The sequence below is a fragment of the Nocardioides sp. genome, from assembly GCF_030149505.1.
In the GTDB taxonomy this organism is placed as follows: Bacteria; Actinomycetota; Actinomycetes; order Propionibacteriales; family Nocardioidaceae; genus Nocardioides.
The window spans coordinates 1-45,898 of the sequence record NZ_JASBRN010000019.1 but is presented as its reverse complement, the minus strand read 5'-3'; the positions used below and the strand labels follow the sequence as shown (position 1 = coordinate 45,898).

Here is a 45,898-nt window from a genome sequence, read left to right as displayed (position 1 = left end):
GAGGCGGCGCAGCGCGGCGAGGACGACCTCGCGGTCCGTCGTCGCCCACATGGGTGGCAGGGAGGCCCGCAGGAACCCGCCGTAGCGCGCGGTCACGAGCCGCGGGTCCAGCACCGCCACGACGCCGCGGTCCGCGGTCGTCCGGATCAGCCGGCCCGCGCCCTGCGCGAGCAGCAGCGCCGCGTGCGTGGCCGCGACCTGCATGAACCCGTTCCCGCCGGCCTTGTCGGCTGCCCGTTGCCGCGCCGACATCAGCGGGTCGTCGGGCCGCGGGAACGGGATGCGGTCGATGAGCACCAGCTGGCAGGTGTCGCCGGGGACGTCCAGGCCCTGCCACAGCGAGAGGGTGCCGAACAGGACCGTGTGGTGGTCCTCGACGAACTGCTTGGCCAGCTCCGGCAGCTGCGCGTCGCCCTGGGCGAGCGTGGTCAGGTGCGGCAGCCGCTCGCGGACCGCCTCGGCCGCGGCCTCGGCCGCCCGGCGGGAGGAGAACAGGCCCAGCGTGCGGCCGTCGGCAGCGTCGACCAGCTCAGCGATCTCGTCGAGCTGCGCCTGGCCCAGGCCGTCGCGCCCGGGCGGAGGCAGGTGCTTGGCGACGTACAGGATGCCCTGGCGGCCGTAGTCGAACGGCGACCCGACGTCGACCCCACGCCAGGGCAGCAAGCCGTCGTCGGTGCGCGGCTCGACCGGCGCGTCCTCGGTGGTCACCCGCTCCGAGGGCTTGAGCCCGACCGAGGCCGCCACGGAGCCGAAGTCGCCGCCCAGCATCAGCGTCGCCGAGGTCATCACGACGGTCTTGTCGGAGAGCAGCTTGTCGCGCATCTGCCCCCACACCTGCAGGGGCGCCACGCACAGCCGGGGCGGCATCCGCTCGCTGCCCTCGGCAAGCCACAGCACGTCGGAGTCGAGGTCGGCGGCCATCCGCTCGGCGACGGCGAAGACGTCCTGCACCGAGCCCTTCGCCTGCTGGCGACCCGGCTCGGCGTCACCCTCGCCGGGCTTCTCCCGCGGGAAGCCGGAGATGCAGGCGCGGGCCGCGTCGCGCACCAGCTGCAGCGCGTCACCGAGCTCCTCGGTGAGCACGTCGATCCGACCGGCGGGCGCGCCGGAGAGCGCGTCGCGCAGGGTCTCCCCCGCGTCGGCGAGGTCGTCGGCGGGGTTCGAAGCGCCCTCGGCCTGCACGTGCTTGCGGGCCCGGCGGGCGGCGCGCTCGACGTCGGGCGCGGTCAGCTCGTCGGTCGCGGCCTGGGTCACCCGCGCGACGAGCTCGTGCGCCTCGTCGATCACGACCGCGTCGTACTCCGGGATCATCGGGACGCCCTCGATGGCGTCGATGGCCAGCAGGGAGTGGTTGGTGATGACCAGGTGCGAGCGGTGCGCCTTCTCACGCGCCACCTCGGCGAAGCACTCCTGCCCGAAGGGGCAACGTGCGGCGGTGAGGCAGTCGCGGTGCCCCACCGAGACCTGGCGCCACTCGCGGTCGGTGTGGCGCGGGGCGTTGTCGCGCTCCCCTGACCCGCCCTGCTCGGCCTCCTCCTCGGCCCAGGCCCGCAGCTCGAGGACCTTCTGGCCCATCGACCCCTCGGGCATCTGCACCAGCGCGCCCTGGTCGTCGGGGACGCCCTCGCGGATGCGGTGCAGGCAGGCGTAGTTGGAGCGACCCTTGAGCACGGCGTACGACGTGTCGACCCCCGGGCTGCCCTTGACGGCCTCCATGAGTCGCGGCACGTCGCGCTCCACGAGCTGGTGCTGCAGCGCCAGCGTCGCCGTGGCCACGACGACCCGCTTGTCGTGCAGCAGCGCCGGCACGAGGTAGGCCAGCGACTTGCCGGTGCCGGTGCCGGCCTGCACGAGCAGGTGCTGCTCCTCGGCGAGGGCGCGCCCGACCTCCTCGGCCATCTGGACCTGGCCCTCGCGGGTCGCACCACCCAGCGCCTCGACCGCGGTGGCCAGCAGTTCACCCACCGACGTCGTCCCACCCACGGGCAGGACCCTAGCCGCGCGCCCCGACGTCCCGGGCGCCCCCTCCACAAGGAGCGCCCGGGACGTGACCGGGGCGGCGACCGCACCGTGGGGGCGGACCCGAGAGTGGCCTCAGTCGCGCTCTTGGTCGACCTCGAGCGCCGGACCGCCGGCGCCGCACTCCGCGCGCACGCGGGTCTCCGCGCCCTCCTGCTCCGAGCGCCCCTCGAACTCCACCTCGACCCGGTCCGGTCCGCGGTCCTTGACCTCCACCACGTAGCCGTCGGCGCTGGGGTAGGCCCCCACGAGGGCGATCGCGCCGCCCCGGCACTCGACGGTCACGACGCCCGCGGGGCCGGTCCAGGTCCGCTGCTGCGCGACGGCGGCCGGGGCGCTGTCGGACGGCGCGGCGGGAGCCGTGCCGCTCGTGGAGCCCGCGGACCCCGGTCGCGCGGTGGCGGTCCGGGTCGGTCGACCGTCCGGCGTCGCGGTGACCTCGCTGGGAGCGAGCGCCGTCGCGGCGGTCGGGCCCTGCTCTGCCAGCCCTGCGCCGGCCCGGGAGACCACGAGCCACACCAGGCTGGAGCCCACCGCGATGACCGCGACCCACACGAGCACGGCGACGGCGGCCGAGCGGGCCCGCGGGTTCATGCGCACCATTGTGGCACCGCCCATCCCCGGGGGGCGTTAGCGTTCCCCGCGTGACCAGCATCCTCGTCGTCGAGGACGACGCCGAGATCCGCCGCGCCGTCCAGCACGGGCTGCAGGAGCGAGGGTACGCCGTCGTGACGGCACCCCGGGGCCTGGCCGGCCTGGAGGTGGTCCTCGCCGATCCGCCGGACGTGGTGCTGCTGGACCTCGGCCTGCCCGACGTCGACGGGCTCACCGTGCTGTCGATGATCCGCACCGCCAGCGACGTGCCGGTCATCGTCATCACCGCCCAGGACGACGACCCGACGATGGTGCGCGCCCTGGACTCCGGCGCCGACGACTACGTCGTGAAGCCCTTCGGCACCGACCAGGTGGCCGCCCGGATCCGAGCCGTCCTGCGCCGGGCCGGCCGCGACGCGGAGGCACCGGCGAGCCTGAGCGTGGGCGGCCTCGTGATCGACGAGCGCACCCGGGTGGCCACCCTGGACGGTGCGCTCCTGGAGCTCTCCCGCAAGGAGTTCGACATGCTCCACCTGCTCGCCTCGCGCGCCGGCCAAGTCGTCACCAAGCGCGAGCTCCTGGCCGAGGTCTGGCAGCAGGCGTACGGCGGGTCCGAGCGCACCGTCGACGTGCACCTGTCCTGGCTGCGGCGCAAGCTGGGCGAGTCTGCCGCCGAGCCGCGCTACCTGCTGAGCGTCCGCGGTGTCGGCGTACGCCTGGTCGACCCGACGAGCCGGCCGTGACGCGTCGGATCTCATGGTTGGTGGTCGCGACGACCTCGGCGGTCGTCGTGTCCTTCGTGATCCCGCTGTGCCTGCTGGTGCGCACCCTGGCCGAGGACCGGGCCATGGCCGCGGCCGACCAGCAGACCCGCAACGTCGCCATCCTGGTCGCCACCGTCACCGACGACGACCAGCTCGGCTCCCTCGTCGCCGGTCTCGAGCGCACCGAGGAGACGACCACGACCGTGCTCACCGCCTCCGGCCGCCAGCTCGGCGAGGGCGAGGAGATGCGTCGCGACCCCGACGTCGAGCGGGCGCTGGCCGGCGAGGCCTTCCGCGAGGTGCGTGAGGAGGGCGGAGTCGTGCTGCTGCCCGTGGTCGTCGAGGACGGGACGGCGGTCATCCGGACCACGGTCGAGGAGGAGCAGCTGCGTCGCGGGGTGGCCGAGGCCTGGGCGGGCATCCTCGGCCTCGGCGCGGTGCTGATGCTGGCCGCGGTCGTCGTCGCCCGACGGCTCGGCCGGCGCGTCAGCGGTCCGGTGCGCGACGTCGCCACCGTCGCCCACCGGCTGCGCGACGGCGACCTCAGCGCGCGAGCCGCCGTCGACGGGACGGAGGAGACCCAGGAGCTGGCCCGGGCGCTCAACGGCCTGGCCGAGCGGACCACCGAACTGCTGGCCGCCGAGCGTGCCGTGGTCGGGGACCTCTCGCACCGGCTCCGCACCCCGGTGACCGCCCTGCGCCTGGACGCCGAGACGGTGCCCGACGAGGCGCTCCAGGCGCGGCTCCAGAGCCACATCGCGGTCCTGCAGCGCACCATCGACGCGATCGTCCGCGAGGCCCGCCGCCCGGTGCGCACCGACCTGGCCGCGCGCAGCGACGCCGCCGCGGTCCTCGCAGAGCGCGTCGGTTTCTGGGAGCCGCTGGCCAGCGACCAGCAGCGACCCTGGAGCGTGGACCTCGACCCCGGCCCGCTCCCCGTGGGCCTGGCCGCCGACGACCTGGCCGACCTCGTCGACGTCCTGGTCGACAACGTCTTCGCGCACACGCCCGAGGGCACGGCGGTCGCGGTCGACCTCCACCGGGAGGGCGCCCGGGTGCGGCTGGCGGTCCGCGACCACGGCCCGGGTTTCGCCCCCACGCGCACCCGGCGCCCCGGCAGCACGGGTCTCGGGCTGGAGATCGCCGCGCGCACGGTCGCCGGCGCCGGGGGCTCCCTGGAGGTCTCGGCGCGACCGGGAGGCGGTGCCGTCGTGGAGGTGCTGCTGCCGCTGGTGGCGGACTGAGCAGCTCCACCGACCCGCCCGCCCGGCGCCGGACGGCGGGTCAGTTGTCGTCCAGGTCATCGCTGTCGTCGTCGTGGCTGTCGTCGTCGTCACGGTCGTCGCTCTCGTCGTGGCTGTCGTCGCGGCTGTCGTCGTGGCTGTCGTCGTCGTCCCGGTCGTCGCTGTCGTCGTCACGGCTGTCGTCGTCCCGGTCAGCGTCGTCGTCCCGGTCGTCGGAGTCGTCGTAGCCGTCGCCGTCGTCGTCGTCACGGTCGTCTCCGCCCGTCGCGGGAGCGGGGGGCGTGACCTGGCGGGCCGCGGCGGCAGCGGCCGCCGGCGCCGGGACGGTGACGGTGCGCACGACGTCGGTCACGCAGACACCGTCCTCGAGGACGGCCGGCGGCTCGCAGGGCGCCCAGCGGGTCCGCGGCTGCGGGGCGGCCGCGGGGGTCGTGGCAGTGCCGGCGGCGGCCGTGGGGACGACGGCGGCGGCGTCGCGACGCTCGACCGGGTCGCCGAGCGCCAGCCGGTAGGCGACGACCGCCCCGGCCAGGCCGACGACGGTGGTGGTGACGAGGGCGAGGATGAGTGCTCCCCCGGGAGCACGTCGCAGGGTGTCCATGCCCGCAGCGTGGGGCAACGCGGCTCATGCGCGTGTCGTGCGCACGTCAAGCCTTCCTCAAGCCCGTCCTTGACGAAGGCTTGAGGCATCGATGAGGCGCGCTTGCCGCGCGGCCCGGCACCGTGGCGCCATGAGCTACTCCACCCGTCACCGCGACCGTTACCGGTTCGCCGTCGTCGCCGTCACCGGCGTGGCCGTCGCCGGCGCGGCGGTCGGCACCGGCGCTCTCGCCGGCGCAGCCGCCGCCGAGCACCGCCAGCAGCAGGCCGAGCAGGCGCAGCAGCAGGCCTCGCAGGAGTGGGCGAGGTACGAGCGGCAGCTGGCCCGCTACGAGCGCCAGGTCGCTCGCGTCGCCCGCGCTGCAGAGGCCCAGCTCGCCACGGTGCTGCGCCAGCGACCGACCCGCACCCGCGTCACGACCCGCTACGTCACTGCCACGGGTGGTGGCACCGCCCCCGTGGTCACCACCGCGGGCGGCTCGGGAGGCGGGTCGGGCGTCCGACCGCCGGCACCCGCCCAGCCCCAGGTGCCCCAGCCGCCGCAGGCCCCCTCGGTCCCCCAGCCCGTCGCCACGACGAGCGGCTCGTGATGGGCGCCCACCGGCACGGCGCGACGTGGCCGGCCCTGGGCTGTCGGGTCCACGTCGAGGTGCGCGACCCCGCGGCCCTACCGGTCGCCCGCGAGCTCGTCGCGACCGTGCTCCGCGACGTCGACGAGGTCGCCAGCCGCTTCCGCGACGACTCCGACCTGACCCGCGTCAACCGTGCCCCGGGCACCTGGGTGGAGGTCGACCCGCTGCTGGTGCACGCGGTCCGGGTGGCGCTCGTCGCCGCCAAGGAGACCGACGGCCTGGTCCACCCGCTGCTCGGGCGCCCCCTGGTGGAGCTGGGCTACGACCGCGACCTGGCCGAGGTGGTGCTCCGCGACACCGGCCGCGTGGTGGAGAGCCCGCCGCCGCCCCTGGACTCCTGGCGCGGGATCGAGCTCGCCGAGGACCGGCTGCGGATCCCGCCGGGCACCGCCCTGGACCTCGGCTCCACCGGCAAGGCCTGGTGCACCGACCTCGCGGTCGCCGCCCTCGCCGACGCCGGCGTCGGGGCGGCGCTGGTGAGCGTCGGAGGGGACCTCCGCGCGACCGGAGCGGCACCGTGGCCCGTCGCGGTCGCCGAGCACCCCGACGGCCCCGCCGACCAGGTGTTCGAGCTGCTGGAGGGCGCCCTGGCCACCTCGAGTACCCGCGTGCGCCGGTGGACCAGCGGCGGCGTACGACGCCACCACCTGCTGGACCCGCGCACCGGCCTGCCCGCTGCAGAGGTGTGGCGCACCGTCACCGTCGCCGCCCCGACCTGCGTGGCCGCCAACACCGAGGCGACCGCCGCGATCGTGCTCGGCGAGCAGGCACCGGACCGCCTGGCTCGGACCACGAGCGCCACCCGGCTGGTCGCCGCCGACGGCGCCGTGCTGGCGCTCGGCGCCTGGCCGGTCGACGCGGGTCCTGCACAGTCCTGGCGCGAGCCGTCCACGACCCAGCCTGCCGACACGGCGCCGCTCCCGACCGGGGCGGTGGCGTGATGGGGGCGCTGCTGGAGGGCCCGCTGCTGTGGTACCTCAACCGCGGGACCGGTCTGACCCTCCTGGTGCTGCTCAGCCTCACGACGGCCCTCGGCGTCCTCGCCATGGGCGGGCGGCCCGCCGGTGACGGCGGGGCCCGGGTCCCGCGCTTCGTCTCCCAGTCGCTGCACCGCAACATCGCGGTGGTCTCGGTCCTGGCGCTCGTGGTCCACGTGGTCACCGCGGTGCTCGACACCTACGTCGACATCCGCTGGTGGCAGGCGGTCGTGCCGTGGGGCTCGGCTTACGCCCCGATGTGGACCGGTCTAGGGGCGCTGGCCCTCGACGTGGTCGTGGTCGTGGTCCTGACAAGCCTGCTGCGGCACCGGATCGGCCGGCGCGGCTGGCGCGCGGTCCACGTGACCGCGTGGGTCGGGTGGGCGACGGGGCTGGCCCACGCCATCGGGATGGGCACCGACCTGCAGCCCGGCAGCTGGACCTGGTGGGCGCTCGCCCCGACCGCCGCGGCCGCGATCGTGGTCCTCGGGGCACTGCTCGCCCGGCTCCAGGGCCGCCGACCGCACCACGAGGCCGCCGTCCCCCTCCTCGCACGCACGACCGACACCGACACCCGCTCCCTGGAGGTCCTCCGATGACCACGCCCTCACCCGTGCCCCACAGCGACGCCCCGCGCGTCCACGTGGGACCGCTGCTGCTGTCGGGGGCGGCGGAGGGTCCCGGGCTCGCCGCCCACCGCGCCCGCTGGGGCACCCTGCCGCGGGCCAGTGCAGCGGACCTCGCCGAGCGGGCCGAGGCCGTGGGCCTCGGCGGCCGCGGAGGTGCCGGCTTCCCGTTCGCGACCAAGCTGCGCACCGTCGCCGCCGGCGGACGCCGCAGTGCGGTGGTCGTCAACGCCTCCGAGGGCGAGCCCGCCTCGGCCAAGGACGCCGGCCTGCTGCTCACCGCGCCGCACCTGGTCCTCGACGGCGTGGCGCTCGCGGCCCGGGCGCTCGGGGTCCGCGAGGCCCACGTCGTGCTGCCGGGCGACCGGCCGCAGGTCGCGGCCGCCGTCCGGGCCGCCCTAGCCGAGCGCGACGACCCGCGGCTGCGGTGGCACACCGCGACCGCGACGCCGCGGTTCGTGGCCGGCCAGTCCCGTGCCGTCCTCGAGCTCCTGGCCGGTCGACCCAACCTGCCGGTGACGGCCTGGGCCCCCGATGCGATGGCGGGGCTGCACGGTCGACCCACGCTCCTGAGCAACGCCGAGACCTACGCCCACGTGGCGGCACTCGCGCTGGCCGGGGTCGCGTCGTACTCCCGCCAGGGCTCCCGCGAGGAGCCGGGGACCACACTGCTCAGCGTCGGGGTGGGCGCCGGCGGGCCCCACGTGCACGAGGTGCCGCTGGGCAGCCGGATGGTCGACGTGCTGCCGCCGCAGGCCTGGGGGCGCCCCGTCCTCGTCGGTGGGTTCCACGGCACCTGGACCTCCTGGGACACCCTGGCGACCGCGACGGTCTCGCCCCGGTCGCTGGCCGCCCTCGGCGTGCCCCTCGGGGCGGGCGTCGTGCACGTCCCGGCCCCCGGCACCTGTCCGCTCGAGCTGACCGCGCGGATCGTCTCCTACCTCGCCGGTCAGAGCGCCGGACGCTGCGGGCCCTGCGCCAACGGACTGCCGGCCCTGGCCCAGGCGGTCACCGCCGTCACCCACGGCCGTCCCGGCGCCGTGGACCGGGTGGCCGAGCTGACCGGTCTGGTGGCTGGCCGCGGCGCTTGCGCCCATCCCGACGGCACCGTGCGCCTGGTGCGCTCGGCCCTCACCACGCTGCACACCGAGGTCGGGGCGCACGCCCACGGCTGGTGCACGACCGCGACGGCGGTGGCCTCGTGAGCGCCCGGCTGCGGGTCGACTGGCCGGCCTGCCGCGCCGAGGGCCTGTGCCACGAGCTGGTGCCCGACCTGGTCTCGCTCGACGAGTGGGGCTACCCAGTGGTCCACGGCGAGGTCGACGAGAGCCGGCTGCGCGAGGCCCGGGCCGCGGCCCGGCAGTGCCCTCGGCTGGCCCTGCGGCTCATCGAGGACTGAGGGCGGCCCACCGCAGGGCCACCGCGTCCCCGAACGTCGCGTGCGCGGCCGGGGTCAGGTGCAGCAGGTCCGGTAGGTAGTCCAGCCGCAGGTCGCTGACCGCGAGGAACCGCACCTGCCGCTCCGCGCACAGCCGCTCCAGCAGACCCTCCACCCTGGCGACGTACGCCGCCCGCGCGGGTGCGGCCGCCGGCCCGACGACGGTCACGGGGTGCCCCGCGACGGCGGCCAGCACGCGGTCGAGGCCGGCCTCGACCTCCGCGTCGGCACTGTCCCAGTCGTTGAGCCCGCCGGCCACGACGACCGGGGTGCCGGCCGGGACGGTGCGGATCGCGTCGGCGGCCCGGGCCCCGAAGGAGACCCGCTGGCCGCAGCCCGAGGCCCCCGCCCCGAAGCCGGACCCGGAGAACCCCGCCACGTGCACGCGCCCCGGCAGCCGGCTGGGCCACGAGCCGACCGGGTCGTCGAGCCCCAGGCCGGCGGTCCAGGAGTCCCCGACGACCAGGGCGTCGGGACCGGAGCCGGTCACGGCCTCGGCGCGGGCGAGCGAGTCCGCGGTGAACTGCTCGCAGCGGGTGGGCAGCGTGCCGGTGGCCCGCTCGACCCCGAGCACGCCGAGGGTGAGCAGGAGCCCAGCGAGGGCGAGCACCAGCGGCAGGCGCGGACGCGCGCTGCGTGCTGTCCGGTCACCCGGGACAGTCCCCCGGTGGACCATGCGCCCATCCTGGGGCCTCGCGGGCACCCGCGCAGACGAACGGGGCGGACGGTGACGACATCGTCACCGAGCCGTGACGAGACGCCTCGGGAGCAGGCCCTCAGGAGCTCGGCGCGACGGCGTACGCCGCCAGGTCGCCCGCGAGCGACTCGGGAGCGCGGCCCTTCACCAGGGTCCCGTCGCCGGTGTGCTCGAGGCTCTCGATCTCCCCGATCCGGTGGATCCGGTCGACGAGGTCGCCGCGGCTGTAGGGCAGCAGCACCTCGAACTCCACCGCCGGACGTGGCAGCTCGGCCTCGACCCGGGCGAGCGCTTCGGCGATCCCCTTGCCGGTCTTGGCCGAGACCACCACCGAGTGCGGCTCGCGCGACTGCAGCCGGGCGATCACCAGCGGGTCGGCCTGGTCGGCCTTGTTGATGACGATCAGCTCGGGCACGTCGAGGGCGTCGATGTCGGCGAGCACCTCGCGCACCGCGGCGATCTGGCCCTCGGGGTCGGGGTGCGAGCCGTCGACCACGTGCAGCAGCAGGTCGGCGTCGGCGACCTCCTCCAGCGTCGAGCGGAACGCCTCCACCAGCTGGTGCGGCAGGTGCCGGACGAAGCCGACGGTGTCGCTCATCGTGTAGACCCGGCCGTCGGCGGTCGTGGTGCGCCGCGTGGTCGGGTCGAGGGTCGCGAACAGCGCGTCCTCGACGAGCACGCCGGCGCTGGTGAGGCGGTTGAGCAGCGAGGACTTGCCGGCGTTGGTGTAGCCGGCGATCGCGACGCTGGGGATCTGGTTGGCCTGCCGCTGGCTGCGCTTGGCGTCGCGGGTGACCTTCATCTGCTTCAGCTCGCGGCGCAGCTTGGCGATCCGGTCGTTGATGCGACGACGGTCGGTCTCGATCTTGGTCTCACCGGGACCACGGCCACCGATGCCCTCACCGCCGGCAGCACGACCACCGGCCTGGCGCGAGAGGTTGCCACCCCAGCCGCGCAGGCGCTGCTTCATGTACTGCAGCTGGGCCAGCTCGACCTGCGCCTGGCCCTCCTTGGACTTCGCGTGCTGAGCGAAGATGTCGAGGATCAGCGCGGTGCGGTCGACGACTTTGACCTTGAGCTTGTCCTCGAGGTTGCGCAGCTGGCTGGGTGCGAGGTCGCCGTCGCAGATGACCGTGTCGGCGCCGGTGGCGCGGACGATCTCGCCGATCGCCTCGACCTTGCCGCGACCGACGTACGTCGCCGGGTCGGGGCTCTGGCGGCGCTGGTAGATCGCCTCGAGCACCTCCGAGCCGGCGGTCTCGGCGAGCAGCGCGAGCTCGGCCATGGAGTTCTCGGCGTCCTGGGTGGTGCCCTCGGTCCAGACCCCGACGAGGACAACCCGCTCCAGGCGGAGCTGGCGGTACTCGACCTCGGTGATGTCCTCGAGCTCGGTGCGCAGGCTGGCCACGCGGCGCAGCTGGTGGCGCTCGGCGAGCTCCATCGCCCCGACGGTCGGCTCGTCCTCGGGGTCCTCGTCCCAGGCGAGGTCCTCGTCGGCGTACCCCGACTCGAAGCCGTCCTCGGTCTCTTCCCAGGTGTCGGTCTCCTCGAGCTCGTCGGTGAACGAGAAGTCGGGGGTGGTCTCACGTGCGTTCGTCATATGCCTCCAGCGTAGGTCTGTTCCAACGCTGCCGCGAACACGTTTACTCCCGGCTTCAACCTGGCAGGTGGGGCGTGGCGTCACAGGGGTGAGAGGACGGTGAGGGATGCGCGAGCAGGACCGTGGGTCGTTCGAGGAGTGGGCGCGGGCGCGCCAGCAGCAGCTGGTGCGCACGGCGTACCTCGTGACCGGTGACCACCACCGCGCCGAGGACCTCGTTCAGGAGGCGCTCGTGGGCGTCGCGATGCGCTGGGACACGCTGCGCGACGGCAACCCCGACGCGTGGGTGCGCACGGTCGTCTACCGGGCCAACGTGTCGTGGTGGCGCAAGCACCGCCGGGAGGTCGCGGTCGAGCAGGTGCCCGAGCGCGCCGCCGGCAGCCCGCCGCCGGGCGAGTCGCGGATGGTGATCGAGGACGCCCTGGCCGGGCTGACGACCAAGCAGCGTGCGGTGCTGCTGCTGCGGTTCCTGGAGGACCTGTCGGTCGAGGAGACCGCCGCCGTGCTGGGCGTGAGCACCGGCACCGTCAAGAAGCAGAGCTCGGTCGCGCTGCAGCGACTGCGGGAGCACGCACCACACCTGCACGACCTGATCCTGGCTGAGGAGGCACGATGAACGAGCTGCGAGACGAGCTGCGGTCGCTGGCCGACCGGGTCGACCTGCCGCCGACCACGGCGGCCGAGGGTGCCTGGGCCATGGCCCGGGGTCGGGTACGCCGTCGGCGGGCCGCGGCCGCTGCGGGCGTCGCCGCCGCGGCCGTCGTCGCGGCCGTGGGGCTGCAGGCGATGACGTCGGGGCCGGACGAGATCCAACCGGCCCCCGTGCCGCCCACCCGCGACAGCCTGCTCGACGTGGCCTCCGAGCCCGTGGCGGGCGAGCGGCTCGACCCGCTGTTGGGCCAGGCGCTGCCCGAGCGCCTGGAGGACCGCGAGGTCGTGCCGCTGGCCAAGGAGCCGCTGGACGGTCCGGCGGCCTACGCCGTGGGCGTCGGGAAGCGCGAGGTCCTCGTGCTGGGCAGCGACGGCCGGTACCGCTCGATCATCGGCCTCGACGTGATCGTCAACGGTGGGCACCCGCTGCGCAGCGGGTCGCTGAGTCCCGACGCGACGATGCTGGCGCTCCCGCAGCCCGGGCGGTTGCTGGTCATCGACCTGCTCGACGCCAGCACCGCCCCGGTGGACGCCGGTGGAATCTCCACGACCGACGTGGCGTGGGTGGACGAGGACACGGTGGCGGTCTACGCCGGACGGCTCGTGCGCACCGTGGACGTGCCTGCGGACCTGTCGGACGGTGACGCCGTGACAGCGATGCGGGCGACCGTCTCCGACCCGGTGGGCGGCAATCTCCCCGTCACCGGTTCCGGGACCATCGCCTGGCAGCCGGAGGTGCCCGGGCTCGTCGTGGACGGCGAGGAAGTGCCGGTGCCGAGCCTGCGACCCGCAACTTCGCTCTCGGGTCCCGTCCCAGTCGCCGGCGAGGGGTGGGTAGCCGTGGCCGGCGAGCCGATCGAGGAGTCCGACCTCCCCCGGGGGGTCGCGGTGCTCGACACCGCGACAGGGCGGCCGCGGGCGTTCCTGCCGATGGACGCCCTGGACTTCTTCGACGAGACGTCGGAAGGGTCGATCCGCACGATCGATTACTCACCGCCGTCCGTCGCGCCGCTGGCCGTCGACGGCGACACCACCGTCGTGGTCGGCATGCAGACCGTCTACGGGGTGCTGGTGCTGCGCTGGGACTGGGCCGCCGACGAGCTCACCGGGCTGGTCGCGGAGGAGGACACCAGCGAGGCCCCTGGCAACACGGCCATCAGCTGGGGCGCCGGGCTGCCCTGACCCGCGGGGACGTCATACGGACGGGAGGTCCCCCGGCACCACTCGTATGACGTCCCCACCCACCCCGCGGGGACGTCATGCGGACGGGAGGTCCCGCCGCGCGCCACGTATGACGTCCCCGCCCGCGGGTGACGCCGGCTCAGCGCCGGCCGGCACCCTCGAGCAGCGTCTCGGCCGTGAAGGCGGCAGCCCGACCGTCGAAGGCGCGGGCGTGGCGCAGCATGGCGTGCTTGCCGCCCGCGACCCGCTCGAGCGCGATGTCGGTGCCACCGCGGCGCAGCCGCTCCACGACCCGCTCGGCTCGCCCGATCGGGGCGATCCGGTCAGCCGTGCCGTGCACGACCAGGACCCGGCGGCCCGGCAGCGGCACGCCATCGTCGGGGTAGACCCAGGGGTTCAGCGCGACGACCGACCGGACCGGGTCGAGCGCACCCGCCAGCAGCGCGGCCCGGCCGCCGAGGGAGTGGCCGACCAGGCCGACCGGAAGGTCGCCGTACCGCTCCTGCACCTGGCCCAGCGCCCACCGCACGTCGTCGACGGGGGTGGTGTGGGTGTCCCAGCCGCGGCGGGTGTTGAGCAGCCGCAGCACCGCGAGGCGGCGGCCCCCGGCGCGGGCGAGGGCCTTGGCGGTCGGGACCATCCGCAGCACCGAGAGCTGGGTGGGGCTGACCCCGGGCATGTCCGGGCGGTCGGCGCCGCCGTGCAGCACCAGCGCCACCGCCTCAGGGGCGCGCGGGGTCGCGGTGTCGATCAGTCGGGGTGCGAGGTCCACGCGACCATGGTGCCCGGGTCGCGGGAGACGACCCCCGCCCTCCCGGGTGCCGAGGGCTACGCGGTGCGGCGGGCCAGCAGCGTGGCGTCCTCGATCTCCATCTCGCGCCCGTCGCGCGTGACGGTGCGGGGGCGCTCCTCGGCGACGAGCACCTCGAAGCCCCCGAGCTCCTCCAGCACCGGGACGAGGTCGGCGCTGTGCCACATGGCGCGCAGCCGCTTCTCGTCGTGGTGGTGGAAGGTCGCCGACGGCGCGTGACCGACCACGAGCAGGTGGCCGCCGGGCGCGACGGCCGGAGCGAGACGGCTCACGACGTCGGTGATGCTGCCCTCGGGCGGGTGCAGGAAGTGGGTCGTGACCAGGTCGAAGGTGCGCCCACCCGCCTCGAAGGTGCGGGCGTCGACCTGCCACCAGTCGCAACGCTCGGCGACCCCGGCCTCGGCGGCGTGGGCGGCCGCCCGCTCCAGGCCCTTGGCCGAGAAGTCGGCTCCGGTGGGGGTCCAGCCCTGGCGGGCCAGCCAGATGACGTCGCCACCCTCCCCGCAGCCGAGGTCCAGCGCCGTACCCGGCTCCAGGCGACCCACCTCCGCGACCAGCTGCGGGTTGGCGTTGCCGCTCCACATCTTCTGCTCGGAGGAGTAGCGCTCGTCCCAGCTGCTCGGCTCGAAGAAGTCCTCGTCGTGGCTCACGCCTCGCAGCCTAGACAGGGGTCGTGCCCCCCACCGGGCGCCGTGGCGCACGCTGAGGGGCACGACCCGGGTGCCTGGAGCGGTCAGCTCACTTGGGAGGCATCCGGATGCCGCCGTCGACCCGGATGACCTCGGCGTTCATGTAGGAGTTGGTGATGGTCTCCACGACCATGCTCGCCAGCTCCTCGGGCTTGCCGAGCCGCTTGGGGAAGAGCACGTTCTGGCCGAGGTTGGCCTTGAACGCCTCCGACGCCTCGCCCTCGCCGTAGATCGGGGTGTCGATCAGGCCGGGGGCGATGGTGTTGAGGCGGATGCCGGCGGCCGAGAGGTCGCGGGCGACCGGCAGGGTCATGCCGACGACGCCGCCCTTGGAGGAGGAGTACGCCGCCTGGCCGATCTGGCCGTCGAAGGCCGCCACGGAGGTCAGGTTGGCGATCGCGCCGCGGCAGCCGTCCTCGTCGGGCTCGTTGCGGCTCATCGCGGTCGCGGCGAGGCGGACCATGTCGAAGGTGCCGATCAGGTTGATCGCGATGACCTTCTTGTAGGCCTCGAGGTCGTGGGCGGAGTCGTACTCCCCGTCGCGGCCGATGGTGCGCTGGGCCCAGCCGATGCCGGCGGAGTTGACGACCGCCCGCAGCGGCGCGATGGCCACGGCGGCGTCGACGGCGGCCTTGACCTGGTCGGTGTTCGTGACGTCGACCTGCGCGAAGACGCCCTTCACCTCCTCGGCCAGGGCCTCGCCCTTGTCGGCCTGGAGGTCGGCGATGACGACGGTGGCACCCTTGGCGGCCAGCTGGCGGGCCGCGGCCGCGCCGATGCCCGAGGCGCCGCCGGTGACGATGGCGGTGGATCCGGTGATGTCCATGGTCCGGAACCTAGCGCCCGGGGTGGCACGCGTCACCGGGTGGTCGGGCGTCGGGACGGGGGTGCCGGGCTCGGGTCGCGAAGGTTCAGCTGGGGCCCGTCAGATCTTTCGGTGGGCGAGGTGGGAGGTTCAGCTGGTACCAGTCAAACCTTTCGGTGAACGGTCGAAGGTTCGACCGCACGGCGAAAGGTTCAGCTGGTACCAGCTGAACCTTCTCGAACCGCATCACTAAAGAGCCGTCTCACCCCGCGCGACGACGACGGCCGGCCCGGTCATGAGCACCCGCCCGGCCTCGGTCCACTCGATGACCAAGGTGCCGCCGGGCAGGTCGACGGTGTACGTCGAGCCGCGGCCCTCGCCGGCCGGTCCCGCCCCGTCGCGTACGGCGGCGGCGACCGCCACGGCGCAGGCGCCGGTGCCGCAGGAGCGGGTCTCCCCCGACCCGCGCTCGTGGACGCGCATCGCGACGTGGCCCGGGCCCACCGGCACGACCAGCTCCACGTTGACCCCGTGCGGGTAGACCGTCTCGTCGAAGACCGGCGAGCTGTCCAGCGAGCCCACGGGCCCCTCCGGCGACAGCGACTCCACGAACGCCACCGCGTGCGGGTTGCCCATGTCCACGTGCGTGGCCTCCCACGACGTGGACCCGATCGACACCGAGGTCTGCCCCATCAGCCGCGGCTCGCCCATGTCGACGGTGATCGCGCCACCCGAGCCGTCGAAGGTGATGGTCTTGACGCCGTCACGGGTCTGGACCGGCAGCGGCTGGTCGGCGGCGACCAGGCCCTCCTCGAGCAGGTGCCGCGCGAAGACCCGGATGCCGTTGCCGCACATCTCCGAGACCGAGCCGTCGGCGTTCCAGTAGTCCATGAACCACAGCGCGCCGTCGCGCACCACCCGCAGCACCCCGTCGCCGCCGATCCCGGCGCGGCGGTCGCACAGCGCGCGCACGCGCGCCGACCAGTCCTCTGCGGACAGCGAGCCGTGGACCGAGCCGTCGTGGTCGGGCAGCAGCACGAAGTCGTTCTCGGTGCCGTGCCCCTTGAGGAAGGGGTACGTCGACAGGGTCATCAGCAGCGCCCCTCAGTAAAGACCGTCGGCGTACGACGGTCCGTAGTAGCGGTCGAGCTCCTCGACGGTCCCCGCGCCCTCGACGGTCGAGGCGATCACGGCCCGTCGCGGCACGAGGCCGGTCGGGTCCCAGGTCTGGGGGTCCCACAGCCCCGAGCGCAGGAATGCCTTCGAGCAGTGGAAGAACACCTCCTCGACGTCCACGACCACCGCCAGCACCGGCCGCCCACCCCGCACCACCATCGCGTCGAAGAACGGCGCATCACGCACCAACCGGGCACGTCCGTTGACCCGCAGCGTGTCGCCGCGGCCGGGGATGAGGAAGTGCAGGCCGACGTGGGGGTTGGCCAGGATGTTGCGGTACCCGTCGGCTCGTCGGTTGCCCGGCCGCTCGGCCAGCGCGATCGTCACGTCGTCGACCACGTGGACCAGCTGCCCGGCCGGGTCGCCCTTGGGCGAGGCGTCGCAGCGGCCGTGCTCGTCCGCGGTGGCCATGACGCAGTACGGCGAGGCGGCCAGCCACGCCCGGTCGACCTCGAGCAGCCGGTCGCGACCCTTGTCGCGCGCCCGCTGGTTCGGCTCGCCGAGCAGGCCGACCAGCTCCGCGACGGAGTCGATGGTCGGCCACTCGGTGGCAGGGCGCGCACTCACCCGCACACGGTACGACGCCGGGTGCACCGTCCGAGCCCGCTGTCGCGGGCATCACGCCCGCTGGTCACCCGACACGGTCGGGCGCGGGCCGCGGCCCGACGACGTCGTACGTCGCGCAGAGGAACGCGCCGTTGCGACCGGTCTCCACCAGCCGCAGGTCGAAGGGACGCGGGAAGAGCGGCCGGCCCGAACCCAGCGTCACCGGGGCGATCGAGAGCAGCAGCCGATCGAGCCGCCCCACATCGGCGAACGCGGCCGCGAGGCCGCCACCACCCACGACCCACACGTCGCGATCGCCGGCCGCCGCCGCCATCTCCTGCCAGACCGGCTCGACGTCGCCCTGGACGAACCGCAGGTCGGCGCCCTCAACCCGGGGCAGGTCGCGGTGGGTGAAGACCCAGCAGGGCACGGAGTAGGGCCAGCCGCCACCTCCGTCGCCGGGCTCACCACCCGGCTCGCCGGAGCCGCCGTCGGCGAGGTGGCGCGCCAGCCACTCGTAGGTCGTCGCGCCCATGCAGACCGCCCCGACGCCGGCGATGAAGTCCGCGTAGTCGAGCGCGCCGCCCTCCTCCTGCTGCTGGGTGAACAGCCAGTCCAGCGAGTCGTGGTCGTCGGCGAGGAAGCCGTCGAGCGTGGTGGCGGTGTAGAAGAGCGTCCGGGTCACGCGTCCATGACAGCAGCGACCGCCGACAGCGCCCGCGCGAGCCGGTCGGGGTCGTCGAACCGGACCCAGGTGATCCGCGGGTCCTTGCGGAACCACGCGTCCTGGCGGCGCGCGAAGCGGCGGGTGGCGATGACGGTCCGCTCGCGGGCCTCGTCCAGCGACAGCTCCCCGGCCAGGTGCGCCACCACCTCGGGGTAGCCGATGGCCCGGGAGGCGGTGCGCCCCTCGGCGAGACCGCGCTCGAGCAGCGCCTCGACCTCGGCGACCAGCCCGGCCGCGAACATCTCCGCCACGCGCTGCTCGATCCGCGCATCCAGGGTCGGGCGGTCGATGTCGACCCCCACCTGCACGGTGCGCGGATCGGCGTAGGTCAGCGTCGGCAGGGTCGCACTGAAGGGTCGCCCGGTGATCTCGACGACCTCCAGGGCCCGGACGACCCGACGCCCGTTCTCGACCAGGATGTTCGCCGCCGCCTCGGGGTCGGCGTCGGCCAGACGGCGGTGCAGCACCGCGCTGCCCACCTCGGCCAGCTCCGCCTCGAGCCGGGCGCGGACCTCCGGGTCGGTGCCGGGGAAGGCGAACTCGTCCAGGACCGCACGTGTGTAGAGCGCCGACCCGCCCACGAGCACAGGCGTGCGGCCGCGGCCGCGGACCTCCGCGATGACCTGCCGGGCCTGGGCCTGGAACTCCGCCACCGACGCGGGCTCGGTCACCTCCAGCACGTCGAGGAGGTGGTGCGGGACACCGCGCCGCTCGACGACGGTCAGCTTCGCCGTACCGAGGTCCATGCCGCGGTAGAGCTGCATCGCGTCGGTGTTGACGACCTCCCCGTCCAGTGCCTCGGCCAGGTCGAGGGAGAGCCCGCTCTTGCCGGCGGCGGTGGCGCCCACGACCGCGACGACCGGAGGGAGGTGGCTCATGAGGCTAGTGTGGCAACGGTTCCGTTCCACACCTGCGAGGAGGTCCGATGAGCTTTCTGGACAAGGCGAAGAAGCAGCTGACCAGCGCCGTGGACAAGCACGGCGACAAGATCGCCAAGGGCCTGGACAAGGCGGCCGTCGAGGCCGACAAGCGCACCGGTCGCAAGCACAGCGACAAGATCGCCAAGGGCGTCAAGGCCGCGAAGAGCGGGCTGGAGAAGCTGGACGGCAAGAAGGACGACCTGCCGCCCGACAACCCGCCGAAGACCTACCCGCGGACGGACGACACCCCGTGACCGCCCCCATCCCGGAGGAGCGCGACGAGCCGACGCTCCCCACCGAGGGCACACCGCCGGGCGAGCACGAGGGCGAGCTGCCCGACGGCTCCGGGCCCGGTGCCGCAGAGAAGGCCGAACAGGAGCACAACGCGGGCACCACCGAGGACGAGCCCAGCCAGTGACCCACCCGCACACCGGCGACCCGCACGAGGGTCGCTTCGTCGTCGTGCCCGCCTCCTACGTCCTGCTGCTGCGCGACGGCGCCACCGGCCCCGAGGTGCTGCTGCAGCTGCGCCAGGGCGTCGCGTTCATGGACGGGCACTGGGCCTCCGGCGCGGCCGGCCACGTGGAGCGCGGCGAGACGGCGTACGACGCCGCGCACCGCGAGGCCCGCGAGGAGCTCGGCGTGGACGGGCTCGAGCTGGAGCACCTCACCACGATGCAGCGCACGGCCAACGACCTGCCGATCGACGAGCGGGTCGACTTCTTCTTCACCAGCCGCACCTGGACCGGGGAGCCCCGGGTGACCGAGCCGACCAAGTCGGGCGGGCTGCGGTGGGTGGCGCTCGACGAGCTCGACTCCCTCCCGGGTCCGGTCGTGCCGCACGAGCGGGTGGTTCTGGACGGGCTGCGAGCGGGAACCATCGGTGCCTACTCGACCTTCGGGTTCGCCGGCGGAGGGGCCGGCGGGAAGGGAGCCACCCGTGAGCACACCAGAGAGCACGACCCAGCCTGAGGCGGCCGGGGCCGAGGACGACCTCGGCCCCATGCCGGAGCCGGAGGCCGAGGCCCCCCAGCTGCACGCCGGCGGCGTCGACGCCGTCCTGGACCGGATCACCGAGCCGCTCGTGCCGGACGTCTCCGCCGACGCCAACCCCGCCACCGAGGGGGCACCCGCTGGGACCCGCGAGGGCGAGGACACCAGCACCGAGGCGACCCGCAGTGAGGACGGCAGCAGCGACGGCAACCACCCCGACGAGGCGCCGGCATGAGCCGCACCCACCCGACCCCGGACCCCGCGGGCGACGACCGGCGCGCCTCGGTGGATCCCGCGACCGGCCGCGAGCCCGACGACGTCCGCAACAGCAACGACGAGCTCGCCGGTGGCATGGGTGTCAGCAGCGAGCGCGAGGGGCCGACCGGGCCCGGCCAGCACGGCACCGACGGGGTCCGCTACACCGGTCCCACCGAGCCGGGCGGCGACGTACCTCCCGAGCAGTCCGCCGGCGGGGTCGAGGAGAACCCGGACGGGCTGCCGCCGAAGGCGGGCTACCCCCGGCTCGACCCGCGCTCGGAGGACCAGCCCTACGACACCGGCCGCTGACCCCGGGCGTTGCTGCCGAGGCCGGGTCGAGGTGTGACTCGAGGCCTGGGGCGAGGTGTGACCCATGGCCCGGGTCGAGGTGTGACCCGAGGCCTGAAGACGCGTTCCTCCGCGTCCGTGGGCCTCGACCCGCACCTCGACTCGCACCTCGACTGCAGCGTGGCAGGTGGGCCGCGTCGACCGTGGGCCGCTGCGACGGGCAAGGGCGAGCCGTCGGACCGGCGGGGCTGCGGCCGAGCGTCAGAGGCGGGTGACGTCCAACTCGGTCTCGACCGCCTGCCCGTCCGGGCCGCGCTCGACGAGGTAGGCGCCGGCGCCGTCGCGCTCGGCGTAGGCCTGCACCATCTCGGTGCCGCGGTAGAGCAGCCCCGCGCCGTCGTCGGTGGCGTAGCCGGTGGGCAGGGTGCCGTCGGCGACGAGGGACTGGAAGAGCGGGCGCCGCTGCTCCTCGGAGTCGTAGTGCACGCCGTTGCTCCACGGCAGCAGGCCGAGTCCGTTGGTGATCGGCCGCAGCTCGGGACCGAAGGAGTCGGTGGTGCCGCCGACGTGCCAGCAGATCGACCCGGCCGAGACCCCGGTCAGCACGACGCCGGCCTCCCACGCCGTGCGCATCGCCTCGTCCACGCCGTGCAGCCGCCACATCGCCAGCAGTCCCGCGACCGAGCCGCCCCACACCCACACGACGTCCTGCTCGAGCAGGTGGGCGGTGGTGTCCTCGACGTTGGGCATCGTGAACAGCTGCAGGTGCGACCCGTGGAAGCCGCGCGCCTGCGCGGCGTCGTAGAAGTCGCGCACGAGGGCGGGCGAGTCACCGCAGGCGGTGCCCAGGAAGCACACCTTCGGGGCGCGGCCGGAGACCCCGGAGAGGTCGACGGCCAGGTCGGTGAGCGGGCCGACGCCCCAGCGGATGCGCTCGGCGGCGACGGCGCCACCGGAGGTGGCCAGGATCGTGGGCTGGTCGGCGGGCACCCGCCGGACTGTAGGTGAAGAGAGGGCTCAGCGGCAGGCGGGGGCGTCCGGGAGCGGCGCGGGCACGCCGACGGTCGGCATGCCGAGGCCCACGCCCGCGGACGCACCTGCGGGGGCCTGTCCCGTGGCCCGGGCCTCCCACGCGTCACCCGAGCGGGTACGACGCACCGACAGCACCCGGTCGGCGACGAGGTGGTGGGGCGCGGCGTACGTGACCTCGACCGTGACCATGTCGCCCGGCCGCACCGCCTCCTCGGGCGCCGCGAAGTGCACGAGCCGGTTGTCCGGGGCCCTCCCGGAGAGCCGCTGGGTCTCGGAGTCCTTGCGGCCCTCGCCCTCGGCGACCATGAGCTCGACGGTGCGCCCGACGACCGCCTTGTTCTCCTCCCAGGCGATCTCGTTGACGAGGTCGACGAGCCGGCCGTAGCGGTCCTTGACCACGTCGGCGGGTACCTGGTCGGGCAGGTCGGCGGCGGGGGTGCCGGGGCGCTTGGAGTACTGGAAGGTGAAGGCGCTGGCGAAGCGCGACTCCCGCACGACCCGCATCGTCTCGAGGAAGTCCTCCTCGGTCTCGCCGGGGAAGCCGACGATGATGTCGGTGGTGATGGCGGCGTGCGGGATCCGCTCGCGCACCCGCTCGAGGATGCCGAGGTACTTCGCCGAGCGGTAGGAGCGGCGCATCTCCCTCAGCAGCCGGTCCGAGCCGGACTGCAGCGGCATGTGCAGGCTGGGCATGACGTTGGGGGTCTCGGCCATCGCGTCGATGACGTCGTCGGTGAACTCCGCCGGGTGCGGGCTGGTGAAGCGCACCCGCTCGAGGCCCTCGATCTCGCCGCACGCGCGCAGCAGCTTGGAGAAGGCCTGCCGGTCGCCGAACTCCACGCCGTAGGCGTTGACGTTCTGCCCGAGCAGGGTGACCTCCGAGACGCCCTCGGCCACGAGCGCCTCGACCTCGGCCAGGATGTCGCCGGGTCGCCGGTCCTTCTCCTTGCCGCGCAGCGCCGGGACGATGCAGAAGGTGCAGGTGTTGTTGCAACCCACCGACACCGACACCCAGGCGGCGTACGCGCTCTCCCTCTTGGTGGGCAGCGTCGAGGGGAAGACGTCGAGGCTCTCCAGGATCTCGACCTGGGCCTCCTGCTGCACCCGCGCGCGCTCCAGCAGCACCGGCAGAGAGCCGATGTTGTGGGTGCCGAAGACGACGTCGACGTACGGCGCCGTGCGGGTGATCGTGTCGCGGTCCTTCTGCGCCAGGCAGCCGCCGACGGCGATCTGCATCCCGGGGTGCTCGGCCTTCACCGGCGCGAGGTGGCCGAGGTTGCCGTAGAGCTTGTTGTCGGCGTTCTCGCGCACCGCGCAGGTGTTGAAGACGACCACGTCGGGCCGCTCGCCGGTGGCGGCACGCGCGTAGCCCGCGTCCTCGAGCAGTCCGCTGAGCCGCTCGGAGTCGTGGACGTTCATCTGGCACCCGTAGGTGCGTACCTCGTAGGTGCGCATGACGCCGCTCAGGGTACGGCGGCGCACGGGCGCGTCCCGAATCCCGCCGTCCCTCGTTGGACCGGTCATGTGCACCTGCGAGCACCACTCCCGCCGGCCCGTGACCGCGAGCCGACGTGCGCTGCTGGCCGGCTCCACGGGCCTGGTGACGACCGCGGCCGTGCTCCGCTTCGACCCGGCCGCGGCCGGTGAGAGCCGCACCGAGACCTACATCGGCTCCTTCAGCGGGGTCGCGACCCCCGACTGGCACTACCTGCCGGTCGAGGTGCCGCCCGGGGTCCGGGAGATCGAGGTGTCCTACTCCTACGAGAAGACCGACACCGGGCTCGGCTTCAGCGCCAACGTGATCGACATCGGCATCTTCGACCCGCGCGGCACCGACCTGGACGACGGGAACGGCGCCACCGGGCTCCGCGGCTGGTCGGGCGGGGCCCGCGACTCCTTCCGGATCAGCGCCCGTCGCGCGACGCCGGGCTACCTCGCCGGCCCGATCACCGCAGGCACCTGGCACGTCGCGCTCGGACCCTTCGCGGTCGTGCCGCCGGGCGTGGACTACGAGGTGCGCGTGACGCTCCACTTCGGCCGCGAGCGCCGCCGGTTCCGACCCCAGCCCGCCCCGCGACGGGTCCCCGGCACGGGCCCGGGGTGGTACCGCGGCGACTGCCACCTCCACACCGTCCACTCCGACGGGCGGCACACCCAGGCCTCACTGGCCGCGCTCGCCCGTGAGGCGGGCCTGGACTTCATCGGCTCGACCGAGCACAACACCTCCTCCGCCCAGCTGACCTGGGGCCGGCACGCCCCCGACGACCTCCTCGTCGTCAACGGCGAGGAGGTCACGACCCGCGCCGGCCACTGGCTCGCGCTCGGGCTGCCGGCGGGCACGTGGATCGACTGGCGCTACCGCCCCGAGGACGACGCGCTCGCCACCTTCACCGAGCGGGTCCGCGGGGTCGGCGGCCTCGCGGTCACCGCGCACCCGTTCGCGCCCGGGCCGGGATCGACGTGGGGCTTCGACCCGACGTACGCCGCCATGGACCTCGTCGAGATCTGGAACGGCCCCTGGACCCTCGACGACCAGGTCGCGGTCGAGGCGTGGCACGCGATGCTCGTGGCTGGGACCTACGTGCCGGTGATGGGCAGCAGCGACTCCCACACCGAGGGCCAGGTCGTGGGTCTCCCCCAGACCGTCGTGCGCGCCGGCACCCTCTCGACGCCTGCGGTGGTGCAGGGCCTGCGCGGCGGGCACTCGTGGATCGCGGAGTCCAGCGCCGTCGACCTCTCCCTCACCGCCTCGCTCGGGGACCGCACGGCCACCTGCGGGGAGGCGCTCGGGGCTTCGGCGACGGACCTCGTCGACGTACGCCTCACCGTCGCCGGCGCCCCCGGCTGCTTGGCCCAGCTGCGCGGGCCGGTGGGTGTCGTCGGTGGTGCCGTGACCGACGACGAAGGTGGCGCCGAGGTTGCGGTGCGGGTGCCGGCCGTGCTCGCGTCCTTCGTCCGCGCCGAGGTACGCCGCCTCGACGGCGCCCCGGTGCTCGACCCGCTCGCGGGCGTGCCGGGCCTGGCGATGGTCGCCCTGACCAACCCGGTGTTCCTGGGCGAGCACCCCCGGGGCTGACCGGTCGCCGCGACCCGATCGTGACCTGATCGGGACCCTCCCCCGCTGCCGCGGCCGTGGCGCGGGTCACTCCGGTGTGACTAGGGTGCTGGTCCATGACGCAGTCCGACTCGGGGGTCAGCGCAGCGAACGGTGCCCCGCTCGTGGTGCTGGAGCACGTCGACAAGTGGTTCGGCGACCTGCACGTCCTGCAGGACATCAACCTCAGCGTCGCCCGCGGCGAGGTCGTCGTCGTCATCGGTCCCTCCGGCTCGGGCAAGTCGACGCTGTGCCGCACGATCAACCGGCTCGAGACCATCGACAAGGGCACCATCACGCTCGACGGGCAGCCGCTGCCGCAGGAGGGCAAGGAGCTGGCCAGGCTGCGCGCCGAGGTCGGCATGGTGTTCCAGAGCTTCAACCTCTTCGCCCACAAGACGATCCTCGAGAACGTCACCCTCGGCCCGATCAAGGTCCGGGGCCAGAAGAAGGCCGAGGCCGAGAAGCGCGGCCTCGAGCTGCTCGACCGCGTCGGCATCGCCCACCAGTCCGCGAAGTACCCCGCCCAGCTCTCCGGCGGCCAGCAGCAGCGCGTCGCCATCGCCCGCGCGCTGGCGATGGACCCGAAGGTGATGCTCTTCGACGAGCCGACCTCCGCGCTGGACCCGGAGATGATCAAGGAGGTCCTCGACGTCATGGTCGACCTGGCGCGCCAGGGCATGACGATGGTCGTGGTCACCCACGAGATGGGCTTCGCCCGCACGGCCGCCGACCGGGTCGTCTTCATGGCCGACGGCGCGATCGTCGAGGAGGGCACCCCGGAGGAGTTCTTCACCAACCCGCGCTCGGAGCGGGCCCAGGACTTCCTCGGCAAGATCCTCAAGCACTGAGGCGCAGCACCCACCCCGAGGCCAGGCCCTCCCCCCGCACCCCCGACGCAATCCCCCACCTCGACGCCTGTCGAACTCGGAAGAAGGAGAAGAGAAGGATGCGATTCAGCAAGCTCGGGTCCGCAGCAGCGGCCCTCGTCCTGGCCGGCAGCCTGGCCGCCTGCGGAGGTGGCGACGACGAGGTCGAGGTCGCCTCCGAGACCGACTTCGAGGCCGGCACCACGATGGCCGAGCTCGCAGAGGCGGGCACGATCCGGATCGGCACGAAGTTCGACCAGCCCGGCTTCGGCCTGCTGGGTCTCGACGACGTCCCCGAGGGCTTCGACGTCGAGGTCGGCAAGATCATCGCCGGCGCCCTCGGCATCGCCGAGGAGGACATCGAGTGGGTCGAGGCGACCTCCGACATCCGCGAGCAGGTGATCGAGGACGGCGACGTCGACATGGTCGTGGCGACGTACACGATCAACGACGAGCGCAAGGAGCGCGTGACCTTTGCCGGGCCGTACTACGAGGCCGGGCAGATGCTCATGGTCAATGCCGACCAGGACGCCATCGAGGGCCCCGAGGACATCGCGGACAACCCGGACCTCAAGGTCTGCTCCGTCACCGGCTCGACGCCCTCGGAGAACATCCGCGAGTACCTCGCGAACGACGACCAGCTGGTCCTCTTCGACATCTACGACAAGTGTGCCGACGCGCTGAGCAACGGCCAGGTCGACATCGTGACGACCGACAACGTGATCCTGCTCGGCTTCGTCTCGGAGTCCGACGGCGAGTTCAAGCTCGTCGGGGAGCAGTTCACCGAGGAGCCCTACGGCATCGGGATCGAGAAGGGCGACGTCGAGTTCTGCGAGTTCATCAACGAGACGCTCCAGGAGAACGAGGACGCCTACCTCGCCGCCTGGGAGCGCACCGCCGGTGAGGTCGAGGGCACCGAGGAGCCCGAGCTCCCCGAGCCCGACGAGTGCGTCTGACAACCAGGCGCACAGCGCAGGACTGAGCACCGGGTGGGGGCGCCGCCGATGGCGCCCCCACCCGCACACCGCCCCTGACCCGACGAGGAGCACGCCGTGGAACCGGTGATCGACAACCTGGACCTCTACTGGTCCGGGTTCCTGACGTCGCTGGAGTTCATCGTCTACAGCCTCGTCGGCTCGATGCTGCTCGGCACCCTCATCGCTGCCTTCCGGGTCTCCCCCATCGCCGCCCTGCGTTCCTTCGGGTCGGCCTACGTCACGGTGGTCCGCAACTGCCCCCTGACGATCGTGCTGTTCTTCATGGCCTTCGGGCTGCCGGAGCTGGGCATCAACTACAGCTTCTTCACCTTCGGGATCGTCGGGTTGGTCATCTACACCTCGGCGTTCGTGTGCGAGGCACTCCGCTCGGGCATCAACGCCGTCCCTGCAGGGCAGGCGGAGGCCGCTCGTGCGATCGGCCTCACCTTCAGCCAGACCATGCGGGAGGTCGTCTTGCCCCAGGCCTTCCGCTCGGCCGTCCCACCGCTGGGCAGCGTCCAGATCGCCATGTTCAAGAACTCCGCCGTCGCGGGGGCCTTCGGCATCGGCGGCGACCTCTACAGCGTGGGGCGCACACTGACGAGCGCCCGCGGGTTCGAGTACATCCCCGTCCTGACCGGCGTGGCGATCGGCTACCTCGTGATCACCCTCAGCGCCGGCGCCGCCCTGGCGGTCATCGAGCGGAAGGTGGCGATCGCGCGATGAGCGACCAGAGCGTCCTCTACGACGTCCCCGGTCCGCGCGCCGTACGCCGTCAGCGGATCGGGACCGCCCTCGCCCTGCTCTTCATCGCGGGCCTGCTCGGTGTCGCGGTACAGCGACTCGCCAGCCGCGGCCAGTTCGACGCCGAGCTGTGGGAGCCCTGGATCAACCCCGGCTCCGACGACTTCGCCCAGGTCTGGGAGCTCGTGGGCAAGGGCGCACTCGCGACGGGCATCGCTGCGGTTCTCGCCATCACCTTCTCGCTCGTCGTGGGCGTTCTCCTCGGGGTGACCCGCATGATGACCGGCCGGATCGGCCGGATCCCCGTCGTCGCCTTCATCGAGCTGTTCAGAGGCTTGCCGGTCGTCATCACGATCGTCTTCGTGTGGCGTGCCATGGTCGAGCTCGGCGTCCCTGTCGACGTGCTCCCGGGCGAGGACGCCCTGTGGTACCTCGTCATCGGGCTGACGCTCTACAACTCGGTGATCGTGGCCGAGATCCTGCGCGCCGGCGTCGCCTCGCTGCCGAGCGGACAGGGCGAGGCCGGCCGTGCCGTCGGCATGACCGAGGGCCAGGTCATGCGGGCGATCCTCCTGCCGCAAGCGTTCCGGACCATGCTGCCGGCGCTGATCAGCCAGCTGGTGGTGGTCCTCAAGGACACCTCGCTGGCCGCCGTCATCGGTCTCGGTTACCTCGAGCTGCTCCGGCGCGGGAACCAGATCTCCCAGGTGCTCGACAACCCGATCCAGTCACTGTCCATCGTCGGATCGCTGTTCATCCTCATCAACTACGCGCTGTCGCGACTGGCGGTCTACCTCGAACGTCGGCTGAGCAGCTCGTCGTACTCCTCACCCGACCCGGCCACGGCCGGGATCACTCTCGAGTCGCAGAGCCGCGGCGGAGGCCCCGGCGGACTGTGAGCACGCGACGAACCGCGGTCGTGGCCGCTGTGCTCGGCTTCGTGACGGGCGCACTGGTGTGGCAGCTGGTGGACGACCCCCGCTCCCCGACTCCGAGCATCGACGATCGGCTCGCGCTGATCGACGGGCGGGCCGTGGTGTGCCCCGACGGAACGGACGAACCGGTCGACGTGGACTTCCGGTCCCTGGAGGGAGAGGTGTTCCTGCGGGCGGTGCTCGTGGACCGGGCCCCCGACCTCGCGGCGCTCTACTGCCTGCAGGTCTCGGACTTCGACCCGATCCGCCCGGTGCCGGCGCGGGTCACGTTCACCGCACCCGAGAACCGTGCGAACTACGGCGAGACCTACGCCACGGACGAACCGGGCGGCAGCCAGGAGCTGCTGAACTTCCCGTTCTTCGTGGGGGTGTACGGCGGGTGCCGCGAGGTCTCCGCGACCGTCGAGCAGGCCGACGGCACCACGCACTCCGCCCGGGTCCGCATCGGGCCCCGTTGCGACCGCGGCTGAGAGGACTGCCGGTCAGCGCTTCGGGCTGACCCAGAGGTTGATCGTGCCCTCGATGACGACCGTGCCGTCGTCGCGGGTGCCGCGGACGCGGACGGGCAGGTCGTAGCCGTCACCGAGCTCCGCGGTCCACTGCTCGGGGTCGGTCTCGGCGATGCACGTGATGTCGCTGGTCGCCTTGGCGGTGTAGCGCACGTCCATTCCCTGGGGGATCCACCGGCGGTCCGAGGGGATGGTGACCTCGGCGAGCGCGCCCATCGCGGCCTCGAGGCCGTTGCACAGCGCGATCGCGTGGACGGTGCCGATGTGGTTGTGCACGGCCCGGCGCTTGGGGATCACGAGCTCGGCGTGGTCGGGCTCGAGCACGGTGAACCGCGGGCGGATCGAGGAGAAGTACGGCGCCTTCTGGCCGAAGGCCAGGCTGAAGGCACGCGTGCCGATGCTGCTGCCGATGACGGGGAGGCTGCTGGCGGTGCGCCACAGCGAGAGGACCTGGCTCATGCGGTCGGATGCTACCGGTCGGTAACCTCTGGGCGCCAGGACCCTGCCGGACTCATGAGAGCGACAGGAAGTGCCGCTCGTAGGCGTCCAGGTCGGCCTCGGAGATCTCCTCGCCGTTGGCGAGCTGGCGGCGCAGGTCCTGGGTGACCATCGCGAACCCGGCGCGCTCCAGCGCCCGGGTCACGGCCTTGAGCTGGTTGAGGACGTCGTCGAGCTGACGGTCCTCCTCGATCATCCGCAGCACGCCGGCCAGCTGTCCCTGCGCGCGCTTGACCCGGTTCACCACGGGTGACGGGTCACTCGATCGGGTGCAGTCGTCCATCGGTGGGTCGGCCCTTTCTGGAGACGACCTGTGGGCCGTCGTGGCAAGAGGCGTCGTCCCTCGGCCCCCCAAGACCATGCCGCCGTCGCGCCGGTGGGCGCGCCGAACGGGTCGACACGAGTCAAACGCGGGAAACCCCCGGGGGTTACGTCGCGCCCTCCCGCACCGGCCCCGTGCGGGCCGCACGGATCACCCGCGAGCGGCCAGCAGCTCGACTCGGTTGCCGTGCCCGTCGCGCACGTGCCAGCGCGCATGCCCGGGAAAGGTGTCGCGCTCGGAGGCGTCCACCTCGTGACCGAGCGCCTCGAGCCGGTCCGCCACCCGGTCCAGCTCCGCCACGTCGTCCAGCAGCACGGCGGGGTGGGCCTTGCGCGCGGGCGCGAACGGGTCCTCGACGCCCACGTGGACCTCCAGCCCACCGTCGTACGAGCGGAACCAGGCGCCGCCCCGCCCCGCCAGCGTGGCCGGCTTGGGCACCTCGACCAGCCCCAGGCCCTGGACCCAGAACCGGCGCGCGACGTCCTCGCCACCCGGCGGGCAGGCGAGCTGGACGTGGTGCAGCCGCATCACTCCGCTCCCCCGGTCGCTGCGCCATCGCCCGGGACCCGGGCCACCACGAACGCCCGCCTGAAGGGCATCACCACCCCCGCCGGTCCGGGCGGGTACGCCGCCCGCAACCGCGCCTTGAGCTCGGACTCGAACCCGGGGCGGAGGTCCTCGGGGAGCGCCTGGAGCGTCGGTCGCGCGCCCGTGCCGGAGATCCACGTGAAGACCGGGTCCTCGCCGACCAGGACGTGCAGGTAGGTCGTCTCCCAGGCGTCGACCGTGCAGCCGAGCGCGGCGAGCGCCTCGAGGTAGGCGCGGGCCCCCGGGGCGGTCGGCGACGAGACGCCGCGCGTGTGCTCGGCGTACGGCTCCTCGGCGGCGAGCTGCTCGCGCAGCACGTGGCTCGGCTCGTCGAAGTTCGCGGGCACCCCGATCGCGAGCCAGCCGCCCGGGGTCACGTGCTCGACCAGGCCGGGGAGCAGCGCGAGGTGGTCGGGCACCCACTGCAGCGTCGCGTTCGTGACGAGCACGTCGGCGCGCTCGTCGCCGGCGAGCCAGTCGCGCAGGTCAGCCACGTCGTAGGTCGCCCCGTCAGTGCCGTCGCCGCGGTCGCGGGCGGCCGCCACCATCTCCGGGCTCGAGTCGAGCCCGTGGACCGCGGCACCGGGCCAGCGCGAGGTGATCAGCGGCGTCAGGTGGCCGGGCCCGCAGCCGAGGTCGACCACGGTGCGGACCCGGTCGGCGGGGGCGGGCACCCGTGCGAGCAGCTCGCCGAACGGCCGCGACCGCTCGTCGGCGTACGCGAGGTAGCGGGTGGGGTCCCAGGTCGGTGCATCCAGCGGCACGGCTTCCTCCAGATATCTTGACGTCAAGACATCTCGAGCATCGCCCGCATTTATCTTGATGTCAAGAGACTTCTGCGAGGAAGGTGCGCACCAGCGCGGCGACCCGGTCGGGTCGCTCGAGCTGCAGGAAGTGCCCCGCGCTCGGGACCACCTCGACCCGGCTGCGCGCCGGCAGCTCGGGCAGCAGCTCGACCAGCCGGGCGGCGAAGCGCGAGTCCAGGCAGCCGTCGCGCGCGCCGTGGAGGTAGAGCAGCGGCACCCGCGGCAGCTGCAGCCAGGTGTCGGCCAGGTCGGCGTACGCCGTCGGCAGGGCGCCCCGGCGCGGCGCCGCCCGGTAGTAGTCGATCGCGGCCTTGCGGTGGGCGCGGTCGGGCAGCGCCGCGGCCAGGTGCTCGAGGTCCTCGCCGGGGTCGTAGCCCGGGGACCAGGCGCGCCACAGCCGCGCCACGTGCGCGGAGAAGACCCGCTCGGGGAGCAGGGGCAGCTGGTGGAACACGGTGTACCAGCTCAGGAGCGACTGGCGGGCCAGCAGCGGCAGGTCGCCCAACCCGCGCGGGAAGAGCGCCGGGGCCGGTGGGACGGCCATCGCCACGGCGGCGGCGTACGGCGTGTGCTCGGCCGCACCCGTGCCGTGCGCGACCAGCGCGCCCCAGTCGTGGCCGACGACGACCGCGCGCTCGTCGCCGCCCAGCGCCGCGTGCAGGGCGATCGTGTCGTGGACCAGCGCCGGCACGTGGTAGCTGCCGTCGGGGGCCAGCCCGGTCGGCGCGTAGCCGCGCAGGAACGGCGCCACCACCCGCCAGCCGTCCTCCGCCAGCACCGGGCCGAGGTGGCGCCAGGTGTGCGCGGTGTCCGGGAAGCCGTGCAGCAGCACCGCGAGCGGGCCGTCCTCGGGGCCCCACGTCAGGGCCGAGACGTGCAGGCCGGAGGGCAGGTCGACGGTCAGGGTCTCGGGCTGGGCGCGGGGCACGGGGGCAGCGTAGGCGGGTCGGGCGGCCGAAAGTTTCATCGGCCGGCCGACAGACCTTGCGGAGGGCCGACGTTGCTTCATCGGCCCGCCGCAAGGTTCATCGGCCGGCCGATGAAACGAACCCCCTCAGACTCTCTCGACGTCGAGAATCTCGACGTCCCGTACCCTGAACGCATGCGGGACGAGGTCGACGAGCTGGTGGAGGCGTGGGCGCGCGAGCGCAGCGACCTCGACCTGGGCCCCGTCGCCGTGTTCAGCCGGATCAGCCGACTCTCGCGCCACCTCGACCTCGCGCGCCGGGCGGCCTTCACCGCCCAGGGCATCGAATCGTGGGAGTTCGACGTGCTGGCCGCGCTGCGCCGCGCCGGCACGCCGTACGAGCTCTCCCCCGGCCGCCTCCTGCGCGAGACCCTCGTGACCAGCGGCACCATGACCAACCGGGTCGACCGGCTCGTCGCACGGGGGTACGTCGAGCGCAACCCCGACCCCGCCGACCGGCGCGGTGTCCTGGTCCGACTCACGCCCGAGGGCAAGGCGGCCGTCGACAGCGCCTTCGAGGCGCTCCTCGAGGCCGAGCAGGCCTTCCTCTCCGGACTCCCCGAGCGCGACCGTGCCCGGCTCGCCGAGCTGCTCCGCACCCTGCTCGCGCCCTTCGCTGACTGAGCCGCTCCACCGGAGCGGCGCAAGCACACTCGCTTTGGTCACCGCCCATGGTCAGCTCGCGCGGTCTCGACACGCTCCGTCGCGGCTTCGTCCCTCAGCCGCGGTCGCTGCTCGACCACCGGCGATCACACCCGCTGACGCGTGCGTGATCAGGCGGCGACGGTGCGGTCCTGCCCGAGCGGACCGAGGGCCTCGCAGGCGGCGCGGTAGCCCAGGGCGATGTGCTCGGCGGTGCGGGAGAAGTCGTGCATCCGCACGCCGAGGTCGGGGGCGGCGAGGTGCACGACCTCGACCCCCGGCATGGCCACGGTCGGCCGCACCCGCATCGAGACCGCCAGGCTCGCCAGCAGCACGTCGATGGGGGTGCGGACGCGCCGCAGCCGCGCGGGCACGCTCGCGTCGAGCACGAACACCCGCGAAGGGGCCAGCGAGGGAGCGCCGGCCACCGGCACGAGATCGGCGATGCCGCCGTCCACGTGGGTCTCGGGTCCGTCCTCGCCCATGAGGCGGACCGGGTCGAAGATGCTGGGCAGCGCGGTGCTGGCCAGCAGCAGGGTCTGCAGGTCGCCCCGGTCGTGGTAGACCGCGTCGCTGGATTCCAGCCGCGTCGTCACCACCCGCACCGGGACGGGGAGGTCCTCGAGCCGGTGCGTCGGGGCCCAGGTGCGGACCAGGCGCAGCAGGCCGTCGGAGGAGTACAGCGAGGCCGGGTGCCGCACGACGTGGCCGATCCGGGTCCAGTGGCTGCCGGGGAAGACGTCGCGGCTCTGGATCCGCGACCAGTGCTGGCCCAGCTGCTGCACGCGCTCTGCGAGGTCGCCCGGCGAGTCGGCGCCGGCCCCGGCGAGGAAGACGGAGTTGAGGGCGCCGACGGAGGTACCGACGTACGCCGCCGGGCGGATGCCCCGCTCGACGAGGGCCCGCATCATCCCGACCTGGACGGCGCCGCGCGAGGCGCCTCCGCTGAGGACGAGCACGTCGCGGGTGTGGGGAAGCTGGTGCATCTCGCCTCCTCGGCCGGGGCGGACCTCCGTGTCCACCGGGATCTTCAGATCGGCTTCATGCGCACCGACCTGAAGGATCGTGGAGGCATCGGCGGGGTCGGCGAGGCCGTTCTGCCCGGGAGGTACGCCGGGGATGACCCGTTCTGACTACCTTGCCTGCTGCTCCCCCGCGCCGGTCCCGCGGGCTACTCCAGCAGCTCGGCGGCCTCGAGCCACTCCATCTCGACCTCGTCCTTCTCCGCCGACAGCGTCGCGAGCTCGGCCGAGATCTCCGCGAGCCGCTGGTGGTCGGTCGCGTGCTCGAGCACCAGGGCGTTGAGCTCGGCCTCGCGCTCGGCGATCCTCTCCAGCCGCTTGTCGAGGCGGGACAGGGTCTTGCGGGCGGCCCGCTCCTCGGCGGAGCCGGCCTTGGCCTTCGGGGGCGCGCCGTTGTCGTCGCCCTCGGTGACCGCGTCACCCGGTCTCGACACGCTCGTGCGAGCTCGTTCCTCGCTCGCGTCGCTTGCTCGACCTTCGCGCGCCCACGCCGGGGGCTCCTTCGTCGCCCCCAGCTGCGCGCTCCGCCGCTCGAGGTACTCGTCGACCCCGCGCGGGAGCATCGAGATCTGCCCGTCGCCGAGCAGCGCCCAGGTGGAGTCGGTGACCCGCTCCAGGAAGTAGCGGTCGTGGGAGACGACGACGAGCGTGCCGGGCCAGCCGTCGAGGAAGTCCTCGAGGACGTTGAGGGTCTCGATGTCCAGGTCGTTGGTGGGCTCGTCGAGCAGCAGGACGTTGGGCTCCTCCAGCAGCAGCTTGAGCAGCTGGAAGCGGCGCCGCTCGCCACCGGACAGGTCGCCGAGGCGGGCCGTCAGCCGGTCGCCGGTGAAGCCGAAGCGCTCCAGCAGCGAGGTCGCGGAGAGCTCGCGGCCGTCGAGGGTCTTCGACACCCGGCGGATGTCCTCGACCGTGGCGAGCACCCGGGCGTCGGGGTCGACCTCGTCGATCGCCTGCGTCAGGTGCGCGAGCTTCACCGTGCGGCCCTGCCTGACCCGGCCGACCTGCGGCTGCACCGCGCCCGAGAGCAGGTTGAGCACCGAGGTCTTGCCGGCGCCGTTGACGCCCACGATCCCCACGCGGTCGCCGGGGCCCAGCCGCCAGGTGGCGTGCGAGAGCAGGGTGCGCTCGCCACGGACCAGGTCGACGTCCTCGAGGTCCACGACGTCCTTGCCGAGGCGCTGGGTGGCGAAGCGCTCGAGCTCGAGCCGGTCCCGCGGGGGCGGGACGTCGTCGATGAGGGCGTTGGCTGCGTCGATGCGGAACTTCGGCTTCGACGTCCGCGCCGGCGGGCCGCGGCGCAGCCAGGCCAGCTCCTTGCGCACGAGGTTCTGCCGGCGTACCTCTGCGGCCGAGGCCTGGCGCATCCGCTCGGCCTTGGCGAGGGTGAACGCGGCGTACCCGCCCTCGTAGACGTCGACCACGCCGTCGTGGACCTCCCAGGTCCACTGGCAGACCTCGTCGAGGAACCACCGGTCGTGGGTGACGACGACCAGCGCGCTGTCGCGGGCGCGCAGGTGCGCGGCGAGCCAGGCGACGGCCTCGACGTCGAGGTGGTTGGTGGGCTCGTCGAGGACGAGCAGGTCGTGCTCGCCCAGCAGCAGCGCAGCCAGGGAGCAGCGGCGCCGCTCGCCGCCGGAGAGGCCGACGACCGCCCGGTCGAGGGGGATGCCGGCGAGCAGCTCCTCGACGACCTCGCGGGTGACGGTGCGGGCGGCCCACTCGTGGTCGGCGAGGCCGCCGAGGACCGCCTCGCGCACGCTGTGGGTGTCGACGAGCTCGTCGCCCTGGTGCAGGTAGCCGATCTCGAGCCCGCGGCGGCGCGAGACGCGACCGGTGTCGGGCTCCTCCAGGCCGGTCATGACCTCCAGCAGCGTGGTCTTGCCGTCGCCGTTGCGCCCGACGATGCCGATCCGGTCGCCCTCCCCCACGCCGAGGGAGACCTCGGAGAGCAGCGGGCGCACGCCGTAGGACTTCGAGACGAGCTCGAGGTTCAGCAGGTTCGACACGGGCTCAGCCCACCGGCCCGTCGTAGGAGACGACGTGCACGCCGGACACCGGGGCGGGTACGGCGACGGCACGGCCGTGGCCGGCCTCGTGCATCGCCGCGGTCACGGTGCGCGCGTGGTCGGCGTCGGCGCACAGCAGCAGGACGCTGGGCCCGGATCCGGAGAGCAGGCACTCCAGTGCCCCGGCGTCGTACCCGTCGTCGAAGGTCTGCTGGAGGTCGGGGCGCAGTGCGAGGGCGGGGTCCTGCAGGTCGTTGGCCAGCTGCTCGGCCAGGGCGTGGACGTCGCCACGGGCCAGGGCGTCGAGCAGCTCGACGGGGAGCTCCGGCTCGGGCAGCGAGGCCAGGTCGCTCATCTCGTCGAAGGTGCGGTAGACCTCCGGCGTCGAGAGCCCGGTGTCGTTGCCGACCACGACCCACCACCACGACCCGGCGTCGGCGAGCGGCTCGACGAGCTCGCCGCGGCCGGTGCCCCCGGCGGTGCCGCCCAGCAGCGAGAACGGCACGTCGCTGCCCAGGGTCGCGGCCAGCGCGAGCAGGTCGTCGTCGGAGGTGTCGAGGTCCCACAGCCGGTCGAGCGCGACGAGCGTGGCGGCGGCGTCCGCGGAGCCACCGGCCATGCCGCCCGCGACCGGGATCGACTTGTGGATGGTGATGGCGGCCGCGAGGTCGACGATGCCGTGGTGGGCCAGCAGCGCCCGCCCGGCACGGACGGCGATGTTGTCCTCGCCCAGCGGCACGGTGTGCTCGACGCCCCGGTCGGCGGGGCGCCCGGTGGCCGAGGGGTCGGCGAGCAGGCCCTCGTAGCGCACCTGCACCGACCACTCGTCCCAGGTCGAGACGGTGACGTCGTCGTAGAGCCCGACGGCCTGGTAGACCGTCGCCAGCGGGTGGAAGCCGTCGGGCCGCGGGGCGCCGACGCCCAGGTGGAGGTTGATCTTGGCCGGCGCCCGCACCGTCACCCGGCGCGAGTCGTGGGTGCTCGCCTCGCTCATCGGCCCGCCTCGCTGTCCCGTACGTCGGTGACGACCGGCAGCGCCTCGGCGATGCGCACGAAGTCCTCGACGGTCAGCGACTCCCCCCGGGCCAGCGGGTCCACGCCGGCCTCGGCCAGGGCCGCGTCGACCGCCTCGGCCGGGGCGACCGCCCGCAACACCCCGCGCAGGGCCTTGCGACGCTGGGCGAAGGCGGCGTCGACGATCGCGAAGACGTGCTCGCGCGGGACGCTGGTCGTGGGCGGCTCGCGGCGAGTCCAGGCCACCAGGCCGGAGTCGACGTTGGGGGCCGGCCAGAAGACGTTGCGGCCGATGGCGCCGGCGCGGCGCACGTCGGCGTACCACGCGGCCTTGACCGAGGGGACGCCGTAGACCTTCGAGCCGGGGCGGGCCGCGAGGCGGTCGGCGACCTCGGCCTGCACCATCACCAGGCCGCGCTCGAGGGAGGGCAGGAGCGCCAGCAGGTGCAGCAGCACGGGCACCGAGACGTTGTAGGGCAGGTTGGCCACGAGCGCGGTCGGCGGCGGGCCGGGGAGCTCGGTGACGCGCAGGGCGTCGGCCAGCACGACCTCGCAGCGCTCGGCACTGTCGCCCGCGTGCTCGGCCAGCGTGCGGGGCAGCCGCGCGGCGAGCAGCTCGTCGAGCTCGACGGCCACCACCCGGTCCACGACCTCGAGCAGCGCGAGGGTCAGCGAGCCGAGACCCGGACCGACCTCCACGACGACGTCCTCGGGGCCGACCCCGGACTCCCGGACGATGCGGCGCACCGTGTTGGGGTCGATGACGAAGTTCTGGCCGCGCTGCTTGGTGGGGCGGAGGTCGAGCTCGGCCGCGAGCTGACGCACCTCCGCCGGCCCGAGGAGCCTCGGACCGGCGGAGGTGTCAGACATGAGTGTCACGCTATCCGGTGGTGTGGTGGGGCTCGGCGGCCGCCTCACCGGGTCTCGACACGCGGGTCACGGCTTCGCAGGCTCAGCCGTGCCGCTCGCTCGACCACCATCGACGAGTCCGCTGGCGCGTCCTCGTCATCGCGGCAGACCCAGCTTGGCCGCGCAGCCGGGCCACGCGCCGTACCCGCCCGAGGCGTCGCGCAGCTTGGTCGCGATCGCGATCTGGGTCTCGCGGCTCTGCTGGTGGGGGTAGCCAGGGCCGCCGTAGGCACGCCAGGTGCTCAGCGAGAACTGCAGGCCGCCGTAGTAGCCGTTGCCGGTGTTGATGGCCCAGTTGCCGCCGGACTCGCACTGGGCGAGGGCGTCCCACACGGTGCTGCCACCGGCGAAGTTGGGCGCGGCCTCCTGGGTGCCGACGCGCACGACCCGGTCGACGGGCTGGCGCAGCACCTGGGCCTTGACGACCTCGCGGACCGCGACCTCGCCGTTGCGGATGAAGACCTTGTAGACGACGTCGCGCAGCCCGGTGCGGCCCTCCTGGACGACCTCGGTCTCGCCCTCGGGCATCGAGGAGTCCTCGCGCTCGACGGTGTCGAAGGCGATGGTCTCACCGTCGACGGCGCGCCGCTCGACCCGCACGTCGGTGAAGACGATCCGCTCGCCGCCGCGCAGGCGCTTGTCGAAGCGCAGGTTCGCCTCGTCGAGCTTGGTGATCGTGACACCCATCTCCTTCAACGCCTCGCGGACGGTGGCGGCGGTGAGGGTGCGCTTCTTGGCCTTGGCCCCGGCGATGACCAGGGTCAGCTTCTTCGGCGTCGTCACCTCGAGGGTGGCGCCGGAGCGGTCCAGCTCGCCACCACGGGACAGGGAGAGGTCGGCGTCGCGGAAGCGCTGCCCGACCTCGGCCAGCGCGGAGTCGATGTCTGTGGCGAAGACCCAGTGGGTCTGCTCCTCGCCGTCGACCTCGAGGGTCAGCGGCTTGGCGTACTGCACGGTGATCGCGCTGCCGTCCTCGACCTCGTCGCCGGGCTCCGGGGCCACCAGGTCGCGGGAGCCGAGCTCGATGCCCTCCTCGGCCAGCACGTCGGCGACCGTGTCGCCGGAGGCGCGGACCTCACGGGTCTCGCCGTCGACGGTGAGGGTGACGGTGCCGGCGAGGGCGGCGTACCCCAGGGTGGTGCCGGCGACGGCCAGGACCACCGTGGCGATGAGTCCGACCATGACTGCGCGGCTGCGGGCGAGGGTGGTGATGGTGCTCTGCACACTTCTCCGAACGTGGTGCTCCCCGGGTCTGGAGTGCCGGCGCGCACCCGCCTCGCTCGCCCGGGCACGATGGTGCGCGGGTGGTCGGTGCGGGGGATCCGGGCGGCTGGTGGGCCGTCCGGGGCGCCGACAGGACCTCTCGATCCCGGCTGACGGTCACCTAGGACAACAGGCTTGCGCGGCTCGCGCCAACTCTTCCCGGAAACTTTTTCGCACGGCCCTCCAGGAGCGCGCGCCGTGACCGAGCACCCGCTGAGCACCCCTCTCACCCTTGTGACCAGGGGTTTGTGACGGGTGTGGCAGCACCGAGGTCTACCAGTGCCCGCCGAAGGCCGTGTCGGTGTTCACGTCGATGGCGTGGCACAGGTCACCCAGGTCCTCACCCCGCACCTCCGCCATCGTGCGCACGGTGAGCGGCACGAGGTAGGAGGCGTTGGGTCGGCCGCGGTAGGGCACCGGCGTGAGGTACGGCGCGTCGGTCTCGACCAGCACCCGGTCCTGCGGCGCGAGCGCCAGGGCCTCGCGCAGCGGGTCGGCGTTCTTGAAGGTGACGGTGCCCGCGAAAGACAGGTGCGCGCCCCGGTCCAGGCAGGCCCGCGCGAAGAGCGCGTCGCCGGAGAAGCAGTGCATCACCCAGCGCTCGGGCGCGCCCTCGGCGTCGATCACCCGCAGGACGTCCTCGTGGGCGTCGCGGTCGTGGATCACCAGGGTCTTGCCCAGCCGCTTGGCCAGGTCGAGGTGCCAGCGGAAGGACTCCTCCTGCGCGGACCGGCCCTCCTCGCCGGTGCGGAAGCGGTCGAGCCCGGTCTCGCCCACGGCACGGACCCGGTCGCGCCGGGCCAGGGCCTCGATCTCGTCGTACGCCGCCGGGAGCTGCCCCGCGGCCGCCAGCCGCGGCGCCTCGTTGGGGTGCAGCGCGACGCCCGCGACGATCTCGGGGTGCTCGGCCGCGGCCTCGACGGCCCAGCGCGCCCCCGGCAGGTCGCAGCCGATCTGCACGATCCGGGGCACCCCCACCGCGGCCGAGGCGGCCAGGGCGTCGCGGGTGGCGAACCACTCCCCTTCAGAGTCGGCGATGTCGAGGTGGCAGTGGTTGTCGACGACCGGGTGCGGCAGCGGCTCGGGGGCGGGGGGTCGCTCGCGGTTGCGCCGGGACCCGGACTTCTCCTCGGTCGCCGCGCGGGACCGGGTGGGGCCCTGTCCTCCCCCTCGCTCTCCGGTACCGCTCACGCGGTGAGCACCCGCTCGATGATCGCCTCCGCCGCGGCCTCGGGGGCCTGGGTGGGGATCCAGTGGGTGACGCCACGCAGGACGACCAGCTCGTAGGGCGCGTGGACGTAGCGCTCGGTGGCGTCGACCGGGGCACGGGTGATGGCCGCGTCGCCGTCGCTCCACACCAGCGTCGTCGGGACGGTGACCCTGCGACCGAGCAGGCTGCGGTCCATGAAGGGCAACGAGCGGTACCAGCCCAGGCCGCCGGGCAGCGCGCCGTCCTCGACGACCTCGCGACGGAAGGTCGCGACCTCCTCGGGGGTCATCCCGAAGCCGCCGCCCAGGAGCCGGTCGAACTGGCCTCCCTCGCGACGGGCGAGCCGCTCGGGCAGGCGCGGGATGTTGAAGGCCGCCATGTACCAGGACTTCAGTCCCTGGCGGGAGGTGAACCACGAGCGCATGAACGCCTCGGGGTGCGGCACCGACAGCGCGGTGAGGCTCGCGACCTTCTCGGGGGCGAGGGTGGCGGCGACCCAGGCGGTCGCGGCGCCCCAGTCGTGGCCGACCAGGTGGACCTTGCCGCCACCGCTCGCCCTCGTCGCAGCCGTGGCGACCGCGAGCGCGTCGTGGGCGAACTCCTGGACGGCGTACGCCCGGCGGCCGCGGGGGCGCGCTCGCGGGGAGTGGCCCCGTTGGTCGACGGCCAGGGTGCGCAGGCCGGCACGGTGCAGCAGCGGTGCGACCAGCCGCCACGACGTCGCGCGCTCGGGGAAGCCGTGCAACAGCACCACGACCGGTCCGTCGAGCGGCCCCTCGTCGAGGACGTCGAGGGTCAGGCCGTCGCGCCCGACCTCGGTGACGCGCTGAGGGGCGGTGTCGCTCATGAGTCCTCCTGGGGCTTGTGGACGGCGTCGTACACCTCGCGCTTGGGTACGCCGGCAGCCTGCGCCACCTCGAGGATGGCGGCCTTGCGCGGCGTGCCGGCGGCCTCGCGCTCGGCGACCGCGGCGCGCAGCTCGGCCGGCGCGGAGCCGATCGCGGCCGTGGGGGCCGCGCCGGCGACGACCAGCGTCACCTCGCCACGCACGCCCTCGCCGGCCCACTCCGCCAGCTCGGCCAACGGCCCGCGGCGCACCTCCTCGTGGGTCTTGGTCAGCTCGCGGCAGACCGCGGCGGGTCGGTCGGCGCCGAAGGCCTCCGCCAGCGCGGCCAGGGCTGCCTGGGTGCGGTGCGGGGCCTCGAAGAAGACCATCGTGCGCTGCTCGTCCGCGAGCCCGGCGAGCCGTCGGGCCCGCTCGCCGGCCTTGCGCGGGAGGAAGCCCTCGAAGCAGAACCGGTCGACCGGCAGCCCGCTGACCGCGAGCGCCGTCAGCACCGCGCTCGGCCCCGGCACCGCGGTCACGTGGACGTCGGCCTCGACCGCGGCGGCCACGAGGCGGTAGCCGGGGTCGCTGACGCTCGGCATGCCGGCGTCGGTCACGAGCAGCACCCGGTCACCGGCAAGGAGCATCTCGAGCAGCTGCGGGGTGCGGCCGGACTCGTTGCCCTCGAAGTAGGAGACGACCCGGCCCGTGATCGTGACGCCCAGGTCGGTGGTGAGCCGCTTGAGCCGGCGGGTGTCCTCCGCGGCCACCACGTCGGCGGTGGCCAGCTCCGTGGCCAGCCGCGGCGGCGCGTCCTCGGGACGACCGATCGGGGTGGCGGCCAGCACCAGCGTGCCCGCGGCTCCCGACGTACGTCCTCCCGTGCCGCTCACGGCAGGCATCCTCCCATCCCGGCAGCTGCCCCTCCGGCCCGCACCGTCCACCGAGTCGCCCACCCGCGCGGGCACCGGGACGTAGGGTGGCGCCCGTGACGAGCCAGGCGCCCGAGCGCGAGGTCCCCCGCGCTCCGGAGGTCGGTCTGTCCGCCACCGCCGAGGGACGGCCGGTGCCGAGCGCCTGGGCCCGCGCCCGCGGGCGGCTGCCCGCCGAGGACCCCTTCATCGGGTGGTCCGCCGCGCTGGCGCTCGGCCTGCTGGCGCTCTTCCTGCGGCTGTGGCGCCTCGGCACGCCGAGGGAGTTCCAGTTCGACGAGACCTACTACGCCAAGGACGCCTGGTCGCTGCTCAACAACGGCTACGTCCGCGGCTACGTCGAGGATGCCAACGACCAGATCCTCTCCGGGACGAGCGACGGGCTGTGGACCGACGGGCCGTCGATGATCGTCCACCCCGAGGTCGGCAAGCTGCTGATCGGCCTGGGTGAGAAGGCCTTCGGGCTCGACCCGTTCGGCTGGCGGGTCGCCTCTGCCGTGGTCGGCTCGCTCATGGTCGTGGTGATGGTGCGGCTCGCGCGCCGGATGACCGGCTCCACGCTGCTCGGCCTGGTCGCGGGCCTGCTGCTGATGCTGGACGGGCTGCACTTCGTGCTCTCGCGGCTGGCGCTGCTCGACATCTTCGTCGCCTTCTTCACCCTGTGCGCGGTGGCGTGCGTGGTCAACGACCGCGACTGGTTCCGCTCGCGCCTCGCCGCCCGGCTCCCCGCCCCTCCCGACGCCTCGTCGTGGGGACCGGTGCGCGCGCTGCTGTTCCGGCCCTGGCTGCTGGCGGGCGGGGTCTGCTGGGGCCTGGCGATCGGCACCAAGTGGACCGCGCTCTACCCGCTGGCCGCCTTCGGGCTGCTGGCGTGGGCGTGGAGCGCGGGGGCGCGCCGCTCCTTCGGCGTACGCCGCCCGGTGCTGCGCTCGCTGGTCGCCGACGCCCCCACCGCCTTCGCCCACCTCGTGCTGGTGGCCTTCGTGGTCTACCTGCTGTCGTGGACCGGCTGGCTGGCCAACGCCGGGGAGTACGAGGAGGGGCTCTCCTCCACGCAGTACACCCAGTTCAGCGGGGAGGGCCGCTGCGACGGCGAGACCTTCGTCGACGACGCCCCGGACCGCGATGCCCGCTGGCCCACGGCGACCGAGCCGGACGCCAGCGGCCTGGGCGAGGTGACCCAGTCGCTGCGCTCGCTCTGGTACTACCACCAGGACGTCTACACCTTCCACACACACTTCCTGAACTGCTCCACGCACACCTACCAGTCCCAGCCGTCCGGGTGGCTGCTGCTCAACCGGCCCGTCGGCGTCGCCGCCGACACCGGCATCGAGCCCGGCACCCGCGGCTGCACCGCCCCCGCCGGCAGCGACTGCCTGCGCCAGGTGCTGCTCATCGGCACCCCGATGATCTGGTGGGCCGGCATCGTCGCGGTGCTCTTCGCCGCAGCGATGTGGATCGGCGCCCGTGACTGGCGCTACGGCGTGGCCGTGGTCGGCGTGGCCTCGACCTGGCTGCCGTGGCTGCTCTACGACGACCGGCCGATCTTCCTCTTCTACGCCGTGCTCACGCTGCCGTTCGTCGTGCTCGCGCTGACCCTGGCGATCGGCCGGCTGATCGGGTCCTCGCGCGAGCCCAGCACCCGCCGCACCGTCGGCGTGGTCGTGGCCGGGTCGTTCCTCGTGCTGGTGCTGCTGAACTTCGCCTGGTTCTGGCCGGTGTTCACCCACGAGCTGATGACCCACTCCGCCTGGCTGGACCGCATCTGGTTCGCCCGGTGGATCTGACGCACCCCTCCACCCGACCCGCAGGAGACGACACATGGCCTCGTTCGAGCCCGGCTGGGGCGACCTCCCCGCCCCGCTCCTCGACTTCTGGACCGAGCGGCACCTGTGCACGCTCACGACCCTGCGCACCGATGGCTCCCCTCACGTCGTGCCGGTCGGCGTCGCCCTGGACCTCGAGCAGGAGTGCGCCTGGGTCATCACCGGCGGCGGGTCGGTGAAGGCGCGCCACCTCCGCACCCCTGGCCGGGTCGCCGCCTGCCAGGTCGACGGCCCCCGCTGGTCGACCCTCGAGGGCACCGCGGTCGCCACCACCGACCCCGCCGACGTCGCCCGTGCGGTCGGGCGGTACGCCGGTCGCTACCGCCAGCCCCGCGAGAACCCCGAGCGGGTGGCCCTGCGCATCACCGTCTCGCGCTTCCTGTTCGGCCCGGGGCTGCTGCGGGGCTGACCGGCGCACAGCGCCGCCCGCAGGCCGCGGGGAGTCCCTGTCCGCAAGCGTTGCGTACCCAGACGGTCATATCGAGCCGGTGGAGCCGCCGGCCACGCTCAGCCAGGCGGGGCCGGGCGCCAGAGCGGGCCGGTGTGACCGTCTGGCTACGACGCGATCACGCGGCGGCACCCGGGCGCCCACCCCTCGTACCCGGACGGACGTACCGGGACGATTCCGCTCACGACCACGCTCAGCCACGAGGGTCTGCGCATGCGAGCAGGTCGGTGTGACCGTCTGGGTACGGGATCCCCGCCGTGCAGCCGCCGCAGGTGTGCGTCAGTCGGTGGTGCCGGCGCACTCGTTGGCGAAGGTCACCAGGTCGTGGGCGCTGTAGTGCGAGGGGTCGTCGTGGGGGCCGTCGACGGTGCGCAGGGTGACGTCGGCGCCGAACTCGGTGAGCCGGTCGACGATCGCCTCGCTGTTGGTGTCGTAGGGCACGAAGGGGTCGCGCGGCGAGGCGACGAAGCGGAAGGTCGTGCCGGTCTGCGCCAGCTTGAAGGCGGCGTCGACCGGGTTGCGGTCGCGGGGGTAGGGCTGGCCGCCGTAGGCCTGGGAGATGAAGCGGCGGGCGCCGGGGACGTTGCCCATGGTGGACATGTCGACGGCAGGCTTCACGCCGTACCAGCACGGGGGGCGCCGGTCGGCGTGGACGAGGGCGTTGAGGGAGGTGGTGCCGCCCATGGAGGCGCCGATGTAGAGCTTGACCTCACCGCCGCCCTGCTCCTCGGCCCAGTCCCACAGCGCCATGGTGTCCTGCGTCGAGAGCGGGTTGCCCCAGTTCTCCCGGTGGAACATCGAGGAGGCCACGACCCATCCGTCGCGCCGCAGCGCGTCCAGCCAGGTGCCGTCCATCTTGTGGTTGTAGTTGCTGCCCTGGCCGTGGAAGAAGATCGCGACGCCCTTGGGGTCGCTGGTCGCCGGGAGGTTGACCCGCACCCGTTGCCCGTCGAGGACGCCGCGCACCTGCTCGGCCGGCCGCTCGCCGCTGGCACCGGTGGTGAGCACCACCAGCAGCACGGCCAGCACGGTGGCCAGCAGTGCCTGCCCGACACGCTTGGCGCTCATCGACGTCCCCCTCGCAAGGCTGCACGAGCACGGCCCGTCGTGCCGTGCGCGCACCATTGTGCGGGCGGGCACCGACATCCGCGAGTGGGGTCCAGGAGCGGGCGCACCCGGGCGGGGTCACCGAACGGGGTCACCTCACCACGGGAACGAGGTGCCGGTCCGTTCCTCGGAGACCTCCCACAGCCGGCGCGCGGCATCGGCGTCGCGCGCCTGGGCCGAGCGCGGGTTGGGCCCCGGGGCCCCGCGCAGGCCCTGGAAGCCAGTGGGACCGATGTAGGAGTCCGGCGGCAGGTCGGCGGTGACGGCGTGGACGGTGGGCCGGGCGCCGAACTCCGCGCTGGTGGCGACGACCTTGTTGCCGATCCACATCAGCTTGTTCATCAGCGGGTTGGCGTGGTGGCTCTGCAGGTTGGTCGCGCTGTAGCCGGGGTGGCAGGCGTGCGCGACGACGTCGCGGCCGGCCGCGGTGAGGCGGCGCTGCAGCTCGGAGGTGAAGAGCAGGTTGGCGAGCTTGGACTGCTGGTAGGCGCGGGTCGGACGGTAGCCACGGGTCAGGTCGAGGTCCTCCAGGTCGACCTGCGGGCCGTGGTGCAGCCCCGAGGAGACGGTGACGACACGGTCGGTGACGTGCGGCAGCAGCAGGTTGGTCAGCGCGAAGTGGCCCAGGTGGTTGGTGCCGATCTGGCGCTCGAAGCCGTCGACCGTGCGGCCCTCGGAGACCATCATGATCCCGGCGTTGTTGACCAGCGTGGTGATCTCGCGGTCGGCCCACGAGGCGGCGAAGCGGCGCACCGAGGACAGGTCGGCGAGGTCGAGCTCGGCGACCTCGGTGCTGCCGCGCCCGGTCAGGGTCGCCGCCGCAGCTTCGCCCCGCGCGGGGTCGCGGACCGCCAGCACGACGTGGCCGCCGGCGTCGACCAGCTTCCGCGCGGCCTCGAGCCCGATCCCGGAGTTGGCCCCCGTGACGACGTACGAGGCGCCGGTGAGGTCGGGCAGGTCGGTGCGGTCGGAGGCCATGCGTTTCTCCTATGTCAAGCGGCGGCCGCGAGTCCAGTCGCGGCCGCTGCTTGATCGGTGTTGAGGTGGTTGAAGACGATGCGGGCCAAACGTCGTTTCAGGCAGCGCAGTGCCTCGGGCGTGGACATGCCGTCAGC

General features: G+C 73.7%; 52 protein-coding genes. 23 read left to right on the top strand and 29 right to left on the bottom strand.

What is annotated here, in order from left to right; all coding sequences use genetic code 11:
* Both Q1V71_RS03655 and Q1V71_RS03650 read right to left on the bottom strand, forming a co-directional pair.
* Nucleotides 1-1,899: ATP-dependent DNA helicase (locus Q1V71_RS03655; RefSeq protein ID WP_300640840.1), on the bottom strand; the 1,899-nt coding region annotated here is incomplete at its 3' end.
* A gap of 195 nt (nucleotides 1,900-2,094) precedes the next feature.
* Nucleotides 2,095-2,613, bottom strand: coding sequence for a hypothetical protein (locus Q1V71_RS03650; protein WP_300640837.1), 519 nt, complete (start codon nucleotides 2,611-2,613; stop codon nucleotides 2,095-2,097).
* A 50-nt stretch (nucleotides 2,614-2,663) separates the two neighbouring features.
* Here Q1V71_RS03650 and Q1V71_RS03645 point away from each other — a divergent pair, with 50 nt between their 5' ends.
* Together Q1V71_RS03645 and Q1V71_RS03640 are read left to right on the top strand one after the other, a co-directional pair.
* On the top strand, nucleotides 2,664-3,356 hold the full coding sequence (locus tag Q1V71_RS03645; RefSeq protein WP_300640835.1) for a response regulator transcription factor: 693 nt from the start codon (nucleotides 2,664-2,666) through the stop codon (nucleotides 3,354-3,356).
* Nucleotides 3,353-4,621: a HAMP domain-containing sensor histidine kinase gene (locus Q1V71_RS03640; RefSeq protein WP_300640834.1), complete on the top strand. Its 1,269-nt coding sequence runs from the start codon at nucleotides 3,353-3,355 to the stop codon at nucleotides 4,619-4,621. Before Q1V71_RS03645 ends, Q1V71_RS03640 begins: the two co-directional genes overlap by 4 nt.
* Nucleotides 4,622-4,661: 40 nt before the next feature.
* On the opposite strand, the gene Q1V71_RS03635 is transcribed toward Q1V71_RS03640, so the two are convergent.
* The gene (locus Q1V71_RS03635; RefSeq protein ID WP_300640832.1) at nucleotides 4,662-5,222 is read right to left on the bottom strand and encodes a hypothetical protein; all 561 of its coding nucleotides are present in this window, start codon (nucleotides 5,220-5,222) and stop codon (nucleotides 4,662-4,664) included.
* 130 nt (nucleotides 5,223-5,352) lie between these two features.
* Between Q1V71_RS03635 and Q1V71_RS03630 the strand changes: the two genes are divergently transcribed.
* From Q1V71_RS03630 to Q1V71_RS03610, 5 genes are read left to right on the top strand one after another with little or no spacing between them, the layout of a single operon-like run.
* Nucleotides 5,353-5,811: a hypothetical protein gene (locus Q1V71_RS03630; protein ID WP_300640830.1), complete on the top strand. Its 459-nt coding sequence runs from the start codon at nucleotides 5,353-5,355 to the stop codon at nucleotides 5,809-5,811.
* On the top strand, nucleotides 5,811-6,794 hold the full coding sequence (locus tag Q1V71_RS03625) for an FAD:protein FMN transferase (protein ID WP_300640838.1): 984 nt from the start codon (nucleotides 5,811-5,813) through the stop codon (nucleotides 6,792-6,794). The genes Q1V71_RS03630 and Q1V71_RS03625 overlap by 1 nt, the downstream gene beginning before the upstream one ends.
* Nucleotides 6,794-7,429 carry a ferric reductase-like transmembrane domain-containing protein gene (locus Q1V71_RS03620; protein ID WP_300640828.1) on the top strand — a complete coding sequence of 212 codons (636 nt, stop codon included), beginning with the start codon at nucleotides 6,794-6,796 and terminating at the stop codon, nucleotides 7,427-7,429. Before Q1V71_RS03625 ends, Q1V71_RS03620 begins: the two co-directional genes overlap by 1 nt.
* Nucleotides 7,426-8,661, top strand: coding sequence for an NADH-ubiquinone oxidoreductase-F iron-sulfur binding region domain-containing protein (locus Q1V71_RS03615; protein ID WP_300640826.1), 1,236 nt, complete (start codon nucleotides 7,426-7,428; stop codon nucleotides 8,659-8,661). Before Q1V71_RS03620 ends, Q1V71_RS03615 begins: the two co-directional genes overlap by 4 nt.
* The gene (locus Q1V71_RS03610; RefSeq protein ID WP_300640824.1) at nucleotides 8,658-8,855 is read left to right on the top strand and encodes a ferredoxin; all 198 of its coding nucleotides are present in this window, start codon (nucleotides 8,658-8,660) and stop codon (nucleotides 8,853-8,855) included. Before Q1V71_RS03615 ends, Q1V71_RS03610 begins: the two co-directional genes overlap by 4 nt.
* Here Q1V71_RS03610 and Q1V71_RS03605 read toward each other — a convergent pair.
* Nucleotides 8,842-9,570, bottom strand: coding sequence for an SGNH/GDSL hydrolase family protein (locus tag Q1V71_RS03605; protein ID WP_300640822.1), 729 nt, complete (start codon nucleotides 9,568-9,570; stop codon nucleotides 8,842-8,844). The two genes, Q1V71_RS03610 and Q1V71_RS03605, sit on opposite strands and share 14 nt — an antisense overlap.
* Nucleotides 9,571-9,670: 100 nt before the next feature.
* Nucleotides 9,671-11,191 (bottom strand): GTPase HflX, encoded by a 1,521-nt coding sequence (gene hflX / locus Q1V71_RS03600; RefSeq protein WP_300640820.1) that lies wholly within the window; start codon nucleotides 11,189-11,191, stop codon nucleotides 9,671-9,673.
* Nucleotides 11,192-11,297: 106 nt separating this feature from the next.
* Here hflX and Q1V71_RS03595 point away from each other — a divergent pair, with 106 nt between their 5' ends.
* Both Q1V71_RS03595 and Q1V71_RS03590 read left to right on the top strand, forming a co-directional pair.
* A complete protein-coding gene (locus tag Q1V71_RS03595) occupies nucleotides 11,298-11,807 on the top strand; it encodes a SigE family RNA polymerase sigma factor (protein WP_300640818.1) in 510 nt (169 codons plus the stop codon).
* The gene (locus Q1V71_RS03590; RefSeq protein ID WP_300640816.1) at nucleotides 11,804-13,024 is read left to right on the top strand and encodes a hypothetical protein; all 1,221 of its coding nucleotides are present in this window, start codon (nucleotides 11,804-11,806) and stop codon (nucleotides 13,022-13,024) included. Before Q1V71_RS03595 ends, Q1V71_RS03590 begins: the two co-directional genes overlap by 4 nt.
* A 139-nt stretch (nucleotides 13,025-13,163) precedes the next feature.
* On the opposite strand, the gene Q1V71_RS03585 is transcribed toward Q1V71_RS03590, so the two are convergent.
* The 7 genes from Q1V71_RS03585 to miaA all read right to left on the bottom strand — a co-directional run bounded on the left by Q1V71_RS03585 (nucleotide 13,164) and on the right by miaA (nucleotide 18,656).
* Complete coding sequence (locus Q1V71_RS03585; RefSeq protein WP_300640814.1) at nucleotides 13,164-13,796, bottom strand: alpha/beta fold hydrolase; 633 nt, start codon at nucleotides 13,794-13,796, stop codon at nucleotides 13,164-13,166.
* A 56-nt stretch (nucleotides 13,797-13,852) separates the two neighbouring features.
* Nucleotides 13,853-14,485, bottom strand: coding sequence for a bifunctional 2-polyprenyl-6-hydroxyphenol methylase/3-demethylubiquinol 3-O-methyltransferase UbiG (locus Q1V71_RS03580; protein ID WP_300640812.1), 633 nt, complete (start codon nucleotides 14,483-14,485; stop codon nucleotides 13,853-13,855).
* A gap of 88 nt (nucleotides 14,486-14,573) precedes the next feature.
* Nucleotides 14,574-15,350, bottom strand: a complete 777-nt coding sequence (locus tag Q1V71_RS03575; RefSeq protein WP_300640810.1) for an SDR family NAD(P)-dependent oxidoreductase — start codon at nucleotides 15,348-15,350, stop codon at nucleotides 14,574-14,576.
* A gap of 228 nt (nucleotides 15,351-15,578) precedes the next feature.
* Complete coding sequence (dapF, locus tag Q1V71_RS03570; RefSeq protein WP_300640808.1) at nucleotides 15,579-16,421, bottom strand: diaminopimelate epimerase; 843 nt, start codon at nucleotides 16,419-16,421, stop codon at nucleotides 15,579-15,581.
* Nucleotides 16,422-16,433: 12 nt separating this feature from the next.
* Nucleotides 16,434-17,072 carry an MSMEG_1061 family FMN-dependent PPOX-type flavoprotein gene (locus tag Q1V71_RS03565; RefSeq protein ID WP_300640806.1) on the bottom strand — a complete coding sequence of 213 codons (639 nt, stop codon included), beginning with the start codon at nucleotides 17,070-17,072 and terminating at the stop codon, nucleotides 16,434-16,436.
* 64 nt (nucleotides 17,073-17,136) lie between these two features.
* A complete protein-coding gene (locus tag Q1V71_RS03560; protein ID WP_300640804.1) occupies nucleotides 17,137-17,736 on the bottom strand; it encodes a dihydrofolate reductase family protein in 600 nt (199 codons plus the stop codon).
* Nucleotides 17,733-18,656, bottom strand: coding sequence for a tRNA (adenosine(37)-N6)-dimethylallyltransferase MiaA (gene miaA / locus Q1V71_RS03555; protein ID WP_300640802.1), 924 nt, complete (start codon nucleotides 18,654-18,656; stop codon nucleotides 17,733-17,735). The genes Q1V71_RS03560 and miaA overlap by 4 nt, the downstream gene beginning before the upstream one ends.
* 47 nt (nucleotides 18,657-18,703) lie before the next feature.
* Between miaA and Q1V71_RS03550 the strand changes: the two genes are divergently transcribed.
* From Q1V71_RS03550 to Q1V71_RS03530, 5 genes are read left to right on the top strand one after another with little or no spacing between them, the layout of a single operon-like run.
* Nucleotides 18,704-18,952, top strand: coding sequence for an antitoxin (locus tag Q1V71_RS03550; RefSeq protein ID WP_300640800.1), 249 nt, complete (start codon nucleotides 18,704-18,706; stop codon nucleotides 18,950-18,952).
* The gene (locus tag Q1V71_RS03545) at nucleotides 18,949-19,116 is read left to right on the top strand and encodes a hypothetical protein (RefSeq protein WP_300640798.1); all 168 of its coding nucleotides are present in this window, start codon (nucleotides 18,949-18,951) and stop codon (nucleotides 19,114-19,116) included. The genes Q1V71_RS03550 and Q1V71_RS03545 overlap by 4 nt, the downstream gene beginning before the upstream one ends.
* Entirely contained in the window at nucleotides 19,113-19,670 is a 558-nt protein-coding gene (locus tag Q1V71_RS03540) for an NUDIX domain-containing protein (protein ID WP_300640796.1), read from the top strand. The genes Q1V71_RS03545 and Q1V71_RS03540 overlap by 4 nt, the downstream gene beginning before the upstream one ends.
* Nucleotides 19,639-19,926, top strand: a complete 288-nt coding sequence (locus Q1V71_RS03535; protein WP_300640794.1) for a hypothetical protein — start codon at nucleotides 19,639-19,641, stop codon at nucleotides 19,924-19,926. Before Q1V71_RS03540 ends, Q1V71_RS03535 begins: the two co-directional genes overlap by 32 nt.
* Nucleotides 19,923-20,258 carry a hypothetical protein gene (locus tag Q1V71_RS03530; RefSeq protein ID WP_300640792.1) on the top strand — a complete coding sequence of 112 codons (336 nt, stop codon included), beginning with the start codon at nucleotides 19,923-19,925 and terminating at the stop codon, nucleotides 20,256-20,258. The genes Q1V71_RS03535 and Q1V71_RS03530 overlap by 4 nt, the downstream gene beginning before the upstream one ends.
* A gap of 240 nt (nucleotides 20,259-20,498) precedes the next feature.
* Here the strand turns inward: Q1V71_RS03530 and Q1V71_RS03525 are convergent, their stop codons facing one another.
* Together Q1V71_RS03525 and miaB are read right to left on the bottom strand one after the other, a co-directional pair.
* Nucleotides 20,499-21,227, bottom strand: coding sequence for a peptidase E (locus Q1V71_RS03525; RefSeq protein ID WP_300640790.1), 729 nt, complete (start codon nucleotides 21,225-21,227; stop codon nucleotides 20,499-20,501).
* A gap of 27 nt (nucleotides 21,228-21,254) precedes the next feature.
* Nucleotides 21,255-22,724, bottom strand: a complete 1,470-nt coding sequence (gene miaB / locus Q1V71_RS03520; RefSeq protein ID WP_300640788.1) for a tRNA (N6-isopentenyl adenosine(37)-C2)-methylthiotransferase MiaB — start codon at nucleotides 22,722-22,724, stop codon at nucleotides 21,255-21,257.
* Between the two features lie 67 nt (nucleotides 22,725-22,791).
* On the opposite strand from miaB, the gene Q1V71_RS03515 reads away from it, so the two are divergent.
* The 6 genes from Q1V71_RS03515 to Q1V71_RS03490 all read left to right on the top strand — a co-directional run bounded on the left by Q1V71_RS03515 (nucleotide 22,792) and on the right by Q1V71_RS03490 (nucleotide 28,358).
* Nucleotides 22,792-24,345, top strand: a complete 1,554-nt coding sequence (locus tag Q1V71_RS03515) for a CehA/McbA family metallohydrolase (RefSeq protein WP_300640786.1) — start codon at nucleotides 22,792-22,794, stop codon at nucleotides 24,343-24,345.
* 95 nt (nucleotides 24,346-24,440) lie between these two features.
* The gene (locus Q1V71_RS03510; protein WP_300640784.1) at nucleotides 24,441-25,214 is read left to right on the top strand and encodes an amino acid ABC transporter ATP-binding protein; all 774 of its coding nucleotides are present in this window, start codon (nucleotides 24,441-24,443) and stop codon (nucleotides 25,212-25,214) included.
* A gap of 98 nt (nucleotides 25,215-25,312) precedes the next feature.
* Entirely contained in the window at nucleotides 25,313-26,188 is an 876-nt protein-coding gene (locus tag Q1V71_RS03505; protein WP_300640782.1) for a glutamate ABC transporter substrate-binding protein, read from the top strand.
* Between the two features lie 96 nt (nucleotides 26,189-26,284).
* A complete protein-coding gene (locus tag Q1V71_RS03500; protein ID WP_300640780.1) occupies nucleotides 26,285-26,935 on the top strand; it encodes an amino acid ABC transporter permease in 651 nt (216 codons plus the stop codon).
* Complete coding sequence (locus tag Q1V71_RS03495) at nucleotides 26,932-27,852, top strand: amino acid ABC transporter permease (protein ID WP_300640778.1); 921 nt, start codon at nucleotides 26,932-26,934, stop codon at nucleotides 27,850-27,852. Before Q1V71_RS03500 ends, Q1V71_RS03495 begins: the two co-directional genes overlap by 4 nt.
* 20 nt (nucleotides 27,853-27,872) lie before the next feature.
* On the top strand, nucleotides 27,873-28,358 hold the full coding sequence (locus Q1V71_RS03490) for a hypothetical protein (protein WP_300640777.1): 486 nt from the start codon (nucleotides 27,873-27,875) through the stop codon (nucleotides 28,356-28,358).
* Between the two features lie 12 nt (nucleotides 28,359-28,370).
* On the opposite strand, the gene Q1V71_RS03485 is transcribed toward Q1V71_RS03490, so the two are convergent.
* From Q1V71_RS03485 to Q1V71_RS03465, 5 genes are all read right to left on the bottom strand, one after another.
* Nucleotides 28,371-28,856 (bottom strand): hotdog fold domain-containing protein, encoded by a 486-nt coding sequence (locus Q1V71_RS03485; protein ID WP_300640775.1) that lies wholly within the window; start codon nucleotides 28,854-28,856, stop codon nucleotides 28,371-28,373.
* Nucleotides 28,857-28,908: 52 nt separating this feature from the next.
* Nucleotides 28,909-29,178, bottom strand: coding sequence for a metal-sensitive transcriptional regulator (locus tag Q1V71_RS03480; RefSeq protein ID WP_300640773.1), 270 nt, complete (start codon nucleotides 29,176-29,178; stop codon nucleotides 28,909-28,911).
* Nucleotides 29,179-29,367: 189 nt separating this feature from the next.
* On the bottom strand, nucleotides 29,368-29,745 hold the full coding sequence (locus Q1V71_RS03475; protein ID WP_300640771.1) for a VOC family protein: 378 nt from the start codon (nucleotides 29,743-29,745) through the stop codon (nucleotides 29,368-29,370).
* Complete coding sequence (locus Q1V71_RS03470; RefSeq protein ID WP_300640769.1) at nucleotides 29,745-30,569, bottom strand: methyltransferase domain-containing protein; 825 nt, start codon at nucleotides 30,567-30,569, stop codon at nucleotides 29,745-29,747. The genes Q1V71_RS03475 and Q1V71_RS03470 overlap by 1 nt, the downstream gene beginning before the upstream one ends.
* 61 nt (nucleotides 30,570-30,630) lie before the next feature.
* Nucleotides 30,631-31,539: an alpha/beta fold hydrolase gene (locus Q1V71_RS03465; RefSeq protein WP_300640767.1), complete on the bottom strand. Its 909-nt coding sequence runs from the start codon at nucleotides 31,537-31,539 to the stop codon at nucleotides 30,631-30,633.
* Between the two features lie 174 nt (nucleotides 31,540-31,713).
* Here Q1V71_RS03465 and Q1V71_RS03460 point away from each other — a divergent pair, with 174 nt between their 5' ends.
* Nucleotides 31,714-32,202: a MarR family winged helix-turn-helix transcriptional regulator gene (locus Q1V71_RS03460; protein WP_300640765.1), complete on the top strand. Its 489-nt coding sequence runs from the start codon at nucleotides 31,714-31,716 to the stop codon at nucleotides 32,200-32,202.
* Between the two features lie 149 nt (nucleotides 32,203-32,351).
* Here the strand turns inward: Q1V71_RS03460 and Q1V71_RS03455 are convergent, their stop codons facing one another.
* The 8 genes from Q1V71_RS03455 to rsmI form a co-directional block, all read right to left on the bottom strand.
* On the bottom strand, nucleotides 32,352-33,206 hold the full coding sequence (locus tag Q1V71_RS03455; protein WP_300640763.1) for a patatin-like phospholipase family protein: 855 nt from the start codon (nucleotides 33,204-33,206) through the stop codon (nucleotides 32,352-32,354).
* A gap of 185 nt (nucleotides 33,207-33,391) precedes the next feature.
* A complete protein-coding gene (locus Q1V71_RS03450; RefSeq protein WP_300640761.1) occupies nucleotides 33,392-35,248 on the bottom strand; it encodes an ABC-F family ATP-binding cassette domain-containing protein in 1,857 nt (618 codons plus the stop codon).
* A gap of 4 nt (nucleotides 35,249-35,252) precedes the next feature.
* On the bottom strand, nucleotides 35,253-36,242 hold the full coding sequence (locus Q1V71_RS03445; RefSeq protein ID WP_300640759.1) for a 4-(cytidine 5'-diphospho)-2-C-methyl-D-erythritol kinase: 990 nt from the start codon (nucleotides 36,240-36,242) through the stop codon (nucleotides 35,253-35,255).
* Nucleotides 36,239-37,132: a 16S rRNA (adenine(1518)-N(6)/adenine(1519)-N(6))-dimethyltransferase RsmA gene (gene rsmA, locus Q1V71_RS03440; protein ID WP_300640758.1), complete on the bottom strand. Its 894-nt coding sequence runs from the start codon at nucleotides 37,130-37,132 to the stop codon at nucleotides 36,239-36,241. Before rsmA ends, Q1V71_RS03445 begins: the two co-directional genes overlap by 4 nt.
* Before the next feature lie 135 nt (nucleotides 37,133-37,267).
* Nucleotides 37,268-38,395, bottom strand: a complete 1,128-nt coding sequence (locus tag Q1V71_RS03435) for a resuscitation-promoting factor (RefSeq protein WP_300640756.1) — start codon at nucleotides 38,393-38,395, stop codon at nucleotides 37,268-37,270.
* A 312-nt stretch (nucleotides 38,396-38,707) separates the two neighbouring features.
* The gene (locus Q1V71_RS03430) at nucleotides 38,708-39,625 is read right to left on the bottom strand and encodes a TatD family hydrolase (RefSeq protein ID WP_300640754.1); all 918 of its coding nucleotides are present in this window, start codon (nucleotides 39,623-39,625) and stop codon (nucleotides 38,708-38,710) included.
* The gene (locus Q1V71_RS03425; protein WP_300640752.1) at nucleotides 39,622-40,491 is read right to left on the bottom strand and encodes an alpha/beta fold hydrolase; all 870 of its coding nucleotides are present in this window, start codon (nucleotides 40,489-40,491) and stop codon (nucleotides 39,622-39,624) included. The genes Q1V71_RS03430 and Q1V71_RS03425 overlap by 4 nt, the downstream gene beginning before the upstream one ends.
* The gene (gene rsmI, locus Q1V71_RS03420) at nucleotides 40,488-41,363 is read right to left on the bottom strand and encodes a 16S rRNA (cytidine(1402)-2'-O)-methyltransferase (protein WP_300640750.1); all 876 of its coding nucleotides are present in this window, start codon (nucleotides 41,361-41,363) and stop codon (nucleotides 40,488-40,490) included. Before rsmI ends, Q1V71_RS03425 begins: the two co-directional genes overlap by 4 nt.
* Nucleotides 41,364-41,458: 95 nt before the next feature.
* Between rsmI and Q1V71_RS03415 the strand changes: the two genes are divergently transcribed.
* Together Q1V71_RS03415 and Q1V71_RS03410 are read left to right on the top strand one after the other, a co-directional pair.
* On the top strand, nucleotides 41,459-43,189 hold the full coding sequence (locus tag Q1V71_RS03415; RefSeq protein ID WP_300640748.1) for a phospholipid carrier-dependent glycosyltransferase: 1,731 nt from the start codon (nucleotides 41,459-41,461) through the stop codon (nucleotides 43,187-43,189).
* 34 nt (nucleotides 43,190-43,223) lie between these two features.
* Nucleotides 43,224-43,637 (top strand): PPOX class F420-dependent oxidoreductase, encoded by a 414-nt coding sequence (locus Q1V71_RS03410; RefSeq protein WP_300640746.1) that lies wholly within the window; start codon nucleotides 43,224-43,226, stop codon nucleotides 43,635-43,637.
* A gap of 318 nt (nucleotides 43,638-43,955) precedes the next feature.
* Here Q1V71_RS03410 and Q1V71_RS03405 read toward each other — a convergent pair whose 3' ends face one another.
* Nucleotides 43,956-44,744: a hypothetical protein gene (locus Q1V71_RS03405; protein WP_300640744.1), complete on the bottom strand. Its 789-nt coding sequence runs from the start codon at nucleotides 44,742-44,744 to the stop codon at nucleotides 43,956-43,958.
* A 135-nt stretch (nucleotides 44,745-44,879) separates the two neighbouring features.
* Nucleotides 44,880-45,761: an oxidoreductase gene (locus Q1V71_RS03400; protein WP_300640742.1), complete on the bottom strand. Its 882-nt coding sequence runs from the start codon at nucleotides 45,759-45,761 to the stop codon at nucleotides 44,880-44,882.
* Between the last annotated feature and the right edge of the window lie 137 nt (nucleotides 45,762-45,898).

Coding starts and splice junctions, on each gene's coding strand:
- Q1V71_RS03510 (WP_300640784.1), top strand. CDS start 24,441: ATGACGCAGTCCGACTCGGGGGTCAGCGCAGCGAACGGTGCCCCGCTC.
- Q1V71_RS03515 (WP_300640786.1), top strand. CDS start 22,792: ATGTGCACCTGCGAGCACCACTCCCGCCGGCCCGTGACCGCGAGCCGA.
- Q1V71_RS03650 (WP_300640837.1), bottom strand. CDS start 2,613: ATGAACCCGCGGGCCCGCTCGGCCGCCGTCGCCGTGCTCGTGTGGGTC.
- miaB (WP_300640788.1), bottom strand. CDS start 22,724: ATGCGCACCTACGAGGTACGCACCTACGGGTGCCAGATGAACGTCCAC.
- dapF (WP_300640808.1), bottom strand. CDS start 16,421: ATGACCCTGTCGACGTACCCCTTCCTCAAGGGGCACGGCACCGAGAAC.
- Q1V71_RS03405 (WP_300640744.1), bottom strand. CDS start 44,744: ATGAGCGCCAAGCGTGTCGGGCAGGCACTGCTGGCCACCGTGCTGGCC.
- Q1V71_RS03635 (WP_300640832.1), bottom strand. CDS start 5,222: ATGGACACCCTGCGACGTGCTCCCGGGGGAGCACTCATCCTCGCCCTC.
- Q1V71_RS03575 (WP_300640810.1), bottom strand. CDS start 15,350: ATGGACATCACCGGATCCACCGCCATCGTCACCGGCGGCGCCTCGGGC.
- Q1V71_RS03425 (WP_300640752.1), bottom strand. CDS start 40,491: ATGAGCGACACCGCCCCTCAGCGCGTCACCGAGGTCGGGCGCGACGGC.
- hflX (WP_300640820.1), bottom strand. CDS start 11,191: ATGACGAACGCACGTGAGACCACCCCCGACTTCTCGTTCACCGACGAG.
- Q1V71_RS03590 (WP_300640816.1), top strand. CDS start 11,804: ATGAACGAGCTGCGAGACGAGCTGCGGTCGCTGGCCGACCGGGTCGAC.
- Q1V71_RS03495 (WP_300640778.1), top strand. CDS start 26,932: ATGAGCGACCAGAGCGTCCTCTACGACGTCCCCGGTCCGCGCGCCGTA.
- Q1V71_RS03455 (WP_300640763.1), bottom strand. CDS start 33,206: ATGCACCAGCTTCCCCACACCCGCGACGTGCTCGTCCTCAGCGGAGGC.
- Q1V71_RS03625 (WP_300640838.1), top strand. CDS start 5,811: ATGGGCGCCCACCGGCACGGCGCGACGTGGCCGGCCCTGGGCTGTCGG.
- Q1V71_RS03460 (WP_300640765.1), top strand. CDS start 31,714: ATGCGGGACGAGGTCGACGAGCTGGTGGAGGCGTGGGCGCGCGAGCGC.
- Q1V71_RS03475 (WP_300640771.1), bottom strand. CDS start 29,745: ATGCGGCTGCACCACGTCCAGCTCGCCTGCCCGCCGGGTGGCGAGGAC.
- Q1V71_RS03620 (WP_300640828.1), top strand. CDS start 6,794: ATGGGGGCGCTGCTGGAGGGCCCGCTGCTGTGGTACCTCAACCGCGGG.
- Q1V71_RS03615 (WP_300640826.1), top strand. CDS start 7,426: ATGACCACGCCCTCACCCGTGCCCCACAGCGACGCCCCGCGCGTCCAC.
- Q1V71_RS03445 (WP_300640759.1), bottom strand. CDS start 36,242: ATGAGCGAGGCGAGCACCCACGACTCGCGCCGGGTGACGGTGCGGGCG.
- Q1V71_RS03480 (WP_300640773.1), bottom strand. CDS start 29,178: ATGGACGACTGCACCCGATCGAGTGACCCGTCACCCGTGGTGAACCGG.
- rsmA (WP_300640758.1), bottom strand. CDS start 37,132: ATGTCTGACACCTCCGCCGGTCCGAGGCTCCTCGGGCCGGCGGAGGTG.
- Q1V71_RS03485 (WP_300640775.1), bottom strand. CDS start 28,856: ATGAGCCAGGTCCTCTCGCTGTGGCGCACCGCCAGCAGCCTCCCCGTC.
- Q1V71_RS03530 (WP_300640792.1), top strand. CDS start 19,923: ATGAGCCGCACCCACCCGACCCCGGACCCCGCGGGCGACGACCGGCGC.
- Q1V71_RS03505 (WP_300640782.1), top strand. CDS start 25,313: ATGCGATTCAGCAAGCTCGGGTCCGCAGCAGCGGCCCTCGTCCTGGCC.
- Q1V71_RS03410 (WP_300640746.1), top strand. CDS start 43,224: ATGGCCTCGTTCGAGCCCGGCTGGGGCGACCTCCCCGCCCCGCTCCTC.
- Q1V71_RS03595 (WP_300640818.1), top strand. CDS start 11,298: ATGCGCGAGCAGGACCGTGGGTCGTTCGAGGAGTGGGCGCGGGCGCGC.
- miaA (WP_300640802.1), bottom strand. CDS start 18,656: ATGAGCCACCTCCCTCCGGTCGTCGCGGTCGTGGGCGCCACCGCCGCC.
- Q1V71_RS03400 (WP_300640742.1), bottom strand. CDS start 45,761: ATGGCCTCCGACCGCACCGACCTGCCCGACCTCACCGGCGCCTCGTAC.
- Q1V71_RS03550 (WP_300640800.1), top strand. CDS start 18,704: ATGAGCTTTCTGGACAAGGCGAAGAAGCAGCTGACCAGCGCCGTGGAC.
- Q1V71_RS03605 (WP_300640822.1), bottom strand. CDS start 9,570: ATGGTCCACCGGGGGACTGTCCCGGGTGACCGGACAGCACGCAGCGCG.
- Q1V71_RS03630 (WP_300640830.1), top strand. CDS start 5,353: ATGAGCTACTCCACCCGTCACCGCGACCGTTACCGGTTCGCCGTCGTC.